Raw genomic sequence first — 55,263 nt, 5'->3', positions numbered from 1 at the left:
GACGCGACGTCGATTTCCGAGTCGAAGTGGCCGATGTTGCAGACGATCGCGTTATGACGCATCGCCTTCATGTGATCGTGGTTGATCACGTGGTAGTTGCCGGTCGCGGTCACGAAGATGTCGGCCTTGTCGGCCGCGTACTCCATCGTCACGACGCGGTAGCCTTCCATCGCCGCTTGCAGCGCGCAGATCGGATCGATTTCGGTGACCCACACGGTCGCGCCCAGACCGCGCAGCGATTGCGCGCAGCCCTTGCCCACGTCGCCGTAACCGGCCACGACCGCGATCTTGCCCGCGATCATCACGTCGGTCGCGCGCTTGATGCCGTCGACGAGCGACTCGCGGCAGCCATACAGGTTGTCGAACTTCGACTTCGTGACCGAGTCGTTGACATTGATGGCCGGGAACGGCAGGCGGCCTTCCTTTTCCATCTGGTACAGACGGTGCACGCCGGTGGTGGTTTCTTCGGTGACGCCCTTGATCGCCGCGAGGCGCTTCGAGTACCACGTCGGGTCGATCTCGAGGTGCGCGGCGATCGACTTGTACAGCGCGACTTCTTCTTCGTTGGTCGGTCTGGCGATCACCGAGCGGTCTTTTTCGGCCTTCGAACCGAGGATCAGCAGCAGCGTCGCGTCGCCGCCGTCGTCGAGGATCATGTTGGCGAACTCGCCGTTCGGCCATTCGAAAATGCGGTGCGAGAACTCCCAGTATTCATCGAGCGATTCGCCCTTGAACGCGAACACCGGCGTGCCGGCCTGCGCGATTGCAGCGGCGGCATGGTCCTGAGTCGAGAAGATGTTGCACGAGGCCCAGCGTACGTCCGCGCCGAGCGCGGTCAGCGTCTCGATCAGCACGCCGGTCTGGATCGTCATGTGCAGCGAGCCGGCGACGCGCGCGCCCTTCAGCGGCTGCTGCGCCTTGTACTCTTCACGGGTCTGCATGAGGCCGGGCATTTCGGTTTCGGCGATCGTGAGTTCCTTGCGGCCCCAAGCGGCGAGCGACATGTCGGCGACAACGTAATCCTGCTTCTGGGAATCGATGACTGCGGCGTTCATCACGCCCTCCTTTCTAAGAAAATGACTAGAAATGTGACGTGAGCGCGGTTTGAGGCAGCATTCGGATTCGCGCGATGCGCATTCCATGCTGCCAATTGAAGCCTTCGAGCCTGGCGGGCGGCCGGCGAATGCGGATTCGCGGTACCCGTCGCAACGCTCCTCGAAGACGAACGGCGATTGTAGCAAATCGAGATGACTTCGGCGCGCGCCGGATGGCGTGGCGCGCGCCACTTCAGATCGGCAGCAGCCCCAGCATCGGCGCGAGCAGCACCATGGCGACGCCGGCGATCATCATCGTCAGGCTGGACACTACGCCCTCCTCGCTGCCGAGCTCGCGTGCCTTCGCGGTGCCGACGCCGTGCGCGGCCGCACCGAACAGCGCGCCGCGCGCGAGCCGCGTGCGCAGCGGCACGAACGCGAGCACGATTTCGCCGAACAGCATGCCGCAGACGCCGGTCGCGATCACGAACAGCGCGGTCAGGTCCTTCGGCGCGTGAATCCTGTCGGACACCGCGAGCGCGAATGGCGTCGACACCGAACGCGTCATCAGGCTGCGCTGCAAGTCCGGCGACAGGTGCAGCAGCTTCGCGAGCATCAGCGAGCCGCCGACGCCGACCAGAATGCCCACCGTCACGCCGACGGACAGCGAGATCCAGTGGCGCTTCAACAGTGCGCGGTACTCGTAGATCGGCACGGCGAACGCGACCGTCGCGGGGCCGAGCAGCCACATCAGCCAGCGCGTGTCCTCGAAGTAAAGCGAATACGGAATGTGCGCGAGTACGACGATCGCGACGAGCGCGGCCGGCACCGTCAGCATCGGCGTGAGCCACGGCGAGCGCACGCGCGCATACAGCGCCTTCGACGCGAAGTACAGCGCGATCGTCAGCACGAGGCAGCCGGCCGCGATCAGGCGCGAGGCGTCGTCGGCCAACAGCGAAGCGAACGGGAGCGGGTTCATCGGCGCTCGCGCGACAGACTGCCTGCCTTACGCGCAACCAGCACGCGGCGCAGCGCGAAACGCCGTTCGACGCGCGCGGCCTGATCGACAGCGAACGCCACCGCGACCATCACCATCAGGGTGCCGGCGATCACCACCAGCGCGAGGCGCCAGCCGTCCGCGCGGAACAGGCCGCCGTATTGCACGGCGGCGACCGCCGCCGGAATGAAGAACAGCAGCATGTCGGACAGCAGCCAGTCCGCGCCCGCCTTGACCCAGCGCGGCGCGATACCGCCACAGAACAGCAGCGCGAGCAGCACGACGAGGCCGACCACGCCGCCCGGCACCGGCAGATGCAGCCGCCGCACGATGAAATCGGCGCCGATCCACAGCGCCGCGATCGCGGCGCTTTGCGCGGCGATGCGTGCGACACGGCCGAAGCCACCCGCGTCCCCACTTGAGCCGCCACCGGCGGGACGCACGGAACGGGCGAAAACTGGCGCGGACATGACATCCCCTGGCTGGCGTGGAAGGCACTCAGTATGGGCCTCGCCGCGCCATAAACAAAATGACTTACAATCATCGAAATCATTCCAAACTGGAATTCTGGAGACCACGCTCATGGAACTCCGCGCGCTGCGCTATTTCGTCGAAGTGGTCCGTCAGCAAAGCTTCACCGTCGCCGCTGAGCAGATGTTCGTCACGCAGCCGACCATCAGCAAGATGGTCAAGTCGCTGGAAGACGAAATCGGCTCGCCGCTGCTGCTGCGCGACGGCCGCCAGATGGTTCTCACCGACGTGGGCCGGATCGTCTATCAGCGCGGCCAGGACGTGCTCGCCGCGCACGCGCAACTGCAGGCCGAGCTGAACGATCTCGACACGCTCGGGCGCGGTGAACTGGCAATCGGCATTCCGCCGATGGGCGGTGCGCTCTTCACACCCGCAATCGCCGCGTTCCGCCAGCGCTATCCGAAGATCGAGCTGAAGCTGTTCGAGCAGGGCTCGCGCGCGATCGAAGCCGCGCTGATCAACGGTGAACTGGAACTGGGCGGTGTGCTGCAGCCGGTCGACCCCGACAACATCGACGTGCTGCCGATGTCGCACGAGCTGTTGTGGCTCGTCGCGCGCGCCGGCTCGCGCTGGGATGCGTTGAACGAGGTGCCGCTCGCCCAACTCGCCGATGAGCCGTTCGTGTTTTACGGCGAAAGCCTCGCGCTGAATGACGTCGTGCTGAACGCGTGCCGCGCGGCGGGATTTGCGCCCGCGATCGTCGGGCGCAGCGGGCATTGGGACTTCATGGCGGCGCTGGTACTGGCCGGCGTCGGCATCGCGCTGCTGCCCGCGCCCTATTGCCGGCGGCTCAACCCCGCGCAGTTCACCTGCCGCCCGGTCGTCGAACCGGAGATCCCGTGGGAGATGGCGATCGGCTGGCGCCGCAACGGCTATCTGTCGCACGCGGCGCGCGCGTGGCTCGACGTCGCGCGCGAAACGCTGCCGACACACGTCAGCGACGATTTCATATTCGGACCGGGGATCGGCTTTAACGGAATCACAGCGCCGCAAGGAGCTCTGCCACCCTCAGGCGAGTGACGGGCGGCGGCCGGCCGCCGGCCGCCGGCCGCGTTACGCCGCTCGCGTTTGCCGACCTCCTTGCAAACGGCGATCAAACCGCCTGCGCCGGCATGTCACGCGGGTTCGGGGGCGTCACCGTCGCCGACCTCCCCGCTCCGTCTCGCCGGCTCGTCGCGATCAACTCCGCCGCCCGTTCGCCGATCATCACCGTCGGCGAATTGGTGTTGCCGCCGATCAGGGTCGGCATGACCGACGCATCGACGATCCTCAACCCCGTCACGCCGCGCACGCGCAATTGCGGATCGACGACCGAGCGCGCGTCGCCGCCCATCCGGCAGGTCGCGACCGGGTGATAGATCGTGTCCGCGCGCTCGGCGATCGTCTGGCGCAGCTCCGCATCCGATTGCCCCGGCCGCGTGTACAACTCCTCGCCGCCGTGCAGCGCGAGCGACGGCGCGCCGAGAATGCGCCGCGCCATCTTCGCGCCCTCGACGAGCAGATCGAGATCGCGCGCATCGCTTAGAAAGCGCGGATCGATCAGCGGCGCGACACGCGCATCCGCGCTTGCGAGCGTCACGGTGCCGCGGCTATGCGGACGCAGCACGCATACATGCAGCGAATAGCCGTGGCCCCAGTGCATATGGCGGTTGTGATCGTCGACGATCGCCGCGCAGAAATGCAGTTGCAGATCGGGCCGCGCGAGCGTCGGCCGGCTCTTCAGAAAACCGCCCGCCTCGGCGACGTTGCTCGACAGCATGCCGCGCCCGTGTCGCATGAAGGTCACGAATTGCGGCAGCATCCGTGCGATGCCGCGCACCGAGAAGCCGGTGGGCTCGATCGACCTCACGCGCTTGTTGATCGTGAAATCGATGTGATCGATCAGGTTCTGGCCGACCTCGGGCGCATCGTGAAGCACGTCGATGCCGAGCGAGCGCAGATGCGCGGCCGGCCCGATGCCCGAACACATCAACAGTTGCGGCGAGTTGAACGCCCCAGCGGCGAGCACGACCTCGGCGCGCGCCGCGAGCGTTTCGGCGCGGCCGCCGCGCACGATTTCGACGCCGCTCGCGCGCTTGCCGTCGAACACGACGCGCAGCACGGTCGCGTCGGCCATCGTGTGCAGGTTCGCGCGCGGCCGGTCGTAGATGTACGCGCGCGCGACGCTGCAACGGCGCCCGTCACGTTGCGTGACCTGATAGAAGCCGATGCCTTCCTGGTCCGCGCCGTTGAAGTCGTCGTTCGCTTTGTAGCCCGCTTCGAGCGCGGCCTGCACGAAGCGCCTGGAAAACGGATTCCTGAAGCGCAGATCGGACACGGTCAGCGGACCGGCCTCGCCATGCCACGCATCGGCGCCGCGCTCGTTGTGTTCGGCGCGGCGGAAATACGGCAGCACCTCGGCCCACGACCAGCCGTCGCAGCCGAGCCGCGCCCACTCGTCGTAATCGAGCGGATGGCCGCGCGTGTAGATCATCGCGTTGATCGCGCTCGATCCGCCGAAACCGCGTCCGCGCGGCTGATAGCCCTGGCGACCGGCGAGCCCCGGCTGCGGCGTGGTCAGGTAGCCGTAGTTGGTCTTCAGTCTATTCGGCACCACGGCCGCGACGCCGACCGGCATGTTCACCAACAGATTGCGCCCGGTATGCGGACCGGCCTCGATCAGCGCGATGGTCGCGTCGGGACAGCTATCCGCGAGACGGCTCGCGAGCGTGCAGCCGCCCGAGCCCGCACCGACGACGATGTAGTCGTATTGCATGCGCTCCTCCTGATGGGCCGCGTTGCTCGCGGACCCTGTCTCGTGCACACTTGTCTACGTGTGTTTTCTGCGCATTGTAGGGAGCGTATTGGGGCTGCGGCGGCTCCCTGACAGAACGATTCCTCTAAACGCCGGCGGCAACGCGCCCCTATGATGAAAGGCGCGTACGGCCCGCGCGCGGCTTCCAAACATGGCGCGACGCGCGCCCTCCTTCCGGCATGCGGCATCACGCGCGGCGCTCGAACAGATGCGACAAAGCGCATCGGGGATGCCGTCGGCGAAGCGGCGCACAATAGCGAAAGCACGGAGACAGCAGATGGAACGGCACGGCTTCGGCCAGACTCACGAGGTGACGAATCAGGCACCGCCGCTCGCGGACTACAACCTGTTCGCGAGCGACGCCGCTTTGAGCGCGGCCGTCGATCGCGACGGCGCGAGCTGGCATCGCGAGGCGCTGCTGCGACACGGCGCGACGCTGACGACGCCCGACACGCTCGCGCTCGCGGAGCTCGCCAACCGCCATACGCCGGAGCTGGTCACGCATAGTCCGCGCGGCGAGCGCATCGACGCGCTCGAGTTCCATCCCGCGTGGCATGAACTGCTCGCGCTGCTGCGCCGCGAAGGGCTACACGCGCTTCCGTTCGCCGAGCCGCGAAGCGGCGCGATGGCTGCGCGCTGCGCCGGCTACTTCATGCATGCGCAGATCGAATCCGGCTCGCTGTGCCCACTGACGATGACATTCGCGAGCATTCCGGTGTTGCAGCGCGAATCCACGTTGTTCGATACGCTGCGCGACCAGTTGTACACACGCGAGCACGATCCGCGCGACGTGCCGCTCACGCAAAAGCGCTCGGCGATGATCGGCATGGGCATGACCGAGAAACAGGGCGGCTCCGACGTGCGCAGCAACCGCACGCGCGCCCATGCGTTCGACGGTGCCGGCGGACGCGGCGGCGCCTACCGGCTCGTCGGTCATAAATGGTTCTTCTCGGCGCCGCAGTGCGACGCGCATCTGGTGCTCGCGCGCACCGACACGCACGAGGGGCTGTCGTGCTTTTTCGTGCCGCGCTTCGTGCCGGACGGCAGCAAGAACGCGGTGCAGATCCAGCGTCTGAAGGACAAGCTCGGCAATCGCTCCAACGCAAGCAGCGAAGTCGAATTTCTCGACGCGTACGGTGTGATGATCGGCGACGAAGGACGCGGCGTGCCGACCATCATCGAAATGGCGAGCTACACGCGGCTCGACTGCGTGATCGGCAGCGCCGCGCTGATGCGTGCCGCGCTCGTGCAGGCGGTCCATCATGCGCGGCATCGCAGCGCGTTCGGCCGGCACCTTGCCGAGCAGCCGCTGATGCGCAACGTGCTCGCCGATCTCGCGCTCGAATCCGAAGCGGCTACGGTGCTGTTCATGCGTCTCGCGCGCGCGTTCGAGGAATCCGCCGACGCGTCGTCGGCTTCCTCGGCCGAACGCGCCTGGCGGCGCATCGTTACGCCTGCCGCGAAGTACTGGGTCTGCAAGCGCGCGCTCGAATTCACCGGCGAGGCGATGGAAGTCTGGGGCGGCAACGGCTACGTCGAAACCGGGCCGATGGCGCGCTTCTATCGCGAGGCGCCGGTCAACTCGATCTGGGAAGGCTCGGGCAACGTGATGTGCCTCGACGTGCTGCGCGCGATGGAGCGCGAGCCGCAGGCCGCGCAAGCGCTGTTCGCCGCCTGGCAGGACGTCGCGCGCGCGCATCCGGCGTTGGGCGCGGCGCTCGCGCGTCTCGCCGCGACACTGAACGGACCGGCCGAACCGCGCGAGGCGTCGGCTCGACGTATCGCGCAGCAGATCGTGCTGATCGCGCAGGCGACGCTGCTCGCGCAGCACGCGCCCGCCGGGGTCGCCGACGCGTTCATCGCGACACGTCTCGCCGACGGCTGCGGCGAAAGCGGCCGCGTGTACGGCACGCTGCCGGCCACGTTCGATCACGCGGCGATCGTCGAGCGCGCCTTTCCCGCGTAAACGCGGCGGGCGCGCAAACCCCGAGCGCACCGCTCGCAACTCCGACTCAACCTCAAACCAATATAAGTGCGCTCGACGCGCACGGTCATCCGTCTGGGAGTGGACTCACATGAAGAACGATGTGCCGGAGGTCGCCGCGCTCCAAGCACTGTTGCGCGATCAACGTCATGCGTATCTGCGCGCGCCGTATCCGTCGTGGGACACGCGCGCGACGCATCTGCGTGCGCTGCGCAAGCTGATGCTCGACAATCGCGACGCGCTTGCCGACGCGATGCACGCGGACTTCGGCAATCGCGCGAAGGAAGAGGTGCTGCTCGCCGAATTCCTGCTCGTGAAGGAAGAGATCGACGCCGCGCTGCGTCACGGCAAGCGCTGGATGAAAGCGCAGCGCCGCCGCACCAACAAGTGGCTGCTGCCGGCGCGCGCGAAGGTGGTGCCGCAGCCGCTCGGCGTGGTCGGCATCATCGTGCCGTGGAATTATCCGGTGCTGCTCGCGGTCGGCCCGTTGATCAGCGCGCTGACGGCGGGCAATCGCGCGATCATCAAGATGTCCGAACTGACGCCGCGCACCTCGGCGCTATTCGAGCTGCTGATCGGTCATACGTTCGCGCGCACTCACGTCGCGGTCGTCAACGGCGATGCGGCGCTCGCGGCCGCGTTCAGCGCGCTGCCGTTCGACCATCTGCTGTTCACCGGCTCGACGAAGGTCGGTCACGAAGTGATGCGCGCGGCGGCCGAGCATCTGACGCCGGTCACGCTCGAACTCGGCGGCAAGTCGCCGGCGCTGATCGGCGCGCATGCGCGTTTCGACAACGCGGTCGACAATCTGATCGCCGGCAAGACGCTGAACGCGGGGCAGACCTGTGTGGCGCCCGACTACGTGCTGGTGCCGCGCGGCAAGGAGCAGGCGTTCATCGAACGGGCGCGCGTGCGGATGGCGAGGATGTATCCGGACTTCGCGCAGAACCCGGATTACACGTCGATCATTTCTTCGCGGCACTTCGAGCGGCTCGAACGTCTCGCCGACGAAGCGCGGGCTGCGGGCGCGCAATTGCATGCGCTGACCAACGCGACGCCCGATGCCGGGAACCGGCGCTTTCCTCTGATCGCCGTGACTGGCGCGCCGGACGAATGCGCGCTGATGCAGGAGGAGATTTTCGGGCCGCTGTTGCCGCTCGTGCCGTACGACACGCTCGACGACGCGATCGCGTGGATCAATGCGCGGCCGCGGCCGCTGGCGCTTTATCTCTATGCCGACGATGCGCGGACGGTTGAACGTGTCACGCATGAAACGATCGCCGGCGGCATGGCGGTTAACGAGACGCTGATGCATCTGGCATGTGAGAGTTTGCCGTTCGGCGGGGTCGGGGCGAGTGGGATGGGGGCGTACCACGGGTACGAGGGGTTCGTTACTTTTTCCAAGATGAAGCCCGTGCTCATGCAGGCGCGCTTGAATGCGCGCGGGTTGATTTCGCCACCGTACGGGAGGCGCGTGAACGCGGTGTTGAAGTTGATGATGAGGTTTTGATTTTGCCCCTGGGCGGGGGGAGGCCTTTTTTGTCGTTGTTCTTTACGGTGTTGGCCTTTCCTTGTTGTCTTATCGGTCTATTAGCGTTGCCCCTGTGCGGGGCGGCACCTACTTTCTTTGCTGCTGCAAAGAAAGTAGGCAAAGAAGACAGCTAAAACCGCAAACTCTTAAGCGGGTCCCTCGGGCTGCATGAGGTAGTGGTGCATCTGGAATCCGTGCTCCCGCACATTCCGCGCCAGTGACAAGGCAGTCATTCTTCCGGCGGCGCTACGCGCGCCGAAACCCCGCTCAAAAACCACCGGTTGTTTCGGCGCATCGCCGAGGCGCAGCCGGGGGCCCCCGCTGCGCGGGCAAAACCATTGGTTTCCCTGGCAGACCCGTCCGCGACGCACGTAGTGCGGAGTGGGAGGGATGACGGCTTTGTCACGAAGGGCGGAATGTGCGGGGGCCCGGATTCCAGATGCACCCCTACCCCCTCCAAGCCAGGGGACCCGCTTATGAGCTAGCGGTTTTAGCTGTCTTCTTTGCCTACTTTCTTTGCAGCAGCAAAGAAAGTAGGTGCCGCCCCGCACAGGGGCAACGCCAATAGACCGATAAGACAACAAGGAAAGGCCAACACCGCAAAGAACAACGACAAAAAAGCGCCCGCCCTGCAGAAGGGCAAACACACCCCTTCAGTGATCCGCAGTACTAGCGCCGCCAGGCACATCAGTAGCAACAACATCAACCACATCCGGCGCGCCAGCGCCATTGCCCGTCTCAGCATCAACCCCACTCTCGAGCCGATGCAACCAGGCCAGCAACTCGGCGACAGCCTGATAAAGCTGCGGTGGAATCCGCGCATCCAGATCGACTTGCATCAGCAGCGACACCATCTCGGGCGCCTCATGCACATACAGCCCTGCCTCCTTCGCGCGCTGCACGATCATCTCAGCGAGCAGCCCATACCCCTTGGCGACCAGACGCGGGGCGGGCTCGCCGCCATGAGCGTCATAAACAAGCGCAGCCGCGCTGCGACGATGGGTGCGGCTCATCAGATATCCCAATCGAGGTCGTCGCGCGATGCGGCGCCCGACGCCGACGCCGTCGACGTGGCCACAGCCGCCGACGCCGACCGTGCATACGCGCTCGCGGCCTGCGCACCCGCCGCCGAGGTGCCCGCCGCGGTAGTACCAGGCACACCGCCGCCGATCTCGCGAATCGTCAATCCCTGCAACTCGAGCCCCGCCGCCGCGAGCCGCTGACGGAAACCGTCCCCCTGCATCGCGAGCCGCGCGGCGCCCCGCGGGCTCGCCTGCACGCGCGCGGTCAGCCGCGTGCCGGTCAGCGTCAGTTCGGCATCGACGGTGCCGAGCGTCGGCAGCGACAGCGTCAGGCGCGTGCGCCACGGCTGGTCCTCCTCGCTCGCGAGGCCGCCGCCGCTGCGGTCCCATTCGTCGCCATCCTGCTCGATCGTCCAGTCCAGACGCGCGCCGGGCCACGCCTCGCCGGTCCAGCGGAACTGTCCGGTCGCAAGCAGATCGAGCTGCTGGCGCACGAGCGGCACCGTCGCCGGATGCACCGCCGCCGCCATCGCCTGCGCGCTCTGCGACGAGCCGGCATCGGCCGCCTGAGACACCGCGCTGTGCAGCCCCGCGTGTGTGGACTGACCATTCAGGTCGGACACCGAGCTGGCCAGCAGCTCGCCCGCGACGAGTCGCGCGGCCTGCGCGGTCAGGATCGACGGCATCGCGTGCATGGCAGGGTTGTTCTCGGCAACGTTCGCCGTGCCGCGTGGCGTTGCCTCGGGGGCTCCGTTCGCCGCAGCGGTCCGCGCGCTCGCGTCGCCAGCGTCGGCGCTCCAGTCGGGAGGCAATTGAGAATCTGCGACGAGCTGGTTCTGCGCCTCGTTCGCCAGTTGGGCCGGCGAACGCTGGCCGACCAGCCACGCCGCGAGATGCGCCTCGTAGAACAGGCCGCTGTCGGCGAGCGTCTGTTGCAGCGCGGCAGCGAGCGCCGCGACCGGCACTTCGGTCGCCGCCACGCTCGCGGTGGCGGTCGCGGTTGCGCTGGCGGCAGCGTTGGGATTGGTATTGGTGTTGGCAGCAGCGGCGGAATCGCCGGCAGCGATATTGACTGTCGCGGCGCCCGCCGCATCGGTCAGCGGCAAGCTTTCGACGGCGACGTCGAGCGCCGGCGCGGTCGCCCAGATCGGCGCGCGGCCGAGCACCGCCGGTGTGGCCTCGCCGCCTGAGTGCGCAATCGCATTCAGCGTCAGCGCGACGGCCGACAGCGCGGTTTGCGCGGACGGCTGGGGCGCGGGCGTCACGTTCGCAGGCGCCGCGGGAACCGCGGTATCGACGCCGGCCGCGCCGGTCTGCGAGGTGGTCGCGGTTCCCGGCGCGATGCTGAGCAGGCTGTCGATCCGGCTCGACAGCACCGAAGCGAGGGCCGAATCGATTCCGTTCATGCCGATTCCTTGGTCGCATCGGCGGCAACGCGCGCGATGCTCTGATTGCTCCGATCCTTCAGACGCGTGCGGCGTGGCGCCAGCTCACGCGCGCGCCCGCTCGCGCTCAGCGCGCCCCGTACAACTCCTTCAGCACGCGCGTCGACCGGCCGGCGAACAGCGCCGACAGATGCGCCATGCACGGATTCGCGAGGTCGCGGATCGCGGCGTCGTCGGCGAGGATCTGGCGGATCAGCGCGTACTTGCGCAGGCGTTCGGCCTCGTCGAGCTTGACGCCCACGTCGGCTTCGCGCAGCGCTTCGACCAGCTGCCGATACTCTTCCTGCAAGTGCACCAGGTCGTTCCACAGTGCGCGACGGGCCGCCATCAGCATGCGGCAGGACAGCGCCGCGATCGCCTCGTAGCGGGCAAAATATTCTGCGTTCGATGTCATCTCAGGCTTTCCGCGGCTGGCTGTGCTGCCATCCGCGCGATCTCCGGGGCTATCCCGATCCATGCCTCTTCGAGCGTCGCGAGCAGACGGTCCACCTCCACGAGCATCGCCTCGCTCTGATTGATATTGGCTTGCAACAGTCGACGCGCCATATAGTCGTACAAAGCATTGAGCCGTTCGGCGATTTCGCCGCCCACCTCGAGGTTGAGCGACAGCTGCAGCCCGCTTTCAATGATCCGGATCGCCTTGCTGATCGCCATGCCACGCTCGGCCACGTTGCCCTGCTGCAAATGCATGCGGCTTTGCGCGATCGCCTGGCGTGCGCCCTGGTACAGCAACACGATCAGACGATGCGGACTTGCGCCCATCACGGATGTTTCGATACCGACACGCGCATACGCGTTGGCTCCAGCGTGCCCTTGGGAAAACATCGGCGCTCCTCCTCTGATACTGGCTGCGGTTAAGTCGTGGCGTGGCCGCGCGGCGCGTCGACGCGCCGGTCGCTGACCTGTAATTGGGTTATCGGATGCGCGACGACAAAGCTTTAGTCCGGTGTAAGGAGGATCGAAAGCGCCGCTGGGCGGGCCCGGGAAACACGGCGGACGGGACTCGTGTGGACCTTCAGGCAGTCCTTCAGGCGGACACGCGCGATCCCGCTCAGATCGACATCTGCGCGATGTCGTTGTACGCGGCGACCAGCTTGTTGCGCACCTGCAGGCCGAACTGGAAGCCGACGTTGGCCTTCTGCATGTCGACCATCACGTCGTTCAGCGAGACGTTCGACGCGCCGAGCTCGAACGCCTGCGACTCGCCGATCGCCTTCTGCTGGTCGCCGCTGATCTTGTCGAGCGAAGCCTTCAGCGCCGCCGCGAAGTTGGTGGGCGTCGCCGCGCCGGATTGCTCCGCCGCCGGGGTCGCGTCGCCGGCCGCCTGCGCCGCCATCGCCTGCATCTGTTGCAGCGCCGACGATAGCGCGTTCACGGGCATGGTCATGTTTTCTCCGTTGGATGTGCGACCGGACCGCCAGGACGGTGTACCGATCTGGACGAAAGCATAGCAGCGGCTCCTCGCGGAAAGTCCCGAAACTAGAGGGGAAACCCGGCTCTATTCAAGCAATCGGGTTGAGCGGCGCTGCGGATAATTTCAAACGTGAAAGTCTCTGTCCGTCCGCCGAGCCCCGGCGCGGCATCACGACAGAACGCCAAGGCATTCCCCGGAGAAACCCGACGCATGGATTCGTCAGCCAACTCTTTGATCAACCCCGACGCCCGTATGGGGCTCGCCGGCGCGCAGCCCGCTGCCGGTCAAGCCGGCAGCGGCCAGGCCGGCGGCACTGCCGACCTCGGTGGCCTCGGCGGCCTGGGAGGTATCGGCGGCAATTTCGGCCAGCGTCTGTCCGGACTCGCGCAGATGCGCGGCAACCCGCGCGCGCCGCTCGTGTTCGCGGTCGCGCTGCTGGTGGCGGTCGTCGCCGGCCTGTTCCTGTGGTCGCGCGCGCCCAGCTACAAGGTGCTCTACAGCAATCTGTCCGACCGCGACGGCGGCTCGATCATCACCGCGCTGCAGCAGGCCAATATTCCGTACAAGCTGTCCGAAAGCGGCAGCGCGATCCTCGTGCCGGCCGAGCAGGTCCACGAGATGCGCCTGCGCCTCGCATCGCAGGGGCTGCCGAAGAGTGGCTCGGTCGGCTTCGAACTGATGGACAACCAGAAATTCGGCATCAGCCAGTTCGACGAGCAGATCAACTATCAGCGCGCGCTCGAAGGCGAACTCGAACGCACGATCGAAGCGATCTCGAGCGTCAAATCGGCGCGCGTGCATCTCGCGATTCCGAAGCCGAGCGTGTTCGTGCGCGACAAGGAAGCGCCGTCGGCGGCGGTGCTCGTGAACCTGTACCCGGGCCGCGTGCTCGACGAAGGGCAGGTCGTCGCGATTACGCACATGGTGGCGTCGGCGGTGCCGGAAATGCCGGTGCGCGGCGTGACGATCCTCGACCAGGACGGCAACCTGCTCACGCAGCCCACCAATGGCAGCGGACTCGATGCGACCCAGCTGAAGTTCCGCCAGCAGATCGAGCGCAACACCCAGCAGCGCATCGACACGATCCTCGCGCCGCTGTTCGGCGCTGGCAACGCGCGCTCGCAGGTCAGTGCCGACATCGACTTCTCGCACAGCGAGCAGACCTCCGAGAACTACGGCCCGAACGGCAATCCGCAGCAGGCCGCGATCCGCAGCCAGCAGTCGAGCAGCGCCACCGAAATGTCGCAAGGCGGCGCCTCGGGGGTGCCGGGCGCGCTGTCGAACCAGCCGCCGCAGCCGGCCTCCGCGCCGATCGTGGCGGGCAACGGCGCGAGCTCGGTCACCACGACGCCGGTCAGCGACCGCAAGGATTCGACCACCAACTACGAGCTCGACAAGACCGTGCGCCACGTCGACCAGCCGATGGGCGGCATCCGCCGGCTGTCGGTCGCGGTGGTCGTCAATTATCTGCGGGTCGTCGATCCGAAGGGTCACGTGACGATGCAGCCGGTCAGCGCCGACAAGCTCGCGCAGATCACCCAGCTCGTGAAGGACGCGATGGGCTTCGACGCGTCGCGCGGCGACTCGGTCAACGTGGTCAACAGCGCGTTTACCACCGAGCTCGACCCGAACGCCGACCTGCCGTGGTGGCGCACGCCCGACATGCTCGCGCTGTACAAGCAGATCGCGACGTACCTCGGCATCGGCGCGGTGGCCCTGTTCCTCTACTTCGTGATGGTGAAGCCGGCGTTGCGCCGCGCCTTCCCGCCGCCGCCCGAGCCGGTTGCCGCGCTGATGGGGCCCGACGAACCGGTGCTGCTCGACGGCATCCCGGCCGAGGAGCGCGATGGCGCGGTGGTCGAAATCGAAGCGGATAGCGAGCAGCTCGCGCTCGAAAACGCGAAGCACAAATACGAGCGGAACCTGGAGTTCGCGCGCAGCATCGCGCGTCAGGATCCGAAGGTCGTAGCAACCGTCGTCAAGAACTGGGTGTCCGATGAGCGCTGAAGGCGTAGTGAAGAGCGCGCTGCTGCTGATGTCGATCGGCGAGGAAGAGGCGGCGCAGGTGTTCAAGTTTCTGGGCCCCCGTGAGGTTCAGAAAATCGGCGTAGCGATGGCCGCGCTGAAGAACGTCACCCGCGAGCAGGTGGACGAGGTGCTGCAGGAGTTCGTGCGCGAGGCCGAGCAGCACACCGGCATGTCGCTCGATTCGAGCGATTACATCCGCTCGGTGCTGACCAAGGCGCTCGGCGACGACAAGGCCGGCGCGATCATCGACCGGATCCTGCAGGGCAGCGACACGAGCGGCATCGAAGGCCTGAAGTGGATGGACTCGGCGGCGGTCGCGGAACTGATCAAGAACGAGCATCCGCAGATCATCGCGACGATCCTCGTGCATCTGGACCGCGATCAGGCTTCGGAGATCGTCGGCTGTTTCACGGACCGGCTGCGCAACGACGTGCTGCTGCGGATCGCGACGCTCGACGGCATCCAGCCGGCCGCGCTGCGCGAGCTCGACGACGTGCTGACCGGCCTCTTGTCCGGCAGCGACAACCTGAAGCGCAGCCCGATGGGCGGTATCCGCACGGCCGCCGAGATTCTGAACTTCATGTCGAGCAACCACGAGGAAGGCGTCATCGAAAACGTGCGCCAGTACGACGCCGAGCTCGCGCAGAAGATCATCGACCAGATGTTCGTGTTCGAGAACCTGCTCGAGCTCGAAGACCGCGCGATCCAGCTGCTGCTGAAGGAAGTCGAATCCGAAGCGCTGATCATCTCGCTGAAGGGCGCGGCGCCCGCGCTGCGTCAGAAGTTCCTGTCGAACATGTCGCAGCGCGCGGCCGAGTTGCTCGCCGAAGACCTCGACGCGCGCGGCCCGGTACGCGTGTCCGAAGTCGAGACGCAGCAGCGCCGCATCCTGCAGATCGTGCGCAACCTGGCCGAGAGCGGACAGATCGCGCTAGGCGGCAAGGCGGAAGACGCCTATGTCTGATCCGAACGCCCCGGCAAAGGAAAGCCTCTCGGCCTACCAGCGCTGGGAGATGGCGTCGTTCGACCCGGCTCCGCCGGCGCCGCCGCCGGCCGAACCCGAGTTCGACGAGCGCGCGTTCGAAGCCGAACTCGAGCACCGCCGCGAAGCCGCGCATGCACAGGGCGTCGCGTCCGGTCATGTGGCCGGCCAGGCGCTCGGCTATCAGGCGGGCTATGACCAGGGGCACGCGCAGGGTTTCGCGCAAGGCCAGACCGAGGCGCGCGAGGAAGCGATGCGGCTCGCCGCGCTCGCCGAAACCTTCAAGAGCGCGCTCGATGGCGCGCAGCACGCGATCTCCGAAACGCTGATCGCACTCGCGCTCGACATCGCGCAGCAGGTCGTGCGCCAGCACGTGCAGCACGACCCGATCGCGCTGATCGCGGCCGCGCGCGAGGTACTCGCGGCCGAGCCCGCGCTCGCCGGCGCGCCGGCGCTGATCGTGAGTCCCGCCGATCTGCCGGTCGTCGAGGCGTATCTGCTCGATGAATTGCAAACGCGCGGCTGGACCGTGCGCACCGACGCATCGGTGGAGCGTGGCGGTTGCCGCGCGCAGGCCGGCACCGGCGAGGTCGACGCGGGCATCGACACGCGCTGGCAGCGCGTCGCCGCCGCGCTCGGCAAGGTGAGCACGTGGTGAAGCCGACGCTCGACGAGATCCGCGCGAGCGATCTGACGCCGCTCGAACGCGAGCTCGCGTTGGCGTCGTTCGGCGCCGAGGCGCTGGCCGATGTCGAGTCGGCCGCTATTCCGGAGCCCCCGGATGCGGCATGGCACGCTCCTGCGAGCGCACATCCGGCGACAGGCGCGGCGGCGAGCCGCGAGTCCGCCGCGACGGACCACGCCGCTCACGCTCCGCACGCGCCGTCCTACGATCCCGCGCTCGACATCAATCCCCACATGCAGGCATGGCGCGGCCAGCTCGACGCGCTGCGCGCGCGCAACGCGATCGCGAAGCCGCTGCGCGCGTGCGGGCGTCTCACACGCGCGGCCGGTCTCGTGCTCGAAGCGGTCGGCCTGCGTCTGTCGGTCGGCGCCGAAGTGATGATCGAGTTGCCGCCCGGCAGTTCGCTGCCGATGGCCGAAGCCGAAGTGGTCGGCTTCTCCGGCGACAAGCTGTTCCTGATGCCGACCACCGAAGTGATCGGCCTGTTGCCCGGCGCGCGGGTCTTTCCGCTCGAAAGCGCGCCGATCGCCGACCCGCTCGCGGGCGCGAAGCGTCTACCGGTCGGCTGGGAATTGCTCGGCCGCGTGCTCGACGCATCCGGCCGTCCGCTCGACGGGCTCGGCCCGCTCGGCACGCAAAAGGACGCGCCGCTGTCCGCGCCGGTCATCAATCCGCTCAATCGCGAGCCGATTCACAAAGTGCTCGACGTCGGCGTGCGCGCGATCAACTCGCTGTTGACGGTCGGTCGTGGTCAACGGATGGGGCTGTTCGCGGGTTCGGGCGTCGGTAAATCGGTGCTGCTCGGCACGATGGCGCGCTACACCAGCGCCGAGGTGATCGTGATCGGCCTGATCGGCGAACGTGGCCGCGAAGTGAAGGAGTTCATCGAACAGATTCTCGGCGAGGAAGGGTTGGCGCGCTCGGTCGTGATCGCCGCGCCGGCCGACGTGTCGCCGCTGTTACGGATGCAGGCCGCCGCGTACTCGACCTCGCTCGCCGAATACTTCCGCGACCAGGGCAAGCACGTGCTGTTGCTAATGGATTCGCTGACCCGTTACGCGATGGCGCAGCGCGAGATCGCGCTCGCGATCGGCGAGCCGCCCGCGACCAAGGGGTATCCGCCGTCGGTGTTCGCGAAGCTGCCGGCGCTCGTCGAGCGCACCGGCAACGGACCGGCGGGCGGCGGCTCGATCACCGCGTTCTACACGGTGCTCACCGAAGGCGACGACCAGCAGGACCCGATCGCCGACTCGGCGCGCGCGATTCTCGACGGCCACATCGTGCTGTCGCGCTCGCTCGCCGAAGCCGGCCACTACCCTGCGATCGATATCGAAGCGTCGATTAGCCGGGCAATGACCGCGCTGATCGACGATAACCATCTGAATAAAACGCGTATGTTCAAGCAGATGCTGTCGCGCTATCAGCGCAACCGCGATCTGATCAACGTCGGCGCGTATTCGAGCGGGCGCGACGCGGTGCTCGATCGCGCGATCGCGCTGTATCCGCGGATGGAAGCGTTCCTGCAGCAAGGCTTTCGCGAGTGCGCGAACTTCCAGCCGAGCATCGACATGCTGAACGCGCTGTTTGCTTAGGGTCTGTTTACATATGGAACGCACGTGCGAATGCCCGCTATCGGCCGTCCCCCAAGGGGACTTCCTTCGGGGCGCAGGGCAAGGAGTAAGGAGCGCTGCGTGGCCTCGCCACGTGAGCGACGCGCGACGCCGCCATGCGGCCGATAGCGGGCATTCCCCTGGAATGAAATTCAGAACTGGGGTTGCCGCGAGAAGGGCCGCTCGCTGCGTCATGCTCCTTGCGAATACGTCGAGTATTCGCGGCGTCGCAGTCCTTGCGAGCGGCCCTTCTCGCGGCAACGCACGTGCGTTCCATATGTAAACAGACCCTGGGGCCGAGGAGGCTGACGATGTCGAAACATTTTCCGATCAAGACGCTGATCGGTCTCGCACAGGACGACGTGGACGCCGCCGCGCAGCGGCTCGGCCGCGCGCAGCGCGAGCGCAACGACGTACAGGCGCAACTCGATGCGCTCGTGCAGTACCGCGACGAATACTACGCACGCTTCATGGAGAGTGCGCAGTCGGGCATGCCGGCCGGCAACATGCGCAACTTCCAGGCGTTCATCGACACGCTCGATGCCGCGATCGAGCAGCAGCGCAGCCTGCTCGCGGCGGCGAGCGCGCGCCTCGAGGCGGCGAAGCCCGACTGGCAGCGCCACAAGCAGAAGCTCGGCTCGTACGAAGTGCTGCAGGCGCGCGGCGAGGCGGCCGAGGCGAAGGTTGCGGCGCGGCGCGAACAGCGCGACGCCGACGAATATGCGGCGCGGAGTCTGCGCATGCGAGCCGACGGCGCGTGAGGCCTTGCCTCGCGGCTAACGCCCTACGGCACACCCGTTCGACCGATTCACAGGATTCTTTATGTCGCTTCTTTCGCAGATCGGCTCCCAACTGAGCACGCTGCTCGACACGAGCGGCAATGGGTCGAGCAGCGCGTCCGCGAACGCCGCGGGCTCGAGCCCGTTCGCGCAGACCTTGCAGCAAAGCATCGACCAGCAGAACAGCGCGAATCAACAGCAGACCAGTTCAGCGACGGCGTCGCAAGCCTCGGCGCCTAGCGCGCCCAGTGCGCCGCCGCCCGCTTCCTCGCAGCAGAGCGCGAGCGGCAGCCGGAACGGCAACGGCACAGCGAGCAACGCGGCCAGCAGCAGCGCGTCATCGCCGTCGTCCACGGCGTCGACGACACCAACGCAGCAGACATCGAACAGCCAGGCGAGCGCGACGCAAGCCAGGCAGAAAGACACCAAGGCGCAAACCGACGCTGGCGCGCTCGCCGCCGCTGCGGCTGCCGCCCAGGCTCAGGCGCAAGCGCAGGCACAGGTCGTCGCCAACAACGCCGACTCGAACGCCACCACCACGACCGATGCCGCAAGCTCCGCCGCCGATGCGGTGAGCGCACTGGCCGGCACGGCCACGAGCGCGCTCGCGGCCACCGCGGCAAGCAGGAAAGGCGCGGTCGATCCGAAGTCACTGCAGGATGCGTTGCAGAGTGCGCTGTCCGCGCTGTCGAGCGGCCAGGGCGCGGTGCCCGCGGCCGCGCTTGCTGCCGGCGCGGCCGCAAAAGCCGCGAGCGCGTCGAGCGCGGCGGGCGGCTTGGGCAGCACGAAAAACGGCCTGAACGGCACGTCGGACGACAAGACGCTCGCGGGCGGCCTGTTCGGCAACGGCAAGGGCGCCTCGACGACCCACACGACGTCGACGGCGACGGCCGCCGCGACCGCGCTGGCCGATCCGTCGGCAGCGAAGTCGGCCGCCGATGAGTTGAGCGCCGCGGCCGCGACGAGCGGCCAGGCGGACAACCTCGCCTCGGCGCGCAGCGCGTCCGAGGCGGCGAACGCCGCGCTCGCCGCGACGCAAGCGGCAGCGAACGCCGCGAGCACGACGGCGGCAGCGCAGAGTACGGGCAATGCGAGCGCGGCCGCCGCCGCGAATGCGTTGACGCCGCAGGTCGGCACGAGCGACTGGGAAGACGCGCTGAGCCAGAAGGTGGTGTTTTTGTCGAATGCGCATTCGCAGAGTGCTGAGCTGACGCTCAATCCGAAGGATCTGGGGCCGTTGCAGGTCGTGTTGCAGGTGGCGGATAACCATGCGCATGCGCTGTTCGTTTCGCAGCACCAGTCGGTGCGGGAGGCGGTCGAGGCGGCGTTGCCGAAGCTTCGCGAGGCGATGGAGTCGAATGGGATTGGGCTTGGCAGTGCGAGTGTGAGTGATGGGTTTGCGCGGCAGAGCGGGCAACAACAGCAGAGCGCTGGCGCGGGTGGGGGGAATGGGAAGAGGGGTAGTGGTGGTGGCGGTGCCCTTGCAGGGGACAGCTCCAGCGATGCCATCGGGAATGTTGCCGTGCGGCAGCAGGTTGGATTGGTCGATACGTTTGCCTGAAGCGAGGCGGGGCGCTTTTTTGTCGTTGGTCTGGCTTTGTTGGCCTTTCCTTGCTTTGTTATCGGTCTATTAGCGTTGCCCCTGTGCGGGGCGGCACCTACTTTCTTTGCTGCTGCAAAGAAAGTAGGCAAAGAAGACAGCTCAAACCGCCAACTCTTAAGCGGGTCCCCTGGCTTGGAAGGGGTAGTGGTGCATCTGGAATCCGGGCCCCCGCACATTCCGCGTTCGTGACAAAGCCGTCATCCCTCCCACTCCGCACTACGTGCGTCGCGGACGGGTCTGCCAGGGAAACCAATGGTTTTGCCCGCGCAGCGGAGCCATCGGCTGCGCCTCGGCGATGCGCCGAAACAACCGGTGGTTTTTGAGCGGGGATTCGGCGCGCGTAGCGCCGCCGGAAGAATGACTGCCTTGTCACTGGCGCCGAATGTGCGAGGGCACGGATTCCAGATGCACCACTACCTCATGCAGACCGAGGGACCCGCTTAAGAGTTTGCGGTTTGAGCTGTCTTCTTTGCCTACTTTCTTTGCAGCAGCAAAGAAAGTAGGTGCCGCCCCGCACAGGGGCAACGCTAATAGACCGATAAGTCAGCAAGGAAAGGCCAACAAAGCCAGAACAACGAGAAATAGCCAGAAATAGCCCTTCTTTTCGACCCATAGCGCCGCAGGCAAATCAACAACAATCACCCTAACCCTTACTAGGCCAGCAACAAGCTGGCAAACCAAATGGCAACCACGACCGCCCCGCAACAAGCCGCGCCCGCCTCGCCGGGCCCCATGAAGCGCATCATCCTGATCGTCCTCATTGCGCTGATCGCCGCGGGCGCTGCCGGTGCCGGCGTGTGGTTCTTCATGTCGAAGCGCGCACCCGTCGCCGTATCGGCCGAAGCCGCGCCGGCGCAATCCGCCGTGCCGCTGTTCTTCCCGCTCGAATCGATGACCGTCAACCTGCAATCGGACGACGGCCAGCCACACTTCCTGCGCATCGGCCTCACGCTCAAGCTCGGCGATGCCGCCACCCAGCAGGCGCTCACCGATCACATGCCGGAAGTGCGCAGCCGCATCCTGCTCGCGCTGTCGAACAAGCACCCCGAAGAACTCGCGCCGCTCGAAGGCAAGCGCGCGCTCGCCGAAGAGCTGAAGACGCTGATCACCGAGCCGACCGACAAGAGCGTCGCACCGATCCGCGTGCAGGACGTGCTGTTCACCGAATTCGTCGTGCAGTGACGTGACGTTGTCAAGCGCTGCCATCATCAATCGCCAAGGGACGCACGAGGAATAAGCAATGGGCCACGAAGAGTTCATGTCCCAGGAGGAGGTCGATGCCCTTCTGAAGGGCGTCACCGGCGAATCCGACACGGAATCCGAGCAACACGACCGCACGGGCGTGCGGCCGTACAACATCGCGACGCAGGAACGTATCGTCCGTGGCCGGATGCCGGGCCTCGAAATCATCAACGACCGCTTCGCGCGCCTGTTGCGCGTCGGCATTTTCAACTTCATGCGGCGCTCGGCGGAAATTTCCGTCGGCCCGGTGAAGGTGCAGAAGTACAGCGAGTTCACGCGCAACCTGCCGATCCCGACCAACCTGAACCTGGTCCACGTGAAGCCGCTGCGCGGCACGTCGCTGTTCGTGTTCGATCCGAACCTCGTGTTCTTCGTGGTCGACAACCTGTTCGGCGGCGACGGCCGTTTCCATACGCGCGTCGAAGGACGCGATTTCACGCAGACCGAGCAGCGCATCATCACGAAGCTGCTCAATCTGACGTTCGAGCACTACGCGGCGTCATGGAAGAGCGTGCGTCCGCTGCAGTTCGAATACGTGCGCTCGGAAATGCACACGCAGTTCGCCAACGTCGCGACGCCGAACGAAATCGTCATCGTCACGCAGTTCTCGATCGAGTTCGGCTCGACGGGCGGCACGCTGCACATCTGCATGCCCTACTCGATGATCGAGCCGATCCGCGACATTCTCTCGTCGCCGATCCAGGGCGAGGCGATGGACGTCGACCGACGCTGGGTGCGCGTGCTGTCGCAGCAGGTGCAGGCCGCCGAAGTGCAGCTTAGCGCCGATCTCGCGCAGGTGCCGGTCACGTTCGAACAGATCCTGAACATGCGCAAAGGCGATGTTCTGCCGATCAACATCCCCGAGCACATCACCGCGAAAGTAGACGGCGTGCCGGTGATGGAATGCGGCTACGGAATTTTCAATGGTCAGTACGCGTTGCGGGTCCAGAAGATGATCAGCGCAGCCGACACGATGAAGGAAGGTGGATATGAGTGACCTGAACGCAAAGCCCGAGACCGATCTCGCGGCAGCCGAGCAACTCGCCGCCGGCGAGCTGTCCGCCGTGGAAGACGACGCGGCGATGGCCGACTGGGCAAGCGCGCTCGCCGAGCAGAACGGCAACGACGAAATCAACCCGGCCGCGGGCGCCGTGTTCCGGCCGCTGTCGAAGGCCGCGCCGACCTCGACGCACAACGACATCGACATGATCCTGGACATTCCCGTCCAGATGACGGTCGAACTCGGCCGCACCAAGATCGCGATCCGCAATCTGCTGCAGCTCGCGCAGGGCTCGGTCGTCGAACTCGACGGCATGGCCGGCGAGCCGATGGACGTGCTCGTCAACGGCTGCCTGATCGCGCAGGGCGAGGTGGTGGTCGTCAACGACAAGTTCGGTATCCGGCTGACCGACATCATCACGCCGTCCGAACGCATCCGGAAACTCAATCGATGAAACGTTTGGCAGGTCGCGGCGTGCTGCTCGCGTCGCTTTTCGCGTCCACCGTCGCGCACGCCGCCGACATGAACGCGGTCAACAACGCCGCGAAGATCGCCTCGGGTGTCGGCGCGGGTAGCGCGGTGCCGGCGCTCGGCGTCGGCGCGGTCCTGCAAACCTTCGTCGGGCTTGCGGTCGTGATCGGCCTCGTGTTCGGCTGCGCGTGGCTCGCGCGACGCTTCGGCCTGCAACCGGGCCAGCGCGGCGGCCTCGTGAAGACGGTCGGCGGCGCTTCGCTCGGTGGCAAGGAACGCGTCGCGGTCGTCGAGATCGGCGATACGTGGCTGGTGCTCGGCGCCGCGCCCGGCAACGTGCGGCTGCTGCATACGATGCCGGCGGGTTCCGTCGCGACCGATACGGTTGCCGCTTCGCCTGCACCGCTTTCCGGCACTTTTGGTCAACGCTTTCGCGACGCCCTGAAAGGCGAAGTGGGCAAACGTTTCAACGCGCACCGCGGCGGGGATCGGTAATGCAGGTCAGCTTCAGGCAGTCAGCCTGGTTCTTCACGCTTACGCGCCGTGCGGGGCGGGCGCTCCCCGCAGCGCTTCAACTCGCGCTGCCGGCACTGCTGTTCGCGCTGCCGACGCTGTCTTTCGCGCAAACCGCCGGCCTGCCGGCGTTCACGACGAGCCCCGGCCCCAACGGCGGCACGACCTACTCGCTGAGCGTGCAGACGATGCTGCTGCTCACGATGCTGTCGTTCCTGCCCGCGATGGTGCTGATGATGACGAGCTTCACGCGCATCGTGATCGTGTTGTCGCTGCTGCGCCAGGCGCTCGGCACGACCACGACGCCGCCGAACCAGGTGGTCGTCGGTCTCGCGCTGTTTCTGACGCTGTTCGTGATGTCGCCGGTGCTCGATAAAGCCTATAACGAAGGTTACAAGCCGTTCTCCGAAGGCACGATGTCGATGGATCAGGCGGTGGCGCGCGGCGTCGCGCCGTTCAAGACCTTCATGCTGCGTCAGACCCGGGAAAGCGACCTTGCGCTGTTCGCGCGCATCTCGCACGCGGCGCCGATGCAGGGGCCCGAAGACGTGCCGCTGTCGCTGCTGGTGCCGTCGTTCGTGACGAGCGAGTTGAAGACCGGCTTCACGATCGGCTTCACGATCTTCATTCCGTTCCTGATCATCGACATGGTGGTCGCGAGCGTGCTGATGTCGATGGGCATGATGATGGTGTCGCCGGCGACGATTTCGCTGCCGTTCAAGCTGATGCTGTTCGTGCTCGTCGACGGCTGGCAGTTGCTGCTCGGCTCGCTCGCGCAGAGCTTCGTCTGATATTTTTTCGACTCCTTGTTCCTCAGGCACTCACGATGACACCCGAAGCAGTCATGACGCTGGCCCACCAGGCCATGTACGTCGGCCTCGTGCTGGCCGCCCCGCTGCTGCTCGTCGCGCTCGTCGTCGGTCTGGTCGTGAGCCTGTTCCAGGCTGCCACGCAGATCAACGAAAGCACGCTGTCGTTCATCCCGAAGCTGCTCGCGATCGCGCTCACGCTCGTAATCGCCGGACCATGGATGCTGACCACGATGCTCGACTATCTGCGCCACACGATCACCAGCATTCCGACGCTCGTCAACTGAGCGCCGCTGGCACGTCTGCCCTCCCCACTCCATGTTCACGGTCACCTACGCGCAACTGAACGTCTGGCTGACCGCGTTCCTGTGGCCGTTCGCGCGCATCGCCGCGCTGATCGCGACCGCGCCGGTGCTCGGCAACATGTCGCTGCCCTCGCGCGTGAAAATCGGTCTCGCCGCGTTCGCGACGATCATCGTCGCCCCGACGATCGGCGCGCTGCCGCAGGTCACCGTGTTTTCCGCGGCCGGCGTGTGGATTCTCGTCAACCAGTTCCTGATCGGCATCGCGCTCGGCGTGACGATGCAGGTCGTGTTCCAGGCGATCGACGCGACCGGCTACTTCATCGGCCTCGGCATGGGCCTTGGCTTCGCGACCTTCTTCGACCAGCAGGCGACCGGCTCGGGCGTCGTGATCTCACGCTACATGACGACGATCGCAACGCTGGTGTTTCTCGCCGTCGACGGTCATCTGCAGATGATCGCCGCGCTCGTGACGACGTTCCAGTCGGTGCCGGTGTCGGCGAACCTGCTCGCGCCGCACGGTTGGCAGACGCTCGCGAACTGGGGCGGCTCGATCTTCTCGGCGGGGCTGCTGCTCGCGTTGCCGGTCGTCGTCGCACTGCTGATCGCGAACCTCGCGCTCGGCATTCTCAATCGCGCGGCGCCGCAGATCGGCGTGTTCCAGATCGGCTTTCCGCTGACGATGCTGGTCGGCCTGCTGCTCGTGCAGCTGATGCTGCCGAACATGATCCCGTTCTTCGTGCGCTTGTTCGATAACGGCATCGATGAGATGGGACGGGTCGCGGCGGCGCTGGGATAACGCCGAAAATCGCGGACATAAAAAAACCGGCTCGCGCCGGTTTCTTTATTGCGCCGCCGCAGCGGCATCAGCTGTTGATGTACTGGAACAGCGACATGTTCTGGATCTGCACGAACGCTTGCTGCGAAGCCTGCAAGGCCGCCTGCTGCATCGAGTACTTGCTGATCGTCGAGACCATGTCGGTCTGGGTCAGATCCGCGAGATCGCTTTGCGTTTGCAGTGAGTTGGTCTCCGTAACCGTTTGCAGCGCCTTGACTTCCTGCTCGCGGCCGCCGACCGATGCCTGCACCGCCGTGACGTTGTTCAGCGTGTTGCCAAGCTGCGACAGGCCCGTATTCAACGCGTTCTGCAGCGTCGCCGAGGCCGCGGGGTTGCCGCTCACCGGCTGCTGGAGCGCGGCGATCATCGCGTTCAGGTTCGCGAACACGTTGGTGCCCGCCTGGTTGGCCGGCTGCACCGTGAATGTGTCATTGGCCGCCGGCGTGCCTGTGATTTCGACGGTCTGGCCCGCGATCGTGATGTCCGAGCCCGCCGTGTACGGCTGCGCCGTGCCCGCGACGCCGGTCGTCGTGTCAGTGACCGTGTAGGTGAGCGAGCTGCCGCTGCCGCTGAACTGGATCTGGTACGAGTCCGCGTTCCCCGCGTTGGTCGGATCCTTGACCGACACCGCGCCGATCACGCCGCTGCCGGTATTGGCCGGGTCGCCCGAGGCGATCGGCTGCGCGTTGGTCGCGCCGACGCTCATGAACACCGACAGCCCATTGTCACCGGTCGAGACCGCGTTGCTGCCGGTGACCTGCACGGTGCGCGTGCCCGTGTCGCCCGTATAGGTGACGTTGCCGGCCGCATCGGTCGTGAAGGCCTGGGTCGAATTCTGGAAACCGGCGAACAACGCATTGCCCGAGCCGTCGGTCGCATTCGCGGAGGTGACGAGCTGGTCGCGCAGGGCGGTCAGCTGCGCGGCGATCGCCGTGCGGTCGGCGTCGTTCAAACTGCCGTCGCCGGCGCGCAGGCCTAACGTGTTCGCGCTTTGCAACGTCGTGATGACGTTGGAGAGCGTCGAGTCCTCGGCCTGCAACGACGTGAGCGCCGCGTTCTGGTTCGTCGTGTACTGCGCCAGCGCGGACGCCGTCGAGCTGAGCTGCACGGCCTGCGCGGCGCCGAGAGGATCGTCGGCGGGCGTGGTCAGGCTCTGGCCGCTCGAGATTTCCTGATAGATCTGCGACAACTGAGCCTGCTGATTGCTCATGTTCGCGACGTTCATGCTGAAGTACTGCTGGGTCGAAATTCGCATGGTTCCGCCTTACGAGAAGATGCCAAGCAAAGTCTGGAACAGCGTCTGCGCCGTCTGGATGACCTTGCTGTTGGCCTGATAGAGCTGCTGGTACTGAAGCAGGTTGGCCGCTTCCTCATTGATATTGACGCCCGACACCGACTGCTGCGCCGACGTGATCTGCGTGACGAGCGTGCTTTGCGCGGTCGCCGAGGTCTGGATCTGCGTGGTCTGGTTGCCGATGTTGTTGACGTAGCTCGCGTACGCGCCCGTCAGCGTCGAGGTGCCGCCGTCGAGCACCTGCGCCGAAGTCAGGTTCGACAGCAGTTGCGCGTTGCGGCCGTCGTTGGTCGCGCCGGTGTTCGGTCCGATCGTGAACGAGTCGCCGTTGGCGGGCGTGCCGCTGATCGTGACCGTCACGTTGTTCATCACGCCCGCGCTCGCCGAATTGCTCGGGTTGGTGATCGTCAGCGTCGCGCCCGAGCTCGGCGAGTATGGCACCGCGGTCGTCGCCGAGCTGATCGTGTACTGCGTGGACGGCGAGCCGGCGACTGTCACCACCGTGCCGACCGGGAAGCCGGTCAGGCCGGTGCCCGCGGTGTAAGTGATCGTCGAGGTGCTGGTCGGCGCGCTGTAGCCGGCAGATACCGTGCCTTGCGTGATCGTCCCGGTGCCGGTGTTCGACGTCGACGCCGACGCGAGCACCGGCGCCGCGGCCGCGATTGCCGACGCCGACGTGGTGGTCAGCGCGAAGCCGTCGAGCGCGCCGCGGGTCGGTTCGACCGAGAACGAGTCGCCGGCCTTCATCGTGCCGCTCGCGACCGAGAACTGCAGGCCGCCGATCGGGTTGGTCAGGTTCGCCGCCGAACCGACGATGCTGCCGGTCTGGTTGTTGGTCAGCGTATAGCTGCTGCCGTCGTACGACAGCGTGTAGTCGCCCGTGGTCGGCTGGGTCGCGTCGGCGAACGAGACGCCGAGCGTAGCGTTGCCGGTGTTCTGCGAGTTCGCGTACACGGTCGGCGAGCCGACCGTGAACAGCGCGCCGCCCGCGGTGCCGTTCAGCGTCAGGCCGAGTTCGTTCTGCGCATTGACCTGCGCGGCGAAGCTGGTCGCGATCGCGCCGAGTTGCGCCTCGGCCGGATCGAGCGTTTGCGAGCGGAATTGCAGCAGTCCGCCCAGCGTGCCGCCGGACACGCTCGTGTCGGACAGCGTCTGCGGCGTCGGTGTCGGCTTTGCCCCGGCCTGGCCGAGATACTGGACCGACAGCTCGCTCGGATCACCCGACGAAGTCGCCGTGCCGAGATTGAAGCTGTTGCCGGCCAGCACGAGCGGCTGTCCGCTCGACATGAACAGGCTATAGCTGCCGTTGTCCTGCACGACCGACACGCCGATCAGCTGGGACAGGTTCGACACCGCCTGGTCGCGTGCGTCGAGCAGCTGGTTCGGCGGCTGGCCCTGGTTGCTCGCCTGCGTGATCTGCGTATTCAGCGACGCGATCTGCGCGGTGTAGGTGTTGATCTGCGCAACAGAGTTGCTCAGCTGCGTGTTGACGCTCGAGCGCAACTGGTCGTACTGCTGGCCCGCCGCGTTGATCTGGTTCGCGAGCGTCTGCGCGTCGCTGATCGCGGTCTGCCGCGCCGACACGCTCGACGCGTTGTTGGCGACGTTCTGCAGCCCCGTGAAGTAACCGCTGATCGCGCTCGCAATCCCGGCGGTCGGACTGCCGACGAGGTTGTTGAGCTGGGTGATCATCGTGTTGTACGCGGTGAGCGCGCTGCTCGACGACTGCGCGTTGTTCAGCTGGGTCGTCAGGTACTGGCTGTACGCGCGCGTCACGGTGTCGGTGGAGACGCCCATCGGCAGGTAGCCGGAGCCGGTATACGTGCCGCCTGTCTCCGAATACACCGGGGTTTCCATCGTATAGCCGGGTGTCGACGCGTTGCTGATGTTCTCACCAGTCGTCGTCAAACCCCATTGGGCCGCGTTGAGTCCGCTAAGGCCGATATTCAACAGATTGCTGGACATGCGTCATCCTGAAGGGCGGCATCGCAGACATGCCACCGCGTTAGTGGAACATCCTCTTTAACGGCCCACCGTGCGAAAAATTGAGGGCCATTCCACTTCGTTTGCGCTCGCCGCGATGTTTGCGCGACGTTGCCGCGCTGCTGCCTCCGACGCGAGTGCAACGTTTGCTTCGTCGGCCAAAGCGTTCGCGCGGTGCCGGGCGTCGCGCGCACGGCACCGCGCGTTGGCTCGCCGCTCAGCGCGCCAGCGAGCGGCGCTTCATTTCGAGCTGCGTGATCAGCCGCTGCAGCGTGTTTTCCGCGCTACCCGGCAGCGACAGGAAACGGAAGCCGAGCTGATAGCGCTGCGTGCCGTTCGGCAGCGCGAGCGAGCGATGCGACACGAGCTGCAGATCGAGCGACAGACGGCCGAGCGCGCCGAGCGTGAGCTCGCAGTCCATCAGGCGCGCGCCCATCGGCAGCGCGGCGACGCGCAGGTCGGTCGTGCGCATCCCGACGCCGCCAAGCGACAGGTCGTGCACCTCGAAGCGGAACGTGTCGCCCTCGGGCAGGCGGCCCGTACACATGAACGGGTCGAGAATCGGCGCGGCGACGCGGAAGTACTCGCGGCGCTGCACGTAGAACAGCACCTCGGGGAAGTCGGCCTCGAACGCCGGCATTCCCTCGAAGCGCGTCTCGCGTGGCGTCGGGGTCGTGAACTCGACGCGCACGCCGTCGGGCGACGCGTGGAACTGGCAGCGCGGCGCGTTGAGCAGCCCCTTGTTCTGATCGGCAAGCGCGCCCCAATCGAAGGTGAAGGTGCGCTCGCGCACGTCGACGTCGAGCAGGCGCGTGACGATCTGCCCGCCCGCATATTCGACGGTGAGGAAATCGCCGCGATTGACGATATTGCGCAACTGCACGCCGATTTCCAGCGGATTGCGGCGGCCGAAATCGGAAGCGCTCTCGTTTTGCGGGACGTGCGGCTGACCGTTCGTGTCAATCAGGCCGTTCGACTGGTTCATATCCATGGGCTTGCCGGTAAGCATGTTCTTGCGGGCACGTGCCAGGGCCTAGCCATGGACTCTGAGGGTCTTCATGCAAAGCCGCAACACACGCGTTCGACCGGACCTTACAGCGCTATTCCGGTATCGGGTCTAACTCGTTAGCGGCAGCATCGAGCCAAAATTTAGGGGCTCAATTTAAATATTCGCCGGAAAATTTCGCGCAAACGTTAAAAGCGTATCCGCCCTATTTCCCGCGACCTTGCTCGCCCCGGACCTCGCGGAGCTTTTTACCGATGCCGCTTTTTCTGCCGCTTTTTCTGCCGCTTTTATCGCCGCTTTTAAGTGTTCAGGAAAAATTGATTTGAAAATCGGCGCCGTACCTGCTTAGCAGTGCTGCGAGTTCGGCATCGATGGTCTCGCGCGTCCAGGTGAGGGCTCGACGCCATCGGTATTTCAGGTGCCGCCAGACGATCTCGATCATGTTGAGCTCGGGGCTATAGGCAGGCAGGTAAAACAGGATGACCTTATGTTCGAGCAGCCAACGTTGGCGCGTCGCGTCGCTGATACCGTGATGGATGCTGGCATTGTCCAGCACGATCACCGTGGGCAGACCGTTCCCGGTGGCGAGCACACTGTCGATGAAGCACTCGACATCCTGGGCTTTAATGGTGCCGGTATGCGCGGCGTGGATCAGCGTGTTTTCGCCGAAGTCCAGTGCGCCGATCACGCTGCGGCGGCAGTGATGGTTCGGTTCGACCTGGTGAGGCAAGCCTCGTGGTGACCAGCTACGTTGAACCGGCGGCGATCCATGGAAGCCCGCCTCATCGAGATACACCAACCGCACGGCGTCCCCGCGTGCAGCCTGTTGGAGTTTCTCGAGTGTGGCCTGTTTCATTGCGAACGCTTCTTCGTTGCGCTTTTTTTGAGCGCGTAGCGGTTGCGCTTGAACGAAAAGCCGTTGCGCTTGAGAGCTTCGCCCAGCGTTTCGACCTTGCAGGGCAGCGGCTCGTTGAGCGCGGCTTCGACGCGCTGGGCAATGCCACCAAGGGTCAGCGGTTCGGCGCGGGCGATCTCAAGGGCCACAGCGATCTGGGCTTCAGTCAGCAGCGCATGCCGGCCGCCGTTATGTGCGCCCATCAAGCCGCATATGCCCCGCTCGCGCCATGCGTGCGACCAGTTGTAGACGCTCTGGCCACTCACGCCCAGTTGCGCCGCAATGGCGCGGGCCTTGAGGCCACGTCCGAGCATCAACAGGCCCGCCGCGCGTGTGCGCGTATCCCGATGACGGTGATTGATCGACATCTGCTGCAATGTCAGCTCCTCGACTGCCTTCAACACTACGACACACTTCATCCACGACCCCGGCACCGACCAAGACGCCAGGTTAGCCAAAGTCAAACCGTTTTACCAGGAACACTTACCGACACCTTTAAAACCGCTTTAATGCCCGTCGCGTGCGCTATTTTTAATCAGCCCATTTTCTGCATGATCGACAGCAGCTTTTTCGCGTAATGCGGATCGGTTGCATAACCGGCGCGCTGCATGCCGTTCGCAAAACCGTTCACGTCGCGCGACGAATTGATCACCTGCGCGTAACGCGGATTGCTCTTCAACATGCTCGAGTAATCGGTCATCGCTTCCTCGTACGAGTCGTACGCGCGGAATTTCTCGACCGTGCGCTGCGGCTTGCCGTTCACGTACTCGGTCGTGACCGTCGACACGGTCTTGCCGGTCCAGTCGTTGCCCGCCTTGATGCCGAACACGTTGTGGCTCGTCGAGCCGTCGGCCTTCTTGATCTCGCTCTTGCCCCAGCCCGATTCGAGCGCGGCCTGACCGATGATGAAGCGCGCCGGAATGCCGGTCGCCGCGCTCGCGGCCTGCGCCGGCAGGGCGAGCTTGTCGACGAAAGCGTCGACCTTCGAGGAGCTGCCGTCGCCGCGCACCGGCGGCGTCAGCGCGCTATTGGCCGAGTAGGCGCGGCCGAGCCCGAGCTGACCGTTGGCCTGGGCATTGCCGTAGGCACGCGCGAGCGCGTTGAGCGCCGCGCTCTGGCCTTCGCCGCCGCCGCTACCGCCGCCGAGCGCGTTGGCCATGCCGGCGAGACCACCCGCCGCGCCCGCGCCGCTCGCGCCACCCACCTGCATGCCCTGGTTGCGCATCAGCTGCTTGAGCATCGCGTCGGCGACGCCGATGCCCTTCTTCGACAGCTGCTGCGCCATCTGCTGATCCATCATCGACGTGAACGTCGCCGTGTCGTGCGAATCGAACGGACCGTCCTGCGGCGTTGCATCGCGCATGCTCTTCAACATCATCTGCGTGAACACGGCGTCGAACTGCTGCGCGGCCATCTTCATGCCGGCTTGCGGCGAGGCCTTCGCCTGCGCGCTGAGTGCGCCGAAGCCCTGCACGTCGAGCGCGAACCGGCTGGTCAGATCGTTGGCGGAGTTGACGCTATTGGTCGTATCGGAATTCATCCCGCGTGCTCCTTAGATGATTTCAAGGTCGGCGCGCAATGCGCCGGCTGCTTTCATGGCCTGCAGGATCGACATCAGATCCGCGGGCGTCGCGCCGAGCGCGTTGAGCGCCTTCACCACTTCGGCGAGGTTCGCACCGGCGTTCACGAGTTTCAGCGAGCCGTTGTCCTGCTTCATCTGGATCTGCGACTGCTGCGCGACCACCGTGCGGCCGTTCGAGAACGCGCCCGGCTGGCTCACCACCGGCTGCGTATTGATCACGACCGACAGATTGCCGTGCGCGACCGCGCAGTTCTGCAGCGTGACCATCTGGTTCATCACGATCGAGCCGGTGCGGGCGTTCAGGATGACCTTCGCGGCGGCCTGCCCGGGCCGCACTTGGAGGTTCTGCAATTGCGCCATGAACGAGACCTGCTGCTGCGGATCGGCCGGCGCGCGCAGCTGGATCGTGCGGCCGTCGAGCGCGGTCGCGGTGCCGCTGCCGAACGCGTTGTCGATCGCCGCGACGACGCGCTGCGTGGTGTCGTAGTCCATGTCGTTCAGGTCGAGCTGCATGGTGCCCGCCTGCGACACCGCCGTCGGCACCGAGCGCTCGACGATCGCGCCGCTGGTGATGCGCCCCGCGGCGAGCTGGTTGACCTGCACCTTGCTGCCGTTCGCGCTCGCGCCCGCGCCGCCCACGGCGACGTTGCCCTGGCCGAGCGCATACACCTGGCCGTCGGCGCCCTTCAGCGGCGTGAGCAGCAGCGTGCCGCCGCGCAGGCTTTTCGCATTGCCGAGCGACGACACCGTGATGTCGATCGCTTCGCCCGGCCGCGCGAACGGCGGCAGCACCGCGGTCACCATCACCGCGGCGACGTTCTTCAGCTGGATGTTCGACAGCGACGACTGCGAGTTGCTGGAGCCCGCCGCCTGGTTGTTGATCGAGATGCCTAGGTTCGCGAGCATGTTCGCGAGCGTCTGCGTCGTAAACGGCGTCTGCGTGGTCTGGTCGCCGGTGCCGTCGAGGCCGACCACGAGGCCGTAGCCGATCAGCGGGTTGTCGCGCACGCCCTGGATCTGCACGAGGTCCTTCAGGCGCTCCGCGTGCGCCGGCGTCGCGGCCGGCAGCGCCGCGCAGGCGAGCGCGACGAACATCAGTGCGCGGCCCGCGCGCGACAGCGTGTTGAAGACAGTACCCATGATCACCACGGCGCCACGTTGAGGAAGAACCGCTGCAGCCAGCCCATGGTCTCCGCTTCGTTGATGTAACCCTTCGCGGAGTATTCGATTTTCGCGTCGGCGACCTGGGTCGAGTACACGGCGTTCAGACTCGAAATCGTGTTGGGATTCACGACACCGGAAAAGCGCACGAATTCATTGCCCTGATTGATCAGCATCTGCTTCTCACCGCTCACGACCAGGTTGCCGTTCGCCTGCACGCCGGTCACGGTCACCGTGATCGTGCCGTTGAACGTATTCGACGCGTTCGCGCCGCCGGTGCCGGTAAAGCCGTTGGAGCCGGTCGCGTTCAGGTTGGTCTTGGCGAACAGGCCGCTGAGAAAGCCCGAAGTCGGCACGCTGAACTTCGTGCTGCCGTCGCGGCTCGCATTCGCGCCCGAGTTCTTCGTCGCGTTGATGTTCTCGGAGATCACGATCGTGATGATGTCGCCTACGTTGCGTGGCCGCTGGTCTTCGAACAGCGGCCGACCCGCGTAGCCCGGGTTGTAGATCGAGCCCGGCGCCTGCGTCTGCGGCGGCAGCGGCGGCACCGCGCTCATCGGCTGCTGGGTGATCGGTTCCCTCGGCAGTTGGGCGCAGCCGCCCAGCGCGGCGAGCAGCGTGAGCTGCACGAGCGCCTCGGCCGTGCGCGAATGAACCGGAGTGCGAGTGGAGTGCGACATCATCGTTTACCGCCTTAAATTTCCAGTCCTCAAACCTGCATCTGGCTCAAGGTCTGCAGCATCTGGTCGGAGGTCGTCACGGCCTTGCTGTTGATTTCGTACGCGCGCTGCGTCTGGATCATGTTCACCAGTTCCTGCACGACGTTCACGTTCGACGCTTCCACGTAACCCTGGTTGAGCGTGCCCGCGCCGTTCAGACCCGGCTGCGACACGTTCGGCGCACCCGACGACGCCGTCTCCGAGAACAGGTTCTCGCCCTTGGCGTCGAGGCCGGCCGGGTTGATGAAGGTCGCGAGCTGCATCGTGCCGAGCTGCTGCGTATTGCTCGAGTTGGCCACGGTGATCGACACCGCGCCGTCGCTGCCGATCGTCAGCGAGGTGGCATTGGTCGGGATCGTGATGGCCGGAATCACCTGGTAGCCGCTCGACGTGACGAGCTGACCCTGCGCGTTGGTCTGGAACGAGCCGTCGCGCGTGTAGGCGGTCGTGCCGTCGGGCATCTGCACCTGGAAGAAGCCACCGCCGTTGATCGCGACGTCCTTCGAGTTGCCGGTCTGCTGCAGGTTGCCCTGCGTGTACAGACGCTCGGTCGCGACCTGTTGCACGCCGGTGCCGAGCTGGATGCCGGACGGCAGTTCGGTTTGCTGCGTCGAGTTCGCGCCCGGCTGGCGGATGGTCTGGTACAGCAGATCCTCGAACACCGCGCGCGAGCCCTTGAAGCCGTTGGTGCTGACGTTCGCGAGGTTGTTCGAGATCACGTCCATCTGCGACTGTTGCGCATTCATGCCGGTAGCGGCGATATACAGTGAGCGGTTCACTTATGGTTCTCCAATGTCGGGCGAAATTGACGCTTTAGCGCTTGCTCCGGCCCCATGCAAAGCGGTCTCGGAGCGCGCCTCGAAGGGCGCCCCGCGGCAATCCGTTAGCTGAAGCTGAGCAGCTGGTTGGCGGACTGATCGTTCTTGTCGGCGTTTTCCAGCAACTGCGTCTGCATCTGGAACTGGCGCGCGTTGGTGATCATCGAGACCATCGCGCTGACCGGATTGACGTTGCTGCCTTCGAGCGACGCCGGCGCGAGCGTCACGGTCGCATCGGCGTCGGCGGGATTGCCGTCGGCGGTGCGAAACAGACCGTCATCGCCGCGCGTGAGCGACTGCGGATCGGGATTGACCAGCTTCAGCTGATCGACGGTGACCACAGCGGTGGGCGGATCGCCCGGCGTCAGCGCCGACACCGTGCCGTCCTTGCCGATCGTGATCTGCGCGCCCGGCGGCACCGATACCGGCCCGCCGTTGCCGAGCACGACCTGATTGGTCGCGTTCACGAGCTGGCCGTTTTCGTCGATGTGCAGATTGCCCGCGCGCGTGTAGGCCTCGTTGCCGTCGGCGGTCTGCACCGACAGCCAGCCCGGCCCCTGAATCGCGACGTCGAGCGGATTGCCCGTCTGCTGGATCGGCCCCGGCGTGTAGTCGGCGCCCGGTGTCGACGACAGCACGAAGGTACGGGTCGTGTCGTCGTTGATCGTGCTGCCGTCGCCGAACGACATCGGCACGGCGCGGTAGGTTTCGAGCTGCGCGCGAAAGCCCGTGGTCGACGCGTTCGCGAGGTTGTTCGCGACGATCGCCTGCTGTTCGAGCGCCTGCGCGCTCCCCGACATCGCGGTGTAGATCAGCCGATCCATGAAGAGGTCCCGTTCGCTTACAGGTTGATCAGGGTCTGGTCGACGGCCTGCTGGGTCTTGATCGTCTGCGCGTTCGCCTGATAGTTGCGTTGCGCGGTGATCAGGTTGACCAGCTCGCTCGTCAGATCGACGTTCGAGTTCTCGACCGCGCCGCCTTGCAGCACGCCGTGATTGGTCGAGCCCGGCGTCGAAATCTGCGCGACGCCCGAGGCAGCCGTCTGGCCGTACTCGTTGTTGCCGAGGTCGACGAGGCCGTTCTGGTTCGAGAAGTTCGCGAGCACGATCTGGCCGAGCGCCGCGGTCTGGCCGTTCGAGTAGTTGCCGGTCAGCGTGCCGTCGGAGCCGACCGTGAAGCTCGTCAGCTGGCCCGCCGCGTAACCGTTGGTCGACAGGCTGTTCACGCCGTCCTTGCCGCCGTACTGCGTGGTGCCGGCCATGTTCAGCGTGACGTTCTGCGGCGTGCCCGAACCGTCGGTGGTCGGGATCGACATCGTGAACGCGCCGAGCGTCGCGGTCGCGAGGCCGGTCGTCGCGTCGGTCGTGCTGACCAGCGTGCCCGACGAATTGAAGTTCGCCGTGCCGATCAGGGAAGCGGTGCCGGTCGACGGGCCCGCGTACACGTTCCATGTGCCCGAGCCCGTCTTCGCGAAGTACATATTGACGGTCTGCGAGCCGCCGAGCGTGTCGTAGACCGTCGTGCTCGTCGAGTAGTTGTAGGTCGACGAGCTGTTCTGGTTGAACGCGGTCGGGTTCTGCGTGATCGTGTAGCTGTCGTTGGCCACCGGCGTGCCGCTGAACGTGATGCTCTCGCCGTTGCCGAGCGTGATCGCGGTGCCGGCCGTGTAGGGCTGCGACGCCGTGGTCGTGCCGAGCGTGTTGTCCGTGACCGTGTAGGTGGTCGGGCTCGTGAAGTTGATCGTGTACTGGTCGGTGTTGGTGCCCGCTGCCGCGTTGGTGATCGTCGCGCCGGTCGTACTCAGCGTGCCGGCGTTGGTGCCGCCCGGCGTCGCCGTCGGCGCGCCGAGCATGATGTTGTCCTGCGCGTTCAGGTTCAGGCCCGCGGTGATCGAGGTGGTCGCCTGCGGCGCGATGTTCGCGGTCGGCACCTGCAGCGGCACGGTCTGCGCGGTGTTGACGATGCCCGAGCTATTGGCCGCGTAGCCCATCAGATCGAGGCCCTGCGCGTTCGTGATGAAGCCGTTCTTGTCGAGCTGAAACACGCCGTTGCGCGAATAGGTCAGCGTGCCGTTGTTCGACATCTGGAAGAAACCGTTGCCGTTGATCGCGACGTTCAGCGCCTGGTTCGTCGTCGTGAGCGTGCCTTGCGAGAATTGCTGCTGCACTTCGGAGAGTTGCGTACCGATACCGATCTGCTGGCTCGTCGCGGTCGCGACCGAATTGGCGTACATGTCGGCGAATTCCGCGGTGCCGCTCTTGAAGCCGACGGTGTTGGCGTTGGCGATGTTGTTGCCGATCACGTCGAGATCGCTCGACGACGCCGACAGACCGCTCAAACCTGTTTGGTAACTCATGACGTACTCCGTATCTGTAAAGTCGTAACTGAATGGATCCGGACTACAGGATCGCTGCGACGCTGGTCAGGTCGACCGTCGAGCCGTTCGACAGCACGAGGCCCGGCGTGCCGCTGCTCTGCTGGACGACGCTTTGCACCGTCGCGCCGGTGAGCGTGGTAGCCGTCGCCTGCTGGCCGTTGATCGAGCCTGTCGCGGTGATCGTGTAGGTGCCGTCGGCGAGCGGGTTGCCCGCCGAATCGGTCGGCGTCCAGCCAACCGGAATCGTGCCGGCCGACTGCTTGCCGAGATCGAGCGTGTTGACGATCGTGCCGGCCGAGTTCTTCACGACGATCTGCAGGTCGCTGACGGAGTTCGCGAGCGTGACGCCGAACTCGTTCGTCTTGCCGCTCGCCACGGTGATCGAGTTGCCCGGTGCGAGCACGGTCGAACCGATCAGCAGCGCGGCCTGCGACTGCTGGCCCGCCGACAGCTGCGTCGACAGCGAGGTGAGCGACGTATTGAGCTGGCTGATGCCCTGCACCGTGCTGATCTGGGCGAGCTGCGAGGTCATCTGCGAGCTGTCCATCGGATTGGTCGGGTCCTGGTTCTGCATTTGCGCGACGAGCAGCTGAAGAAAGGTGGTCTGCAGGTCCGCCGCCGACGTGCCCGACGTGCTGCTCGACGTGCTGCTCGTCGAGCTGGTTGCGCTCGAGCTGCTGCTCGTGCCGTTCATCGTGTCGAGCAGCGTCTGCGAAACGGTCGTGCCGCTGCCGCCGATCGTGGTGTTGGTGGTCAAGGCTCTCTCCTCAGGTTCCGATCGTGAGCGTTTTCAGCATCAGGGTTTTGGCGGTGTTCAGTGTTTCGACGTTGGCCTGGTACGAGCGCGAGGCCGAGATCATGTTGACCATCTCCTGCACCGGGTCGACGTTGGGCAGCGTCACGTAGCCGTCCGCGTCGGCGGCCGGATTGCCGGGCTCGTACGCGGTCTTCATCGGCGACGGATCGTCGACCACGCCCGTCACCTGCACGCCGCCGACCTGCTGGCCGGAGCGTGTGCGCGCGCCGCCGAGCGGGCTCACCGCGAACACGACCTGCTTGGCCTTGTACGGCTGACCGTCGGGGCCCGTCGTGCTGTCCGCGTTGGCCAGGTTCGACGCCGTCACGTTGAGCCGCTCCGACTGCGCCGACATCGCGGAACCCGCGACACCAAAAATGTTCATCAGGGATGGCATGTTTCCTGACCTCTCCTGCCGGTTCGCACCGGCTTTACGTTAAGTCCCGTAGCGTTTCTGTTCGTGCGTGCATGCTGCCTGTGTTCAGCTGCTATGCGCCCTGCCTGGGTGCCGTGCTCGTGCCCGGCTTACGACGAGCCCGACGTGATCGCCGACAGCATCGTCTTGATCTGGTTCGACACGACCGTCATACCCGACTCGAAGTGCACCGTGTTGTCGGCGAACTGCACGCGCTCGGTGTCGACGTCGACCGTGTTGCCGTCGAGCGCCGGCTGCAGCGGAATCCGGTATTGCAGGTTGCCGTAATCGTCGGGGCTGCCGCCCGTCGCCGTCAGCGTGGCCTTGCCGCTCATGTGGCCGGCCTCGGTCGTGTTCATCGACATGCCGCTCGTCACGCCCGCGGGTTGCGTCATCGCGAGCGTCGAGCTGTTCGACGCGCCTTGGCCGGCGGTGCTGCCGCCCGTCTTCTTCAGCGCGCCGGCGAGCGACGACGCGAAGTCGATATCGCGCGCCTTGTAGCCGGGCGTGTCGGCGTTCGCGATATTCGACGACAGCAGTTCCTGCCGGTATGCGCGCACATCCATCGCCTGCCGGCCGAATGCGAATTCGGCATCGAGCTTGTCCAGCATCGGAATCTCCCGAGAACGTTTCCAAGGCCGTCCCGTGTGCGCATCGTGAGAGACACGCGGCGGGTGCGAAGGCCTTTTTGCATGTGATGCATCTTATGGGCCGCGCGCAAGCGGCAATCGGACGAATAACCGGGAAAGGGGGCTTCTATTCAACGTTTGCGCGAAAGCGGGGCTCACTAGAATGCAAGGCGTACCGATGCATTCGATGGAGACCCGCGATGGACCAGCCCACCAACACCTTGCCGCAGCCGGCGAGCGGCACGACGATGCGTCGCGTGGGGGGGGGCCGGGCCGATGAACGGGGCGATGGTTCGGAGGGCGCGCTCGCCCAGCCGGTGCCGCGCTCTTTCTCGCGTTGCCTTGCGCATTGCCTGACGCGGGTGGTCGTCAACGTCGCGGTATGGGTTGCGGGCGGCATCGTGTTGCTGCCGGCTACGACCCAGGCGCAGGATGCGGGCGGCCCGATCGTGATTGCCGGGCCCGCCGAGAAAAATCCCGCCGCGCTGAACGATCTCGCGCAACGGATTCAGACGCCGGCGCAGCGCAGCGCGTCGGCGGCGTCGCTCGCGGCGGCGACCGCACAGTCGCTCGGCCGCGCGAGCGGGTCGCGCGACACCGATACGTTCGGGCGTGCCGCGAGCGCAAGCGGCGCGATCGTCATTCCGGGCGCGGGCGAGCCCGCTGCCGCCGCGCCGGCCATCATCCGCACCAACTTCAAACCGGACGCCAACGGCGTCGTGACGATTCCGCCGGCGGCCAGCACTGGGGCGTCGGGCGTCGCGCGCGTCGATGTCGAAGCGGGCCCGGCCGCCAGCGTCGCGAATCAGCGCCTGGTCGCGGCCAATGCGCCGCAAGGCGACGGTTTCGACAGTCTCGCCGCGCGCGGCGAGCCACCCGAGTTCGGCGCGAATGGCAAGCCGATCGCGGCCGCTGCGGCGCAGCCGGCGCATCCCGGAATCGCGAGAACGCCCGCGACGTCGCCTGGCTCGCGCCAGCCGGCGGCCGTCATTGCACAGAGAACGCCGCAGACCGCTACCGCCGCGACGGCTGCGCAAGCCGCGCCGCTGCCAGGCCAGCAGGACCCGGAAGCGATTCACGCGAGCGCGCTCGCGTTCCTGCAACAGCAGGCCGTCGGCCTGCCAGGCAAGGCCGACATCACTGTCGCGTCCGCGTTTCCGCGCGGCCTCGCCGCGTGCACGTCGCTCGAACCGTTCATGCCGACCGGCGCGCGCCTGTGGGGCCGGCTGACGGTCGGCGTGCGCTGCGCGGGCGAGCGGCCGTGGACCATCTATCTGCAGGCGCGCATCTCGCTGCATGCGACCTACTACCTCGCCGCCCGCGCGATGGCGCCGGGCGAAGTGCTCACGGCCGCCGACCTCGTCGCGCGCGAAGGCGACCTGACCGGCCTGCCGCAGGCGATCGTCACCGACCCGTCGCAGGCGGTCGGCTCGGTCTCGCTCGTGCGGATCGCGGGCGGCATGCCGCTGCGCCGCGACATGCTGAAGAGCGCGTCGGCGGTGGTGTTCGGCCAGACCGTGCGGGTCATCGCGGCCGGCGACGGTTTCTCGATCTCGTCCGAGGGCAGCGCGATGAACAACGCGTCGCCGGGTCAGCAGGTGCGCGTGAAGACCGCCAACGGCCAGATCATCTCCGGCATCGTCAAGGACGGCGGCACGGTGGAGATCCCGATGTGAGCGGGCTGGCGGCAACGAGCACCGTCGAAACGGTCGGCGCCCCGGTGGCCAGGGCAGACGAACAGGGATTGAAAGCGGTAGATGGCCACCTGGCGGCGAGCCGGGTGTCGAGCGATTGCGCTAAAGTTTTGATCAGCGGTTGCCGTTATCAGGATCAAATCGTTAGGGAAGCCAATCGTGAAAGTCGATCCCACCACCTCTTCAAATCTGCCGTCGTTGAAAGACGCTTTGTCCCGTTCGCCGCAGAGCGACGAAGCCACGCCGGCAGCCAGCACCACCCAGGGCGCGACGAGCACGGCCGCGCCGGCCGCGAGCAGCGCGTCGGACGACACGAGCGTGAGCCTGTCGGGTCTGTCGCAGCATCTGCGCAGCCTCGCGGCCTCCGGCTCGGCCGACATCGACACCGCGCACGTCGAGTCGATCAAGCAGGCGATCAAGGACGGCAAGCTGCAGATCGACTCCGGCAAGATCGCCGACGGCGTGCTGCAGACGGCGCGCGACCTGTTGCAGAACAAAACCTCGTCGACCGGCAACTGATCGGCATTTCGCCGCGCGGTGATCTGCCGGGCGGCGTCCGACCAACCCGGTTCGCGCGCCGTTCGCGAGCCAGTGTGCGTAGCGAGTTGTTGATATGAAAGACGCCCTCGTTGCTACCCTGATCGAAGAATATTCGACCGTGGAGGCATTCGCCTCGATCCTCACGCTCGAAACCAAAGCGCTGACGGCGGTCTCGCCGCTGGAGCAGTTGCCGGCGATCGTCGAGAAGAAAACCGAGCTGATCGGCGTGCTCGCGAGGCTCGAAGCCGCGCGCGACTCGCATCTGGCCGAACTCGGCTTTCCGACCGGCTGGTCCGGCATGGAGCTCGCGGCCAGCACCGACGCGCGCGTCGCGACGCAATGGAAGCTGCTGCAGAAAGCCGCGGATCGCGCGCGGCGCGTCAACACCAACAACGGCGAGCTGATCCGCGTGCGGATGGACTACAACGAGCGCGCGCTAAAGGCGCTTCAAGTCAACGTGCCGCGCAAGACGAATCTGTACGGGCCGGATGGACGAGTTCCGGCTTATTCGGGACTTTGATCGGCCCGCCTGCCCGGCCTGCAATCGAGCAATATACGAAATGAATGAAAAAGCCCGTCATCGACGGGCTTTTTCATTTTCCGCCGCCGCTTTTCCACCCACTTCCCCGTCCGTTCCGCGCTGCGTTAGCCGTTCGGCTAGCTGGCGCTAGTCCACCTCGTCACGTTGAAATGGTGACTTCGTTCGAGCTTTCGCCAACGCCGCGGCTTCGACGCGGCCGCAATTCGACGGGCCGAATCTTGCTTGCTCGTTAGTTTGTGTAGGCGTGTGTATAATGGAGGGTATGATGTATGAACAGTGCCGAGGTCGTCAAATTGATCCAAGCGAATGGCTGGCAGCTCGTCCGCATAGCGGGCAGTCACCATCATTTCAGGCACGCGGGAAAACGGGGGCTCGTGACCGTCCCGCATCCGAAAAAAGATTTGCCGGCCGGCACCCTGAACAGCATTCTGAAACAGGCGGGGCTCAAATGAAGCATCTGATCTTTCCGATCGCCATCGAACCCGGAGACAACACGCACGCGTTCGGCGTCGTGGTGCCCGATATTCCAGGCTGCTACTCCGCGGGCGACACGCTCGAACAAGCGTATGTGAACGCGAAAGAGGCAATCGAATCGCATCTCGAAACCTTGCTCGACGAAGGGCTGCCGCTGCCCGAGCCTCTCACGCTAGGCGAGCATCGGCGCAATCCCGAGTTCGCGGGGTTCACATGGGGATTCGTGACGACGCGCAATATTCCGGCGTTGAAGAAGGCGGTTCGCATCAACATCTCGCTGCCCGAGGTGCTGGTGCAGGAGATCGACGCGTATGCGCAGGCGCGCGGTATGTCGCGCTCGGCGTTTCTCGCGCTCGCCGCCGAGCATGAGATGGCGAACGCCTGAGCAACGGCAGGCGGCACAGGCGCGCATCGGCATCGGCGCACCGCCGCATCTGCAGGCAGCGTTTGAAATACGGCGTGCGGCGCCGCGGTGGCGTCAGTTCGCTTCGGCGTTCGCCCAGGCCATTTCGCGCAGTCGGGCGCGCAGGCGTGCCACGGCCTGGCTATGCAACTGGCACACGCGCGATTCGCTGACTTCCATCACCGCGCCGATCTCGCGCAGATTCATGCCGCGCTCGTAGTACAGCGACATCAGCAGCTTCTCGCGCTCCGGCAAGCGGTCGATCGCTTCGATGAGCGCCGAGCGCAGGCTGTCGTCGAGCAGCGCCGAGAGCGGATCGGAATGATCGACGCAGTAGCGGTCCAGAAAAGGTTCGTCGTCGGCGGAGCGGTCGAAGTCTTCGTAGTAGATCAGCTGGCTGCCATGCAGGTCCTGCAGCATCGACTGATATTCGTCGAGCGGCATTTGCAGGTGCTCGGCGACCTCCGCCTCGCTCGCCGAGCGGCCGAGGTTCTGCTCCACCTTGTGCACCGCGGATTCCACTTCGCGCGACGTGCGGCGCAGGCTGCGCGGCAGCCAGTCGTTGCTGCGCAACTCGTCGAGCATCGCGCCGCGAATCCGCTGGCTGGCATAGGTCTCGAACTGCGCGCCCTGGTCTTCCTTGTAGCGGCCGGCGGCATCCAGCAAACCGATCATGCCGGCCTGGATCAGGTCGTCGAGATCGACGCTCGCCGGCATTTTCGCGACAAGCTGCAAGCCGAGTCGACGCACGAGCGGTGCGTACTTCGTCAAAACTTCGGCCTGAGAAATCTTTCCCTGAGCGTTGTACATCGTGCTCCCCTTGTCCTTCGTGCACGCCTTTCAAGCGTGATGCGCGGACGGTTGGTCGGCGTGGTGCGCCGCTGTAACTGTCGCGGGCGCCCGCCAGGGCGTTTGCGACGACATCGCTGGCCGCATCGGCCAGTACTGCAATTCGGCGGCGAGATGGCGGAAGTCGCGCGCGGCCGGTGTCGACGGAAACGCGTCGACCACGCAGCGCGACAGCTCGAGTGCCCGGGCGATGCGCACGTCGGCCGCAATGCAGCCGGCGTTTTCCAACGCGACGGTCAGGTAACGGCCGGCCACGCCGGCGAGATTCGCGAACGCGGCCTGCGCGTCGTTGGCGCTTTGCACGTGATTCGCGAGCACGCGCAACTGCGCGATCGCGTGCGCGTAATGCAAACGCTTGATGCACGCATAGGCCTCGGTGATCGCCTCGCCCGACATGCGCGCGACGACCATCACGTCATGCGCCTGCTTGGCGAGCGGCGACAGATGCCCTTCGTCGTCGAGCTGCGCGTCGATCAGCACGATATCGGCCGAGCCGCCGAGCAGCACACCGAGTTCGGCCTCCGTATGCCCCTCGCGGTTGTTGCGCGAGGCGGACAGCACCGAAAAACCGAGCGCGTGACGCGCGGCGGCAAAATCGACCGGGCTCTCGCCGCGCATCACCGCCGCGAAGTTGCCCGCGCCGCGCAAGCCGCCAAGCATCGCGCTCACCGATTTCTCACCGACGCATTCGTCGATCACCAGCACGTCCTTGCCCTGCTGTGCGAGCGCCGCGGCGAGGTTAACCGCCACGGTCGTATTACCGATGCCCGACGACGCACCCGCCAACGCGATCACGCGCGCGCCGCCGCGCCCGAGCAGCCGCCGCAACCCTTCGGCTTGATCCGAAACGAACTTATCCAAAGCGAACCTCGTGCAGCTCGGCCGTCGAACGTGCGGACAGCGAGGACAGCAAAGCGGGGATGTCGTCGTCGTGCGGCACGAACGGCGAGCTGTCGCGCGGAATGCAGAAGGTGCTCTTGATCAGGAATTTCTTCGTCGCGACGTAAAGGTTCTCCGGCACCTTCTGTCCGGTCGATACGTAATGCACCGGCAGCTTGTAGCGGATCACCGCATCGAGCACGCCGCCGAGGTTGGTCGCTTCGTCGAGCTTGGTCAGAATGCAGCCGGCGAGCGGCTGCTGGTCCGGCGCGCGCTGATACGCCTGCACGACTTCGTTCAACGTGTCGCCGTGGCTCGTCGCGTTGAGCAGCAACAGACGCTGCACCGGCTGGCCGGCGCGGCTTAGCATCGCGATCTGGTCGGACACGAGCCGGTCGCGCTGGCTCATACCGATCGTGTCGATCAGCACGATGTGCTTGTTGCGCAACTCCGAGAGCGCGAGCTGCAGATCGGCGCTGTCCTTCACCGCATGCACCGAAACGCCGAGAATCTTGCCGAAGATGCGCAGCTGTTCATGACCGCCGATGCGGTAGCTGTCGGTCGTCAGCAGCGCCACCTTGCTCGCGCCGAAGCGCATCACGCAGCGCGCTGCGAGCTTCGCGGTGGTCGTCGTCTTGCCGACGCCGGTCGGCCCCATCAGCGCGAATACGCCGCCGCGCTCCATCAGCGCGTCTTCGTCCTCCATCACCGGCAGGTTCGACTCGAGCACCGAGCGCACCCAGTCCATGCCGCCATCCATCGTGTCGACATCTTCGGGCAGCTTGTCGACCAGCATCTGCACGAGCTGCGCGGAAAAGCCGGCGGCGAACAGGTGCTTGGTGAGCGCGGCGCGTGCGGGACTGCGGCGCTGTCGATCGCCCCACAGCAGACCCGCGAAGTGCTCTTCCATCATGTCGCGCATCGACGACAGCTCGTTCATCACGGTGTCCTTGACGACCTGCTCCATGCGCCCCTTGATCGCTTCGGCGACGGCGGACGGCGTGCGGCTTTCGTCAGTAGCGGACGGCACGGGCGCGATCTTCTGAGCGGCGCGGCGCGCAGCGGCTTCGGCGGCTTCGCGCGCCCAGTCGGGCGTGTCGATCACCGGCGGCACGGCGGCCGGCCGCGCGTCGACTGCGCTGCCGAGGCCTTTGGCGGTCGCGACGGCGGGCGTCATCGCGGCGGGGCGTGCGCTGTATTGGCCGCTCTGTTGCTGCTGCTCGGCCGCGAGGCGGCGCGCGTGATCGATGAGCCACGGATTCGACTCGGCCATCGTGCGCGGCGCGGCGGCTTCGCTCGATGGGATTGCCGGCGGTACCGGCACGCCGGCAGCTTTCAGCAAATCCGCGCGGATGTCTTTCGACAGGCGCGCGGCCGCGGCGCGGGCGCTCGCGCCGGAAGGCGTGGCGGCAGCGGCGGGCGTGGCCGGTGCGTTGAACGATGTGGCCGCGCTGGACGCCGACTGGCTCACGGCGGGCGCGGGGCCTGTCGCGATGGCCGCGGACGCGCCTGTCGCGCCCAGCGTCGCCGGGCCGATTGGCGAATTGCCGGGCACACGCGGCAGCGGACGCTGCTTGATTCGCGGACATGCTGAGCGCCTGGCTGACGGCCGAATTGACCGCCGAATTGAGCGCCGTCCTGTTCACCGAGCCGGCCATGAAATCCGCAGCCGCATTCGCCGGCTCGATCGCCGGCGTCGCTTCACCACCCGCTTCCGGGCTCGCGCCGAACACCGACGAAAACACGTCCGGCATTGCGCTCGCGTATGGATTCGTCGGCGCCGCGAACAAGCCGCGCGGGGCCCGCGTCGATGCCGCACCTGAGCCCGTGCCGAGCGCCGCGGCCTGCGCGCCTTCGCGCGCTTTCGGCGTGATCGCGGCAAGATCGCTATCGGCGAGCGCGACGATTTCGACGCTGCCGTCGTCCATCGTGCGATTCGACAGCACGACCGCATCGGGGCCAAGTGCTTCGCGAACGAGACGCAACGCATCGCGACTGGTAGCACCGACAAATTTACGAATGTTCAAGCTGGACCCCCGATGAGGTATACGGACTGACGGACCGGCAATACACCGCTTCCCATTGCGATCAATTATTGCGAAAGGCGTCGGGCGACGATCGATGGATAAAGACCGTTAAAGGTGGGTAATTCGCGCGATGGACACACGGCGGACGCATCGTTCGACGAGCCCGGGAGAGCCGTGCAAACGCAAACCGGCGCCCCATTGGAGCGCCGGTTTGCGTTGTATCGACAGCCGCGGGCGAGCGACCTTCGTCAGCCGTGCGCGCCGATCAGATTGACCACCTTGACGTTGCGCGTATCGGGCACTTCCGCATACGAGAGCACCTTCAGCTGCGGCAGGCTGCGGCGCAGGAAGCGCGCGAGCATCGGCCGCAGTGCGTGCTGCACCAGCAGCACCGGCGCGAGGCCAAGGTTCTGCTGACGCGTCATCGCTTTCTGCGTTTCGGTGAGCAGCGTGTTCGCGAGGCCCGGTTCGAGGCCCGGGTTCGGTCCGGTCGATAGCGCCTGCGACAGCACCCGTTCGAGGTTCGCGTCGAGGCCCATCACCTGCATGTCGGCGGTCCCGGGGAACCACTGCTGCGTGATCGCGCGGCCCAGCGCGAGCCGCACCGCGGCGGTGAGGTCGTGCGGGTCGGTGAGCTTGGTCGCGTGTTCGGCGAGCGCTTCGAGGATCGTGCGCATGTCGCGAATCGGCACGCCTTCTTCGAGCAGGTTCTGCAGCACCTTTTGCAGCGTGGTGAGCGGCAGCATCTTCGGCACCAGATCGTCGACGAGCGACGCCGTGTCCTTCTGCATCCGCTCGACCAGCGACTGCACCTCGCGGCGGCCGAGCAGCTCCGACGCGTGCGTGACGACGAGGTGATTCAGGTGCGTCGCGACCACCGTGCTCGAATCGACGACCGTGTAGCCGTATACCTGCGCCTGTTCGCGCAGATTCGTGTCGATCCAGATGGCGGGCAGGCCGAACGCCGGGTCCTGGGTCGGCGTGCCCGGCAGCGCGGCCGATACCTGGCCCGGGTTGATCGCGAGCCACTGGCCCGGATACGCCTCGCCCGAGCCGACCTCGACGCCCTTCAACGCGATCCGATAGCCGTTCGGCCGCAATTCGAGGTTGTCGCGGATATGAATGACCGGCGGCAAGAAGCCGATTTCCTGCGCGAACTTCTTGCGGATGCTCTTGATCCGCTTGAGCAGTTCGCCGTCCGAGTTCTTGTCGACGAGCGGAATCAGCCGGTAGCCGACTTCGAGGCCGAGCGTGTCGATCATCGTCACGTCGTCCCAGCTCGCCTCGGCGTTTTCGACCGGCGCCAGCGCGGCCGGCGCGACGTCGACGAGCGCCGGTGCGTTCTTGCGCTCCTCGGTGCGCTTCTTCATCGTGCGGCCGAGCTGGATCAGGCCGCCGCCGAGAATCAGGAACGCGAAGTGCGGCATGCCCGGGATCAGGCCCATCAGCACGAGAATGCAGCCGGTGATCATCAGCACGCGCGGGTTCGTGAACAGCTGGCCGGTCAGCTGCGTGCCGATGTCCTCGTTGGTCGCGACGCGCGACACGATCACGCCGGCCGCCGTCGAAATCACCAGCGACGGAATCTGCGCGACGAGGCCGTCGCCGATCGTCAGCAGCGTGTAGTTCTTGCCCGCCGCGGCAAAACTCATGTCGTGCTGGACCATCCCGACGATCAGCCCGCCGATGATGTTGATCACCATGATCAGGAGGCCGGCGACCGCATCGCCTCGCACGAACTTGCTCGCACCGTCCATCGAGCCGTAGAACTCGGCTTCCTGAGAGATCTCCTTGCGCCGCGTGCGAGCCTGCTCTTCGTTGATGAGGCCGGCGTTCAGATCGGCGTCGATCGCCATCTGCTTGCCGGGCATCGCGTCGAGCGTGAAGCGCGCGGACACTTCGGCGATCCGCCCCGCGCCCTTCGTGATCACCATGAAGTTGATCACCATCAGGATCACGAACACGACGATACCAACCGCGAAGTTGCCGCCCACGAGGAAGTGGCCGAACGACTCGATCACCTGACCGGCCGCATCGGGACCGGTATGGCCTTCGAGCAGCACGACCCGCGTCGAGGCGACGTTCAGCGACAGCCGCAGCAGCGTCGAGAACAGCAGCACGCTCGGGAACGCGGCGAAGTCGAGCGGCTTCATCGTGTACATGCTGACGAGCAGCACCATCACCGACAGCGCGATGTTGAACGTGAACAGCAGATCCAGCAGGAACGGCGGCAACGGCAGAATCATCATGCCGAGGATCATGCAGATCAGCACCGGCCCGGCGAGGGCGCGCAGGTTGGTGCTGCTCAGCGCATCCGGCCGTCGGGCGAGGAAACCGGCGCGAGCGTTCATGCGGAGGCTCCGTTGTTGTCGTCGCTAGTGGCGTCGTTGGCGTTGTCGTCGGCCGGGTTCAGCGTGTTGGCGGCTTCCTCGGCGGCGTCCTCGTCCGATACGCCGCCCTTGTCGAGTTCGGGCGGCACGTCGAGTTCGGTCGGCGCGACCGGCACGTCGCCGCCTTCGGCCTTGAAGCGGCGCAGCTGATAGACCCACGCGAGCACTTCCGCGACCGCGCCATAGAGCGGCCCCGGAATCTCGCGATTCAGATCGACGTTGTGATAGAGCGCACGCGCGAGCGGCGGCGCTTCGAGCAGCGGCACGTTGTTTTCGGTGGCGATCTCGCGAATCCGCGCCGCCACGAGGTTCACGCCCTTCGCGACCACCTTCGGCGCGCGCATCTCGCCGTCCGTGTATTGCAGCGCGACCGCGAAGTGGGTCGGGTTGGTCACGACCACGTCGGCCTTCGGCACTTGCGCCATCATGCGGCGCCGCGCGATCGCGCGCTGCTGCTGGCGAATCTTGCCCTTGATGTGCGGATCGCCTTCGCTCTCGCGATGCTCACGCTTCACTTCTTCCTTCGTCATGCGCAGCTTCTTGTGGAACGACCACAGCTGGTACGGCACGTCGAGCGCGGCCACCGCGAACATGCCGGCCACCGTCATGCCGCAGCACACCGCGATCAGATGCACGGAGTTGGCGAGCGCGAGATTGAGCGGCTGCGTCGCGAGCGCGAGGAATTGCTCGTGGCGATTCCAGATCGCCGTGCCGCCGATCAACCCCACCACCAGCGTCTTCGCGAGCGACATGCCGAGCTGGATCGGTCCGTTGATCGAAAATATGCGGCCGAGGCCCTCGATCGGGTTCAGCCGGTTGAACTTCGGCTCGAGCCCTTTCGCGGACAGTTGCCAGCCGCCCAGCGCCATCGGTGCGAGCAGCGCGGCAAGTCCGGTGACGCCGAGTATCGGCACGAGCGCGTAGAGTCCTTCGCGACCCGCCGAGCCCGCGCCGATCAGCATGCGGCTGGTGTCGAACGCGCTCGCGTGGTTGAAGGTGAGCGACGCACGCAGCATGTTCTGCAAATGCTCGCCGATGCTGCCCGACATGCCCCATACGCCGTAGAACCCGGCCGCGAGCAGCGCGAAGGTCGACAGCTCCCGCGAACGCACGATCTGCCCCTCCTCGCGCGCCTTCTGCAGGCGCCGAGGGGTGGCGGATTCGGTTTTTTCGAGGTCGCTGTCCTCTGCCACAAAGCTCTCCAGTCGGCCGAGGCACGGCGCCTCTTTCCAGTGACAGCGATTATTCCTGCTCGACGCAAGCGCCGATCGGCGGATAAGGGCGGAGAAACGGGGGTATTTCGACGGATGAGCGGACGGCTCGCGCGTTTGTCACGCAAGCCGTCCGGCATTGGATCGACGTGCGGCTTCAGTAGCCGACGAAGGGGGAGGGACCGCCGCTCGCGGTCTGATCGAGGTGGTAGTACACGTAGCGGCCGAAGAAGAACGGCAGACCGAGGTCGAAGCTGGCGTTGCCGCCGATCTGGCCGGCGAGCGTGTTGAACGCGTAGTTGCCGCCGTTGGCGAACAGCGTCTGCGCGTTCACGATGCCGATGCTCGCGACCGCCGACACGTTGTTCTTCCCGACCAGCGTGACCGTGCGGGTCTGCGCCGACGACGGGCAATAGAAGCCCGCGAACTGGCTGCCGCACAGCGTGAGCGTGCTATCGGCGAAGAAATAGGCGTTCGAGCCGGAATCGAGGAACGCCTGGACGGTCGTGCCGTTGAAGGTGCTGTTGTTGAGGTCGCCGTATGGGTCGGTCGTGAACACCTGCGCAGCGGCAAGCGGGTTGTTCCCCTGCGTGCCGATGCCGAACACCAGCGTGCCGGTCGCCGACGCCTGCCCGGTGTTCGACACCGGTGCCATCTGTACGATCACGCCGTTGTTGTCGAGCGGGAAGTTCGCGACCGGATTGGCGATCTGTTGCGGAATCGGCACCGCGGTGCGCGTGCACGACGTGCCGTTCGGACAGGCGAAGTAGTTGCTGTAGGTCGCCGCGGTCGTCGTGTTCGCGCAGGTTGCGCCGCAATCGGTCAGCGCGGTGCCGATGCCGAGGATGCCGTTCGCGCCCAGATCGGCGGCCGTGTTTTCGGCCGGGCCGCTGCCGCAGCCGCTTGGTACCGTGCTCGCGGCCTTGTCGCCGATGATCTGCAGCGGGATGCTGCCGGTCGTCGTTTCGCCGCCGAGCGTCACGATCGCGGTACGCACCGAGCCCCACGTGTAACCGTCCGCGAACGTCGCGCACTCGGCGAGCTGCGCGGCGTTGCTGCCGATCGTGCTGACCGGCAGCGCGCCGAGCAGCGTCGAATTGAGCACTGAACTGACCACGCGCAGGCCAAACGAGCCGGTGTCGACCTGGATGTTGTTGATCGTCTGGCAGTTGCTGGTCGAGCCCGGCGCGCAGATCGTCACGCTGACGGTCGGGATGTTGATGACACCCGAAACGCCCCGGCCGACCGTGATCGGCACCGTGTTCGACGCATTCGCGGAGATCGGCTGCTGGGTCGGGCTGGCCGGCAGCGAACCGCCGTTCAGACCGTTCGAGGTGCTGCCGCCATTGTTGGAACTGGAGTTGTTGTCGCTGCCGCCGCCTCCGCCGCAGGCGACGAGCGTCGCCGTGAGCAGCACGGCAAGCGCGGCCTGCATCCAGCTTTTGAGGTTCGCGGTCGTGAGCATGGTTCGCATCGTGGTCCTCGCCGTTACTGGATGTCGGAACCGCTGACGCCGGCCGGCAGCGCGGAGGGCAGCCACGCGACGCCGCTGAACGCGCCCATGTGGCCGCCCGAACGCACCACCAGCCCGCTCTCGTCGACGGCGACCGGCCCCCGCGCATTGCCGCGCGCGGCCCGCGCGGCCTTCACGCCGGCCACGTACTGCGGGAAATAACTGCCGAGCAGATCACTGAGATCGGGCATTTGCGGACCATGCCACGAAATGCCGAATACCGCGCCACTCGTGCTCAGGTATTCGCGCACCACGGTGCCGTTGCCGAACGTGGTCTCGCGTACCGTGTAGGAAGCGGGTATGGAAGATGTGGAAGACGCCGCGCTCGATTCAGAACGCATGACGCTTTGCGATGTGCCGCTGGCGGGCTGCACCACGCGGGAGGACACCGACGCGTCGGACGGGGGGGTAAGCGGCGCGCTGCCCAGCGCCGCATGGGCGGATTGCGCGGCCGTCAGGGCCAGTAACGAACATGGCAATACGAGCGCCGTGACTCCGGCGCGACCAATACGACTCCACATGAGAAGCTCCTCCCGAGCCGCGGCACGCTTCGCCGACTGCGCGAAGCGGCCGCTTATAGGCAGATGATACGGCACCGCCGCGGCCACAACGCTGAGGGATGGCCTCACCGGGCGACTGCCCGGCGTTGCGCGGGCCGGGTGCCGTACCGCTTTGACCTCGTAGTATGCCTGCGGATTCTTTCAGCCGGCGCAAGGCGCGCCCACGCGCGCGACTTACCGACTATTACTAGCAGGATAACGTACGGAAGATGGGTAGCCGGTACTCATTGAACGCGTGATTGGCGCAAATCGCGGAGAAACCACCAGCCCGGCGCGCTTGCCGGGCCGAGTCACTTGCTCAGAAACCGAGGCTCGCGAGCAGATCGTCGACCTGCGATTGATCCTGCACCACATCCGTCTTGCCTTCCGGATTGATCTGCGGACCGTTGAGCAGATGCTCCGGGCTGCCCGTCGACGACACCTCCGCCTTGAGAGCCGCGGCGTTCGCCGCGAACTGCTCGCGCCGCTCGAGCGCGATGTTCTCGACCAGCACGCCGAGCAGCTGCTGCTCGATCAGATAGACGACGTCGGTGATCTTCTTGATCACCTGGCCGGTCAGATCCTGGAAGTCCTGCGCGAGCATGATCTCCATCAGCTGCGAGTTGGTCGCGCTGGTCGCGTCGGGCACGCCGCGCAGGAAGGTGCGCGTGTCGTTCATCAGCGCGCGCACTTCCTCGCGCTCGATCGGCGCCGCGTACCACTGCTCCCAGCGCGCGTCGAGCGTGCCCGCGTCTTTCTGCAGCTGCTCCTGGATCGGCTTCGCGATGTCGATCGCCGACAGCACGCGCTCGGCGGCCTGCTCGGTCATGTTGGCGATGTACTTCAGACGATCGCGCGCATCGGGCACGGCTTCGGCCGCGCGCTCGACGTGCTTGTCGAGCCCGAGTTCGCGCATCGAATCGCGCAGCGTGCGCGTCAGTTGTCCGATGCGGGCAAGGATGCGGTCCGACGCGAAGTCGCCGCTGTCGTTGCCCGCTTCGGCGCCAGGCGTTTGGGTCGGCGGCGTCACGTCAGCTCCCGGCTTTCGCCATTTTCTCGAGGATCTTGTTGAGCTTCTCGTCGAGCGTCGCGGCCGTGAACGGCTTGACGACGTAACCGCTCGCGCCGGCCTGCGCCGCCGCGATGATGTTTTCCTTCTTCGACTCGGCCGTCACCATCAACACCGGCAGGTGCGCGAGGCTCGCGTCGGCGCGGATTTCCTTCAGCATCGCGAGACCGTCGAGGTTCGGCATGTTCCAGTCGGAGATCACGAACTCGTAGCTGCCGCTGCGCAGACGCGCGAGACCGGCCGCGCCGTCTTCCGCCTCGTCGACGTTCGAGTAGCCCAGTTCCTTCAGCAGGTTGCGGACGATCCGGCGCATCGTCGGAAAATCGTCAACCACCAGAATCTTCATTCCCTTGTCCATTTCTTTCCCTTTGCTTGATCCATGTTGCGGCGTTCGGCCGCGTCATTCCATCCGGCACGCATCATACCCGCTGAACGCGGTCACCCATCGACGACAAACGCGCCATCACGCGCCGGCTCATGTCCGGCAGCGCGGCGATTTCGTCGGCCGCGCCGAGCGCGATCGCCTCGCGCGGCATGCCGAACACGATGCAACTCGCCTCGTCCTGCGCCAGCGTGTAGGCACCGGCCTTTTTCATCTCCAGCAGCCCGGCCGCGCCGTCGCGCCCCATGCCGGTCAGGATCACGCCAACGGCGTTCTTGCCCGCATGCTGCGCGGCCGAACGGAACAGTACATCGACCGACGGACGATGCCGGTTCACAGGCGGGTCGTCGGACAGATGCGCAATATAGTTCGCACCGCTCCTCGCGAGCAACAGATGCGCATGGCCCGGCGCGATGTACGCGTGCCCCGGCAGCACACGCTCGCCGTGCTCTGCTTCTTTAACGGTAATCCGGCACAAACCATTGAGGCGTTGAGCGAAAGATTTCGTAAAGCCCGGCGGCATGTGCTGCGCGATCAGCACCGCGGGCGCGTCGGGCGGCAGCGGCACCAGCACTTCGCGGATCGCTTCGGTGCCGCCCGTCGAGGCGCCGACGATAACCAGCTTCTCGGTACTCAGCAGCGGGTTGTTGAAGAGCGGCGCGGCGCCGGCCGGCGCCTGCGCGGCCTGGGTGGCCGCATGCTGCGCCGGCGCTGCCTGGCGTACGCGCGCGCGGGCTGCCGCGCGAACCTTGTCGGCGAGCTTTTCCGCGTAGTCGAGCATGCCGTCGCGAATGCCGACCTTCGGCTTGGTCACGAAATCGACCGCGCCGAGTTCGAGCGCGCGCAGCGTGATTTCGTTGCCGCGCTCGGTCAGCGACGACACCATCACGACCGGCATCGGCCGCAGACGCATCAGCTTCTCGAGAAAGTCGAGGCCGTCCATGCGCGGCATTTCGACGTCGAGCGTCAACACGTCCGGGTTGTGCTGCTTGATGAGCTCGCGCGCGACGAGCGGATCGGGTGCCGTCGCGACCACCGTCATGTCCGGCTGGCTATTGATGATTTCGGTCATCAGGCTGCGGATCAGCGCCGAATCGTCGACGCACAATACCTTGATCTTTTGCACAGCGCTCACGCCTCCTCTGTGGTTCTGGCGTTGTTGGAATGAGTCGGGCGCGGGCTCGCGCCGAACAGTTCGATTCTCGGCCGCGCGGCGGCGGCGGCCGGCTTCGCGAACAGCTCGACCCGCTTGCGCGCGGCGGCGAGCCGCTCCGCGCGTGCTTCGGCGCTTTGCAGCACGAGCGCCTGCTCGCGCTCGGCGACGCCCGCTTCCTGTTGCAAGCGCAATTTCTTCACCATCACCTGACCGGTGCGCGGCATGAACGCGACCTTGCGCGGGTGCGAGCCCTGCAGGTCCTCGGCGACGATGCGGATCTTTTCGGTGGCCAGATAGCGGCGCACGA

At 66.1% G+C, this 55,263-nt stretch carries 54 protein-coding genes, 1 pseudogene and 1 riboswitch (2 of these 56 running past the window's edge); of the genes and pseudogenes, 21 read left to right on the top strand and 34 right to left on the bottom strand.

All coding sequences use genetic code 11. The annotated features are described in order from the left end of the window. The 3 genes from ahcY to OKW30_RS19385 all read right to left on the bottom strand — a co-directional run. On the bottom strand, positions 1-1,055 hold the 5' portion of the coding sequence (gene ahcY, locus OKW30_RS19395) for an adenosylhomocysteinase (protein WP_184073574.1). 364 nt of this gene lie to the left of the window's left edge; the window shows 1,055 of its 1,419 coding nt (coding positions 1-1,055); it begins with the start codon at positions 1,053-1,055; its stop codon lies beyond the left edge, outside the window. Between the two features lie 33 nt (positions 1,056-1,088). Next, positions 1,089-1,223, bottom strand: a riboswitch (S-adenosyl-L-homocysteine riboswitch). A gap of 64 nt (positions 1,224-1,287) precedes the next feature. After that, positions 1,288-2,013 (bottom strand): LrgB family protein, encoded by a 726-nt coding sequence (locus OKW30_RS19390; RefSeq protein ID WP_429347396.1) that lies wholly within the window; start codon positions 2,011-2,013, stop codon positions 1,288-1,290. Next, complete coding sequence (locus tag OKW30_RS19385) at positions 2,010-2,501, bottom strand: CidA/LrgA family protein (protein WP_429347395.1); 492 nt, start codon at positions 2,499-2,501, stop codon at positions 2,010-2,012. Before OKW30_RS19385 ends, OKW30_RS19390 begins: the two co-directional genes overlap by 4 nt. 112 nt (positions 2,502-2,613) lie before the next feature. Between OKW30_RS19385 and OKW30_RS19380 the strand changes: the two genes are divergently transcribed. Continuing rightward, positions 2,614-3,582, top strand: coding sequence for a LysR substrate-binding domain-containing protein (locus tag OKW30_RS19380; protein ID WP_429347394.1), 969 nt, complete (start codon positions 2,614-2,616; stop codon positions 3,580-3,582). 73 nt (positions 3,583-3,655) lie between these two features. On the opposite strand, the gene OKW30_RS19375 is transcribed toward OKW30_RS19380, so the two are convergent. Beyond that, complete coding sequence (locus OKW30_RS19375; RefSeq protein WP_429347393.1) at positions 3,656-5,317, bottom strand: GMC family oxidoreductase; 1,662 nt, start codon at positions 5,315-5,317, stop codon at positions 3,656-3,658. Positions 5,318-5,633: 316 nt separating this feature from the next. On the opposite strand from OKW30_RS19375, the gene OKW30_RS19370 reads away from it, so the two are divergent. Then, on the top strand, positions 5,634-7,322 hold the full coding sequence (locus OKW30_RS19370; protein ID WP_429347392.1) for an isovaleryl-CoA dehydrogenase: 1,689 nt from the start codon (positions 5,634-5,636) through the stop codon (positions 7,320-7,322). A 109-nt stretch (positions 7,323-7,431) separates the two neighbouring features. Beyond that, positions 7,432-8,850, top strand: a complete 1,419-nt coding sequence (locus OKW30_RS19365) for a coniferyl aldehyde dehydrogenase (RefSeq protein ID WP_429347391.1) — start codon at positions 7,432-7,434, stop codon at positions 8,848-8,850. 674 nt (positions 8,851-9,524) lie between these two features. On the opposite strand, the gene OKW30_RS19360 is transcribed toward OKW30_RS19365, so the two are convergent. From OKW30_RS19360 to fliE, 5 genes are all read right to left on the bottom strand, one after another. After that, positions 9,525-9,884: an EscU/YscU/HrcU family type III secretion system export apparatus switch protein gene (locus OKW30_RS19360; RefSeq protein WP_184074497.1), complete on the bottom strand. Its 360-nt coding sequence runs from the start codon at positions 9,882-9,884 to the stop codon at positions 9,525-9,527. Continuing rightward, positions 9,884-11,299 (bottom strand): flagellar hook-length control protein FliK, encoded by a 1,416-nt coding sequence (locus OKW30_RS19355; protein WP_429347390.1) that lies wholly within the window; start codon positions 11,297-11,299, stop codon positions 9,884-9,886. The genes OKW30_RS19360 and OKW30_RS19355 overlap by 1 nt, the downstream gene beginning before the upstream one ends. Positions 11,300-11,405: 106 nt before the next feature. Continuing rightward, a complete protein-coding gene (locus OKW30_RS19350; RefSeq protein WP_184074501.1) occupies positions 11,406-11,732 on the bottom strand; it encodes a flagellar protein FliT in 327 nt (108 codons plus the stop codon). Continuing rightward, positions 11,729-12,163 carry a flagellar export chaperone FliS gene (gene fliS, locus OKW30_RS19345; protein ID WP_184074503.1) on the bottom strand — a complete coding sequence of 145 codons (435 nt, stop codon included), beginning with the start codon at positions 12,161-12,163 and terminating at the stop codon, positions 11,729-11,731. The genes OKW30_RS19350 and fliS overlap by 4 nt, the downstream gene beginning before the upstream one ends. Positions 12,164-12,389: 226 nt before the next feature. Beyond that, positions 12,390-12,725 carry a flagellar hook-basal body complex protein FliE gene (gene fliE, locus OKW30_RS19340; RefSeq protein WP_184074505.1) on the bottom strand — a complete coding sequence of 112 codons (336 nt, stop codon included), beginning with the start codon at positions 12,723-12,725 and terminating at the stop codon, positions 12,390-12,392. 237 nt (positions 12,726-12,962) lie between these two features. Here fliE and fliF point away from each other — a divergent pair, with 237 nt between their 5' ends. From fliF to fliR, 13 genes are all read left to right on the top strand, one after another. Continuing rightward, positions 12,963-14,759: a flagellar basal-body MS-ring/collar protein FliF gene (gene fliF / locus OKW30_RS19335; RefSeq protein ID WP_184074507.1), complete on the top strand. Its 1,797-nt coding sequence runs from the start codon at positions 12,963-12,965 to the stop codon at positions 14,757-14,759. After that, entirely contained in the window at positions 14,749-15,744 is a 996-nt protein-coding gene (fliG, locus tag OKW30_RS19330; protein ID WP_184074509.1) for a flagellar motor switch protein FliG, read from the top strand. The genes fliF and fliG overlap by 11 nt, the downstream gene beginning before the upstream one ends. Continuing rightward, positions 15,737-16,420: a flagellar assembly protein FliH gene (gene fliH / locus OKW30_RS19325; RefSeq protein ID WP_184074511.1), complete on the top strand. Its 684-nt coding sequence runs from the start codon at positions 15,737-15,739 to the stop codon at positions 16,418-16,420. Before fliG ends, fliH begins: the two co-directional genes overlap by 8 nt. Further along, entirely contained in the window at positions 16,414-18,039 is a 1,626-nt protein-coding gene (fliI, locus tag OKW30_RS19320) for a flagellar protein export ATPase FliI (protein ID WP_429347389.1), read from the top strand. Before fliH ends, fliI begins: the two co-directional genes overlap by 7 nt. A 329-nt stretch (positions 18,040-18,368) precedes the next feature. Next, the gene (fliJ, locus tag OKW30_RS19315) at positions 18,369-18,818 is read left to right on the top strand and encodes a flagellar export protein FliJ (protein WP_018418748.1); all 450 of its coding nucleotides are present in this window, start codon (positions 18,369-18,371) and stop codon (positions 18,816-18,818) included. Between the two features lie 61 nt (positions 18,819-18,879). Next, entirely contained in the window at positions 18,880-20,397 is a 1,518-nt protein-coding gene (locus tag OKW30_RS19310; RefSeq protein WP_429347388.1) for a flagellar hook-length control protein FliK, read from the top strand. Positions 20,398-21,120: 723 nt separating this feature from the next. Continuing rightward, a complete protein-coding gene (gene fliL / locus OKW30_RS19305) occupies positions 21,121-21,621 on the top strand; it encodes a flagellar basal body-associated protein FliL (RefSeq protein ID WP_184069737.1) in 501 nt (166 codons plus the stop codon). A 58-nt stretch (positions 21,622-21,679) separates the two neighbouring features. Continuing rightward, on the top strand, positions 21,680-22,678 hold the full coding sequence (gene fliM / locus OKW30_RS19300; protein ID WP_184051834.1) for a flagellar motor switch protein FliM: 999 nt from the start codon (positions 21,680-21,682) through the stop codon (positions 22,676-22,678). Then, a complete protein-coding gene (fliN, locus tag OKW30_RS19295) occupies positions 22,671-23,135 on the top strand; it encodes a flagellar motor switch protein FliN (protein ID WP_429347387.1) in 465 nt (154 codons plus the stop codon). The genes fliM and fliN overlap by 8 nt, the downstream gene beginning before the upstream one ends. Further along, positions 23,132-23,647: a flagellar biosynthetic protein FliO gene (gene fliO, locus OKW30_RS19290; protein ID WP_429347386.1), complete on the top strand. Its 516-nt coding sequence runs from the start codon at positions 23,132-23,134 to the stop codon at positions 23,645-23,647. The genes fliN and fliO overlap by 4 nt, the downstream gene beginning before the upstream one ends. Next, complete coding sequence (gene fliP, locus OKW30_RS19285) at positions 23,647-24,456, top strand: flagellar type III secretion system pore protein FliP (protein WP_184069741.1); 810 nt, start codon at positions 23,647-23,649, stop codon at positions 24,454-24,456. The genes fliO and fliP overlap by 1 nt, the downstream gene beginning before the upstream one ends. A 35-nt stretch (positions 24,457-24,491) precedes the next feature. Then, a complete protein-coding gene (gene fliQ / locus OKW30_RS19280; protein WP_090802525.1) occupies positions 24,492-24,761 on the top strand; it encodes a flagellar biosynthesis protein FliQ in 270 nt (89 codons plus the stop codon). A 31-nt stretch (positions 24,762-24,792) separates the two neighbouring features. Next, entirely contained in the window at positions 24,793-25,575 is a 783-nt protein-coding gene (fliR, locus tag OKW30_RS19275; RefSeq protein ID WP_090802523.1) for a flagellar biosynthetic protein FliR, read from the top strand. Positions 25,576-25,642: 67 nt separating this feature from the next. Here fliR and flgL read toward each other — a convergent pair whose 3' ends face one another. The 14 genes from flgL to flgB all read right to left on the bottom strand — a co-directional run bounded on the left by flgL (position 25,643) and on the right by flgB (position 39,271). Continuing rightward, positions 25,643-26,869, bottom strand: a complete 1,227-nt coding sequence (gene flgL, locus OKW30_RS19270) for a flagellar hook-associated protein FlgL (RefSeq protein WP_429347385.1) — start codon at positions 26,867-26,869, stop codon at positions 25,643-25,645. A 9-nt stretch (positions 26,870-26,878) separates the two neighbouring features. Then, a complete protein-coding gene (flgK, locus tag OKW30_RS19265; RefSeq protein ID WP_429347384.1) occupies positions 26,879-28,873 on the bottom strand; it encodes a flagellar hook-associated protein FlgK in 1,995 nt (664 codons plus the stop codon). Positions 28,874-29,108: 235 nt separating this feature from the next. After that, entirely contained in the window at positions 29,109-29,882 is a 774-nt protein-coding gene (locus OKW30_RS19260; RefSeq protein ID WP_184069747.1) for a flagellar brake protein, read from the bottom strand. Positions 29,883-30,204: 322 nt separating this feature from the next. Then, positions 30,205-30,753, bottom strand: a complete 549-nt coding sequence (locus tag OKW30_RS19255; protein WP_429345693.1) for an IS630 family transposase — start codon at positions 30,751-30,753, stop codon at positions 30,205-30,207. Beyond that, the gene (locus OKW30_RS19250) at positions 30,750-31,211 is read right to left on the bottom strand and encodes a helix-turn-helix domain-containing protein (RefSeq protein WP_429345692.1); all 462 of its coding nucleotides are present in this window, start codon (positions 31,209-31,211) and stop codon (positions 30,750-30,752) included. The genes OKW30_RS19255 and OKW30_RS19250 overlap by 4 nt, the downstream gene beginning before the upstream one ends. Before the next feature lie 116 nt (positions 31,212-31,327). Continuing rightward, positions 31,328-32,332 (bottom strand): flagellar assembly peptidoglycan hydrolase FlgJ, encoded by a 1,005-nt coding sequence (gene flgJ / locus OKW30_RS19245; RefSeq protein WP_184069749.1) that lies wholly within the window; start codon positions 32,330-32,332, stop codon positions 31,328-31,330. 12 nt (positions 32,333-32,344) lie between these two features. Continuing rightward, complete coding sequence (locus tag OKW30_RS19240) at positions 32,345-33,514, bottom strand: flagellar basal body P-ring protein FlgI (protein WP_429347383.1); 1,170 nt, start codon at positions 33,512-33,514, stop codon at positions 32,345-32,347. 2 nt (positions 33,515-33,516) lie between these two features. After that, positions 33,517-34,215 (bottom strand): flagellar basal body L-ring protein FlgH, encoded by a 699-nt coding sequence (gene flgH, locus OKW30_RS19235; RefSeq protein WP_184069942.1) that lies wholly within the window; start codon positions 34,213-34,215, stop codon positions 33,517-33,519. Positions 34,216-34,244: 29 nt separating this feature from the next. Then, positions 34,245-35,033 (bottom strand): flagellar basal-body rod protein FlgG, encoded by a 789-nt coding sequence (flgG, locus tag OKW30_RS19230; RefSeq protein ID WP_184069751.1) that lies wholly within the window; start codon positions 35,031-35,033, stop codon positions 34,245-34,247. A 104-nt stretch (positions 35,034-35,137) separates the two neighbouring features. Further along, positions 35,138-35,896 (bottom strand): flagellar basal-body rod protein FlgF, encoded by a 759-nt coding sequence (flgF, locus tag OKW30_RS19225; RefSeq protein WP_429347382.1) that lies wholly within the window; start codon positions 35,894-35,896, stop codon positions 35,138-35,140. Between the two features lie 17 nt (positions 35,897-35,913). Continuing rightward, the gene (locus OKW30_RS19220; RefSeq protein WP_184069755.1) at positions 35,914-37,428 is read right to left on the bottom strand and encodes a flagellar hook protein FlgE; all 1,515 of its coding nucleotides are present in this window, start codon (positions 37,426-37,428) and stop codon (positions 35,914-35,916) included. A 43-nt stretch (positions 37,429-37,471) separates the two neighbouring features. Then, a complete protein-coding gene (locus OKW30_RS19215) occupies positions 37,472-38,206 on the bottom strand; it encodes a flagellar hook assembly protein FlgD (protein WP_429347381.1) in 735 nt (244 codons plus the stop codon). A 10-nt stretch (positions 38,207-38,216) separates the two neighbouring features. After that, entirely contained in the window at positions 38,217-38,642 is a 426-nt protein-coding gene (gene flgC / locus OKW30_RS19210; RefSeq protein ID WP_187627403.1) for a flagellar basal body rod protein FlgC, read from the bottom strand. Positions 38,643-38,770: 128 nt separating this feature from the next. After that, entirely contained in the window at positions 38,771-39,271 is a 501-nt protein-coding gene (gene flgB, locus OKW30_RS19205; RefSeq protein WP_090802505.1) for a flagellar basal body rod protein FlgB, read from the bottom strand. A gap of 218 nt (positions 39,272-39,489) precedes the next feature. On the opposite strand from flgB, the gene flgA reads away from it, so the two are divergent. From flgA to OKW30_RS19180, 5 genes are all read left to right on the top strand, one after another. Further along, entirely contained in the window at positions 39,490-40,965 is a 1,476-nt protein-coding gene (flgA, locus tag OKW30_RS19200; RefSeq protein WP_429347380.1) for a flagellar basal body P-ring formation chaperone FlgA, read from the top strand. A gap of 177 nt (positions 40,966-41,142) precedes the next feature. Continuing rightward, on the top strand, positions 41,143-41,502 hold the full coding sequence (flgM, locus tag OKW30_RS19195) for a flagellar biosynthesis anti-sigma factor FlgM (RefSeq protein ID WP_184069761.1): 360 nt from the start codon (positions 41,143-41,145) through the stop codon (positions 41,500-41,502). A 94-nt stretch (positions 41,503-41,596) separates the two neighbouring features. After that, complete coding sequence (locus OKW30_RS19190; RefSeq protein ID WP_018418771.1) at positions 41,597-42,043, top strand: flagella synthesis protein FlgN; 447 nt, start codon at positions 41,597-41,599, stop codon at positions 42,041-42,043. Positions 42,044-42,333: 290 nt separating this feature from the next. Continuing rightward, positions 42,334-42,516 (top strand): type II toxin-antitoxin system HicA family toxin, encoded by a 183-nt coding sequence (locus OKW30_RS19185; RefSeq protein WP_013090886.1) that lies wholly within the window; start codon positions 42,334-42,336, stop codon positions 42,514-42,516. Continuing rightward, positions 42,513-42,923, top strand: coding sequence for a type II toxin-antitoxin system HicB family antitoxin (locus tag OKW30_RS19180; protein ID WP_090802498.1), 411 nt, complete (start codon positions 42,513-42,515; stop codon positions 42,921-42,923). Before OKW30_RS19185 ends, OKW30_RS19180 begins: the two co-directional genes overlap by 4 nt. Before the next feature lie 93 nt (positions 42,924-43,016). On the opposite strand, the gene OKW30_RS19175 is transcribed toward OKW30_RS19180, so the two are convergent. From OKW30_RS19175 to cheD, 11 genes and pseudogenes are all read right to left on the bottom strand, one after another. Continuing rightward, positions 43,017-43,751, bottom strand: a complete 735-nt coding sequence (locus tag OKW30_RS19175; protein WP_090802497.1) for an RNA polymerase sigma factor FliA — start codon at positions 43,749-43,751, stop codon at positions 43,017-43,019. A gap of 30 nt (positions 43,752-43,781) precedes the next feature. Next, a complete protein-coding gene (locus OKW30_RS19170) occupies positions 43,782-44,651 on the bottom strand; it encodes a MinD/ParA family ATP-binding protein (protein ID WP_429347379.1) in 870 nt (289 codons plus the stop codon). After that, positions 44,644-46,696, bottom strand: a pseudogene (flhF, locus tag OKW30_RS19165) (flagellar biosynthesis protein FlhF). Before flhF ends, OKW30_RS19170 begins: the two are co-directional and overlap by 8 nt. A gap of 248 nt (positions 46,697-46,944) precedes the next feature. Beyond that, positions 46,945-49,047 (bottom strand): flagellar biosynthesis protein FlhA, encoded by a 2,103-nt coding sequence (gene flhA / locus OKW30_RS19160; RefSeq protein ID WP_184065964.1) that lies wholly within the window; start codon positions 49,045-49,047, stop codon positions 46,945-46,947. Next, the gene (gene flhB, locus OKW30_RS19155) at positions 49,044-50,279 is read right to left on the bottom strand and encodes a flagellar biosynthesis protein FlhB (protein ID WP_184069767.1); all 1,236 of its coding nucleotides are present in this window, start codon (positions 50,277-50,279) and stop codon (positions 49,044-49,046) included. Before flhB ends, flhA begins: the two co-directional genes overlap by 4 nt. A gap of 175 nt (positions 50,280-50,454) precedes the next feature. Continuing rightward, positions 50,455-51,771 carry a DUF3443 domain-containing protein gene (locus OKW30_RS19150; protein WP_429347378.1) on the bottom strand — a complete coding sequence of 439 codons (1,317 nt, stop codon included), beginning with the start codon at positions 51,769-51,771 and terminating at the stop codon, positions 50,455-50,457. A gap of 14 nt (positions 51,772-51,785) precedes the next feature. Continuing rightward, a complete protein-coding gene (locus OKW30_RS19145) occupies positions 51,786-52,331 on the bottom strand; it encodes a DUF2844 domain-containing protein (protein WP_184069771.1) in 546 nt (181 codons plus the stop codon). A gap of 337 nt (positions 52,332-52,668) precedes the next feature. Continuing rightward, on the bottom strand, positions 52,669-53,379 hold the full coding sequence (gene cheZ / locus OKW30_RS19140; RefSeq protein ID WP_184008902.1) for a protein phosphatase CheZ: 711 nt from the start codon (positions 53,377-53,379) through the stop codon (positions 52,669-52,671). 1 nt (position 53,380) lies between these two features. Further along, the gene (gene cheY / locus OKW30_RS19135) at positions 53,381-53,776 is read right to left on the bottom strand and encodes a chemotaxis response regulator CheY (protein WP_018418782.1); all 396 of its coding nucleotides are present in this window, start codon (positions 53,774-53,776) and stop codon (positions 53,381-53,383) included. Positions 53,777-53,837: 61 nt separating this feature from the next. Next, on the bottom strand, positions 53,838-54,926 hold the full coding sequence (locus OKW30_RS19130; RefSeq protein ID WP_187613900.1) for a protein-glutamate methylesterase/protein-glutamine glutaminase: 1,089 nt from the start codon (positions 54,924-54,926) through the stop codon (positions 53,838-53,840). A 5-nt stretch (positions 54,927-54,931) separates the two neighbouring features. Continuing rightward, positions 54,932-55,263, bottom strand: partial view of a chemoreceptor glutamine deamidase CheD gene (gene cheD, locus OKW30_RS19125; RefSeq protein ID WP_184069775.1) — the end only. Its footprint extends 388 nt past the window's final position; the window shows 332 of its 720 coding nt (coding positions 389-720); its start codon lies off the right edge, out of view; its stop codon occupies positions 54,932-54,934.

The organism is Paraburkholderia sp. Clong3, assembly GCF_050436485.1.
Lineage (GTDB): Bacteria > Pseudomonadota > Gammaproteobacteria > Burkholderiales > Burkholderiaceae > Paraburkholderia > Paraburkholderia tuberum.
This window is presented reverse-complemented; position numbering and strand designations above follow the sequence as displayed.

What these genes read in the sequence shown, in the direction of transcription:
- fliE (WP_184074505.1), bottom strand. Translation starts at nt 12,725, where the DNA reads ATGACCATGCCCGTGAACGCGCTATCGTCGGCGCTGCAACAGATGCAG.
- fliP (WP_184069741.1), top strand. Translation starts at nt 23,647, where the DNA reads ATGCAGGTCAGCTTCAGGCAGTCAGCCTGGTTCTTCACGCTTACGCGC.
- fliG (WP_184074509.1), top strand. Translation starts at nt 14,749, where the DNA reads ATGAGCGCTGAAGGCGTAGTGAAGAGCGCGCTGCTGCTGATGTCGATC.
- fliL (WP_184069737.1), top strand. Translation starts at nt 21,121, where the DNA reads ATGGCAACCACGACCGCCCCGCAACAAGCCGCGCCCGCCTCGCCGGGC.
- flgH (WP_184069942.1), bottom strand. Translation starts at nt 34,215, where the DNA reads ATGTCGCACTCCACTCGCACTCCGGTTCATTCGCGCACGGCCGAGGCG.
- OKW30_RS19240 (WP_429347383.1), bottom strand. Translation starts at nt 33,514, where the DNA reads ATGGGTACTGTCTTCAACACGCTGTCGCGCGCGGGCCGCGCACTGATG.
- OKW30_RS19375 (WP_429347393.1), bottom strand. Translation starts at nt 5,317, where the DNA reads ATGCAATACGACTACATCGTCGTCGGTGCGGGCTCGGGCGGCTGCACG.
- OKW30_RS19220 (WP_184069755.1), bottom strand. Translation starts at nt 37,428, where the DNA reads ATGAGTTACCAAACAGGTTTGAGCGGTCTGTCGGCGTCGTCGAGCGAT.
- OKW30_RS19255 (WP_429345693.1), bottom strand. Translation starts at nt 30,753, where the DNA reads ATGAAACAGGCCACACTCGAGAAACTCCAACAGGCTGCACGCGGGGAC.
- cheY (WP_018418782.1), bottom strand. Translation starts at nt 53,776, where the DNA reads ATGGACAAGGGAATGAAGATTCTGGTGGTTGACGATTTTCCGACGATG.
- OKW30_RS19370 (WP_429347392.1), top strand. Translation starts at nt 5,634, where the DNA reads ATGGAACGGCACGGCTTCGGCCAGACTCACGAGGTGACGAATCAGGCA.
- flgB (WP_090802505.1), bottom strand. Translation starts at nt 39,271, where the DNA reads ATGCTGGACAAGCTCGATGCCGAATTCGCATTCGGCCGGCAGGCGATG.
- flhA (WP_184065964.1), bottom strand. Translation starts at nt 49,047, where the DNA reads ATGAACGCTCGCGCCGGTTTCCTCGCCCGACGGCCGGATGCGCTGAGC.
- OKW30_RS19380 (WP_429347394.1), top strand. Translation starts at nt 2,614, where the DNA reads ATGGAACTCCGCGCGCTGCGCTATTTCGTCGAAGTGGTCCGTCAGCAA.
- fliO (WP_429347386.1), top strand. Translation starts at nt 23,132, where the DNA reads ATGAAACGTTTGGCAGGTCGCGGCGTGCTGCTCGCGTCGCTTTTCGCG.
- flgC (WP_187627403.1), bottom strand. Translation starts at nt 38,642, where the DNA reads ATGCCATCCCTGATGAACATTTTTGGTGTCGCGGGTTCCGCGATGTCG.
- OKW30_RS19145 (WP_184069771.1), bottom strand. Translation starts at nt 52,331, where the DNA reads ATGTGGAGTCGTATTGGTCGCGCCGGAGTCACGGCGCTCGTATTGCCA.
- OKW30_RS19350 (WP_184074501.1), bottom strand. Translation starts at nt 11,732, where the DNA reads ATGACATCGAACGCAGAATATTTTGCCCGCTACGAGGCGATCGCGGCG.
- OKW30_RS19260 (WP_184069747.1), bottom strand. Translation starts at nt 29,882, where the DNA reads ATGGATATGAACCAGTCGAACGGCCTGATTGACACGAACGGTCAGCCG.
- flgF (WP_429347382.1), bottom strand. Translation starts at nt 35,896, where the DNA reads ATGGATCGGCTGATCTACACCGCGATGTCGGGGAGCGCGCAGGCGCTC.
- OKW30_RS19150 (WP_429347378.1), bottom strand. Translation starts at nt 51,771, where the DNA reads ATGCGAACCATGCTCACGACCGCGAACCTCAAAAGCTGGATGCAGGCC.
- OKW30_RS19250 (WP_429345692.1), bottom strand. Translation starts at nt 31,211, where the DNA reads ATGAAGTGTGTCGTAGTGTTGAAGGCAGTCGAGGAGCTGACATTGCAG.
- fliQ (WP_090802525.1), top strand. Translation starts at nt 24,492, where the DNA reads ATGACACCCGAAGCAGTCATGACGCTGGCCCACCAGGCCATGTACGTC.
- fliN (WP_429347387.1), top strand. Translation starts at nt 22,671, where the DNA reads ATGAGTGACCTGAACGCAAAGCCCGAGACCGATCTCGCGGCAGCCGAG.
- OKW30_RS19310 (WP_429347388.1), top strand. Translation starts at nt 18,880, where the DNA reads ATGTCGCTTCTTTCGCAGATCGGCTCCCAACTGAGCACGCTGCTCGAC.
- OKW30_RS19365 (WP_429347391.1), top strand. Translation starts at nt 7,432, where the DNA reads ATGAAGAACGATGTGCCGGAGGTCGCCGCGCTCCAAGCACTGTTGCGC.
- fliM (WP_184051834.1), top strand. Translation starts at nt 21,680, where the DNA reads ATGGGCCACGAAGAGTTCATGTCCCAGGAGGAGGTCGATGCCCTTCTG.
- OKW30_RS19355 (WP_429347390.1), bottom strand. Translation starts at nt 11,299, where the DNA reads ATGAACGGAATCGATTCGGCCCTCGCTTCGGTGCTGTCGAGCCGGATC.
- OKW30_RS19175 (WP_090802497.1), bottom strand. Translation starts at nt 43,751, where the DNA reads ATGTACAACGCTCAGGGAAAGATTTCTCAGGCCGAAGTTTTGACGAAG.
- fliF (WP_184074507.1), top strand. Translation starts at nt 12,963, where the DNA reads ATGGATTCGTCAGCCAACTCTTTGATCAACCCCGACGCCCGTATGGGG.
- fliH (WP_184074511.1), top strand. Translation starts at nt 15,737, where the DNA reads ATGTCTGATCCGAACGCCCCGGCAAAGGAAAGCCTCTCGGCCTACCAG.
- flgK (WP_429347384.1), bottom strand. Translation starts at nt 28,873, where the DNA reads ATGTCCAGCAATCTGTTGAATATCGGCCTTAGCGGACTCAACGCGGCC.
- flgL (WP_429347385.1), bottom strand. Translation starts at nt 26,869, where the DNA reads ATGCGAATTTCGACCCAGCAGTACTTCAGCATGAACGTCGCGAACATG.
- fliR (WP_090802523.1), top strand. Translation starts at nt 24,793, where the DNA reads ATGTTCACGGTCACCTACGCGCAACTGAACGTCTGGCTGACCGCGTTC.
- fliS (WP_184074503.1), bottom strand. Translation starts at nt 12,163, where the DNA reads ATGTTTTCCCAAGGGCACGCTGGAGCCAACGCGTATGCGCGTGTCGGT.
- flgJ (WP_184069749.1), bottom strand. Translation starts at nt 32,332, where the DNA reads ATGAATTCCGATACGACCAATAGCGTCAACTCCGCCAACGATCTGACC.
- OKW30_RS19360 (WP_184074497.1), bottom strand. Translation starts at nt 9,884, where the DNA reads ATGAGCCGCACCCATCGTCGCAGCGCGGCTGCGCTTGTTTATGACGCT.
- OKW30_RS19390 (WP_429347396.1), bottom strand. Translation starts at nt 2,013, where the DNA reads ATGAACCCGCTCCCGTTCGCTTCGCTGTTGGCCGACGACGCCTCGCGC.
- fliJ (WP_018418748.1), top strand. Translation starts at nt 18,369, where the DNA reads ATGTCGAAACATTTTCCGATCAAGACGCTGATCGGTCTCGCACAGGAC.
- flgA (WP_429347380.1), top strand. Translation starts at nt 39,490, where the DNA reads ATGGACCAGCCCACCAACACCTTGCCGCAGCCGGCGAGCGGCACGACG.
- OKW30_RS19185 (WP_013090886.1), top strand. Translation starts at nt 42,334, where the DNA reads ATGAACAGTGCCGAGGTCGTCAAATTGATCCAAGCGAATGGCTGGCAG.
- OKW30_RS19180 (WP_090802498.1), top strand. Translation starts at nt 42,513, where the DNA reads ATGAAGCATCTGATCTTTCCGATCGCCATCGAACCCGGAGACAACACG.
- OKW30_RS19385 (WP_429347395.1), bottom strand. Translation starts at nt 2,501, where the DNA reads ATGTCCGCGCCAGTTTTCGCCCGTTCCGTGCGTCCCGCCGGTGGCGGC.
- OKW30_RS19190 (WP_018418771.1), top strand. Translation starts at nt 41,597, where the DNA reads ATGAAAGACGCCCTCGTTGCTACCCTGATCGAAGAATATTCGACCGTG.